Genomic DNA, 56641 nt, shown 5'->3' with positions numbered 1-56641 from the left:
CCCGTCCACCGGGGTGCGCAGGTGGTACAGCGGCCGGGTCCCGCAGGAGGACGAGGCGACGATCTGGTCGTAGACGTAGCCGGTCGGCACGGAACAGGACCAGGTGTCGTCCAGCCCCGAGGCGGTGGCGGACGCGACCGGGGCGGCGGCGAGCACGGGGGCGAGGGCGGCTGCGGCCGCCAGCGCGGTGCGGCCGGCGGCACGGGAGAACCTGGAGGACGTGGACTCTGCCATCACGGAACCCTTCGGCTGGATCGGCGACGGGCGGGCACCCGTTCGTCCCTCTTCTAGCACCCGCCCGGCACCCGCCGGGGGCCCGGACCGGAGGGACCGGTCCGGGCCGTCCGCGAACGTCTACCCGCCGCCCTACGTCCCGACGCCGCGCCCGGCCGGCACCCGGGCGGCGAGCAACTCGCCCAGACCCACCAGCCGGTAGCCGCGCTCGCGCAGCCCGGTGATCACCGTGGGGAGCGCCGCCACGGTCTGCGCGCGGTCCCCGCCGCCGTCGTGCATCAGCACCACCGAACCGGGACGGACCTGCCGGAACACCCGCTCGGCGATCACCTCGGGCCCGGGCAGCGCCCAGTCGTTGGTCTCCACGTCCCACAGCACCGTGGTGAGGCCCAGATCCGCCACCGTGTCCAGCAGTTCGGGACTCCGGCCGCCGTACGGGGGGCGCAGCCAGCCCACCGGCCCGTCCAGACCGGCCGCCTCGGCGAGCGCCTCGGAGGTGTGGCCGAGCTGCTCACGGAGCCCGATCGGGCCGAGGTCGGGCAGGTAGGCGTGCGACCAGGAGTGGTTGCCGAGGGTGTGGCCCTCGGCGGCGGTCCGGCGCACCACGCCCGGGTGGGCCAGCACGTGCAGGCCGATGCAGAAGAACGCCGCCGGGGCGTCGTACCGGCGGAGCACGTCCAGCACCTGCGGGGTGAACTCCGGGTCCGGGCCGTCGTCGAAGGTCAGCGCCACCATCGGCGCGGACCCGGCCCCGGTCCCGGCGGCCCCACCGTCCGCCTCCGTCCGGCGGACCGGTCCGCCCAGCAGGAGCCGGCCCTCCGCCGCGAGCCGCCGCTCGACCGGACCGGACGCCCTCTCCGCGGCGGTGATCCCCTCCTCGCGCCCGCTCATCGTCCAGCCCCCGGATCCCAGCGCCACGAGCGCCTCCGGCCGGGAGCGGCCGAGTTCGGCGAGTGCCTCCGCCGTCACCCGACCGTCCGTCAGGACCGGCGGGTCGGCCCGGAACACCGTGACCCCGGCGGAGACGAGGGAACCGTCGAAGATCCCGTTGCCACTGTCGACGACCACCGCGAAACCGTCCGGCGCGAGCTGCGCCAGCTCGACCAGCCGCGCCACCGGCCTCTCCAGGACGCAGTGTTCGTACACCTCGACCGTCGCCGGACGGCTGACCGCCGTGTCCAGCACGGCGATCCGATAGCCGTCCCGCGTCAGACCCACACCCGCGAATCGCATGCTCCCGCCCCTCCCTCGGGCCTCGCCGGACCGGTCCACCCGGCCCGGCGAGGCTCCCGGTGACTGCTGATGACTGCTGGAGACCGCCCGTTCCACCGGTACCGCCCACGATTGCCGGGCAGCACAACTCCCGTCCCCCACAAGCCCCGACGGCAGGAAGCCCGATCATACGGACGAGCGGCCTCCGCGACGAGAGACCCGGACCGGCAGTTCCGCCGCGTCAGCGGGTGCGGGAGCGGCGACGGGAGCGGCGGCGGGACGCCCCGACGGGGCCCGCGGTCACGGCCCGGAGACCTCTCGGCGGCAGCCGCGTTAGCACGAACCTCCCCCTCCGCGTGACGGGTTCTCCGGGATACCGCCCGCATTGGCGAACTGCGCGCGGCCTGCGGTTCGGTGGGGCCGGGGCACGGTAAACCTGGTGCCAACACCGCCCCGGACGCCGGAACCCGGGCCGGTCCGCGGTGCGCCGGCCCCGCACGTCCCGCCCCCTACCCTTCCGACCGTTTAGAGGATGCCGAATGCTTGGTGCTGGATCGTCACCCGGAGGCCGGCGCTCCGCTCCCGTACTCGTCTGGCTCGTCCCCGCCCTCGTGACGGCGACCGTCGCCGTCCTCGCCGTGTCCACGGCCTCCCCCGGCTCCCGCGTCGCGGTCGGCTGGTGCGCGGCGGTGGGCACGCTGTCCGTGGCCCTGGTGGCCGCCGAGGCTGTCCGCCGGGGCCGGGCGACGGAGGCCCTGCGCGAACGGTGCGCCCAGCGGGAGGACGAGCTGCGCCGCCGGCTGTCCCGGCAGGAGGCCGAGACCGTCCGGCTGGCCCGGATCGGCCTGCCCGACGCGGTGGTCCGCCTCCAGCGCGGCGAGTCCCTGGACGACGTCGTCACCGCGAACGAACCGCAGGACATCCTCGTCGGACCGGAGTTCCGGGTCGCCCAACAGACCCTCCTGCGCGCCGTGCTGGAGACCGTCGACACCGAGGAGGGCATGCGCGAGTCCGCCCAGCGGGCCTTCGTCAACATCGCCCGCCGGGTCCAGGCGATCGTCCACCGGCAGGCCCACGAGCTGCGCGGCATGGAGCACCGGCACGGCAACGACCCCGCCGTCTTCGACGACCTGCTCCTCCTGGACCACGGCAACGCGCTGATCGGCCGCCTCGCGGACAGCATCGCCGTCCTCGGCGGCGCGCGCCCCGGCCGCCAGTGGAACAAGGCGGTTCCGCTGTACAGCCTGCTGCGCGGCGGTATGTCCCGGATCCTCGACTACCAGCGGGTGGAGCTGCACCCGGTGTCCGACGTCGCCGTCGTCGGACCGGCCGTCGAACCGCTCATCCACGCGGTCGCCGAACTGCTGGACAACGCCACCCGCTACTCCCCGCCGCACACCAACGTGCACCTGACCGCCGTCGAGGTGCAGACCGGCATCGCGATCGAGATCGAGGACGGCGGCCTCAGCCTGAGCGAGGAGGGCCGCGCCCGCGCCGAACGGATGCTCCGGGAGGCACAGGCCGGCATCGACCTCAACGACCTCGGCGAAACCCCCCGGCTCGGCCTGGCCGTGGTCGGCCGGCTCTCGCGGGCCTACGGCTTCCAGGTCTCGCTGCGCCCGTCCGCGTACGGCGGGGTGCGCGCCGTGCTGATCGTGCCGCAGGAGCTGATCACCACCGCACCCGCCACCGGGCGCGCCCACGGCATCGGCGTCACGGGCTCCTCCGGGCCGCCGCCGGTGGACGACCGCCGGCCGCACACCGGGCCGGCCCGGCGGGCCGGGTCCGGAGCGTTCCCGGCGGGGGACGAGGCCCCGGTGGTGAGCGAGCGGACCGCGAACGGCCTGCCCAGGCGGCGACGTCACGCCGCTCCCTCCCGGACCGTCACCCCCGCCCCCGTCCGGGGCGCCGCCCCCGCACCGTCCCGGAACGGGGTCCCCGCGGCCTCCCGCACCGGCGGCGCTCCCCCACCACCTCCCCGGGCGGCCGCCGAACCCCCGGGCGGGGCGGTGCAGCCCGGCCTGTGGCTCGCCGCCTTCCACGACGGAGTGAACGGGACCTCACCGTCCGCCGGACCGGCGGGCCACAGCAGCGACGAGTCGGCGGGGAGGGACGAGCGGTGATCAGCCAACGAACCAACATGGACTGGATGCTGAAGCAACTGGCGGAGGAGGTGCCGCACGTCCGCAACGTCGTCGTGCTCTCCGCCGACGGTCTGCGGATGGCCCAGCACGGGACCGAGACCGACACCGCCGACCGCCTCGCCGCCGCCTGCGCGGGTCTGCAGAGCCTCGCCGCCGCCGTGGGGCACGAGTTCCCGCACGGCGACGGCCGGATGCGGCTCGTCGTGATCGAGATGGGCGGCGGGTTCTTCTACCTGATGGCGGCCGGCGCCCGGGCGTTCCTCGCGGTGCTGGCCGACGAGGGCGTCGACGCCGGCCTCATGGGCCAGCGGATGCGGGACCTGGTCGCCCGGATCGGCGAGCACCTCAGTACGCCTCCGCGCAGGGGTGAGCCCGTCGTATGAGCACAGCCGACCAGGACTGGGGCGACGAGGCCCCGGAACGCCTCTACGTGATCACGCGCGGCCGCGGTGGTCCGGCCGGACGTACCGCGTTCGACCTGGTCACCCTGATCGTCTCCCGCTCGGAGCCGACGCCGACCATGCCGCCGGAGCACGCCGCGATCCTGCGGATCTGCGGGTCGCCGCTGTCCGTCGCCGAGATCTCCGCCTACCTGCGGCTGCCGGTCAGCGCGGTCACCGTGCTGCTGGCGGACCTCCTCGACGAGGAGAGGATCGAGGCCCGTGCCTCCGTCCCGGCCGCGCTTCTCCCCGACCGTGCCCTCTTGGAGGCGGTGATGCATGGACTTCAGAGGCTCTGAGACGGTGCTGGGGCCGGCGAGCGCCGATCTGCTCCCGGACTCGGCCGCCGCGGCGGTCAAGGTGGTGGTCGTCGGCGGCTTCGGCGTCGGCAAGACCACCCTGGTCGGCTCGGTGAGCGAGATCCGCCCGCTGACCACCGAGGAGACCATGACCGAGGCCGGCGCGGACGTCGACGACATCGCCGGCGTCGAGCGCAAGTCCTCCACCACGGTCGCGATGGACTTCGGCCGCATCAGCATCAGCGAGGAACTGGTGCTGTACCTGTTCGGCACCCCGGGCCAGGAACGGTTCTGGTTCCTGTGGAACGGCCTGTTCGAGGGTGCGCTCGGCGCCGTCGTCCTGGTCGACACCCGGCGGCTGGAGATCAGCTTCGACGTGATCGGGCGGTTGGAGGACCGCGGCGTGCCCTTCGTGGTCGCGGCCAACGTCTTCCCCGAGTCGCCCACGTACGCGCAGGAGGAGCTGAGGCTCGCACTCGACCTGCCGGTCGACGTGCCGATCGTGGCCTGCGACGCGCGGGTCCGCGAATCCGGCCGGGACGTGCTGCTCGCCCTGATGCACTACCTGTACGACCTCGCGGGCCCGTCGCCGGTGCGATGACCGCGCCGGTCCGGCCGGGTGCTCACCGCCCGGACCGGCCGGACCGCCGCCCGTCGTCGCCGACTCCCCGCCACCGCCCCCTCTTCGTCTGCCGACCCCTCCCGGAGCCACCGTGACCAGCCCGTTCCCCGACGACGCCGCCCTCGTCCCGCCGAGCGGCTGCCCCGCCCACCGGCCCGGCTCCGACCTCCCGGGCGTCCAGGACCTCCCGGACCCCCAGGGCGTTCAGGGCTCCCAGGGTCTTCAGGGCCTTCAGAACCTCGGGATCGAGAGCCTCGGGCTGCAGCAGACCGGACCGCCGGACCGCGGACTGCGGGACCTCGGGCTCAGGGCGTTCGCCCCCGCCGGCCTCCGGCGGCTCTACGGCCCGGAGGCCGAGGCGGACCCCGCGGGCCTGTACGAGCGGCTGCGCGCCGAACACGGCGAGGTCGCTCCCGTCCTCCTCCACGGCGACCTCCCGGCCTGGCTGGTCCTCGGCCACTCCGCCAACCTCACCGTCATGCGCACCCCCTCCCGGTTCTCCCGGGACTCCCGCCGCTGGACGGCGTTCCAGGAGGGCCTGGTCGCACCCGACTCCCCGCTGATGCCGGTGATCGCCTGGCAACCGCTCTGCGTGTTCGCGGACGGCGCGGAGCACCGGCGCCTGCGCGAGGCCCTCAACGACGGCCTCAACGGCTTCGACCGGCGTGGCATCCGCCGCTACGTCACCCGGTTCACCGACCAACTGGTCCGGGAGTTCGGCCCGGCCGGGCACGCCGAACTCGTCACCCGGTTCGCCGAGCACCTGCCGATGCTGGTGTTGACCCAGCTGGTCGGGATGCCCGAGGAGTACGGACCGCGTCTGGTCGACGCCGCCCGGGACCTCATGAAGGGCACCGAGACGGCCATCGCCAGCAACGACTACGTCGTGGCCTCGCTGCGCCGGACGATGGAGCGCAAACGCATCACCCCCGGCCCCGACCTCGTCTCACGGCTGATGGCCCACCCCGCCGGGCTCACCGACGACGAGGTGCTGGAACACCTGCGGGTGGTCCTGCTCGCGGCGAACGAGACGACCGTCAACCTGATCGCGGACACCCTGAAGCTCATCCTGACCGACGAGCGGTTCCGCGCCCACCTGTCCGGCGGACACATGACCGTCCCGGACGCCCTGGACCAGGTCCTCTGGGACTCGGCCCCGATGTCGCTCGTCGCGGGCCGCTGGGCCACCGGCGACACGGAGCTCGGCGGCCAGCGGATCAAGGCCGGCGACATGCTGCTGCTGGGCCTCGCCGCCGGGAACGTCGACCCGGTCGTCCGCCCCGACCTGGCCAAGCCGCTGCACGGCAACCGCTCCCACCTGGCGTTCGGCAGCGGCCCGCACGAGTGCCCCGGACAGGACGTCGGCCGGGCCATCGCCGACACCGGGATCGACATCCTGCTGACCCGTCTGCCGGACCTCCAGCTCGCCGTCGACGAGTCCGAGCTGACGTGGACCTCGGCGTGGCTCTCCCGCCATCTGGTCGCGCTGCCCGTGGAGTTCACCCCGCGGACCGACCTGCCCGAGCCGCTGGCCCCCACGCCCGTAACCGCGCCCGTGACGACCGCCACCGCCGCCGGGACCGCCGCCGGGGCTGCGGCACCCACCGGCACGGGGAGCGAAGAGAGCACCGAGAGCACGGACGGCGCGACGGCGGGCGTCCGGGCGCACGCCGGGGTGCCCGTTCAGCCGGCCTCGCCGGCCGGGGACGGGCTGTCACCGGCGTCCACCGCGTCGGCCCCCGTCCCGCGGCAGCGACGCGGTTGGTGGAGCCTCCTGACCGGACTGCTCCGGCGGTGAGGGCGGCGGCCACCGCCACGACTCCTCCCGCGCGACCACTGGTTGTCGCGGCAGGCGGGGCATAACCTCACCCCGAGGGTGCAGGTATCTCTGGAGGGGACGATGACGGTTGCCACTGTCGGGATCCTGGGGTTCGCCCTGGGGTGTCTGGTCGCGGCGGCGGTGCTGCGGAACCAGGCCGTCGGCGCTGCCCGGCGGGCCGCCGAGTCGGCCGCCGCAGCCGCCCGTTCGGCCGCCGAGTCGGCCGCCGCGGCGCAGCAGCCCGCGCCGGTGAAGGGTCGCAGGACCCCGCCGGGCAAGGCGGTGAGCCCGACGACCAGGCCGACCTCCAAGCCCACCTCCAAACGTGCGTCCAAACCCGCGTCCAAACCCGCGCCCGCGAAGGCCCCCAAGCCCGCGCCCGCGCCCGCCTCCGAACCCAGGCCCGCGCGGGCCGGGAGCAGCGAGCCGGCGGCGGAGTCACCGCCCCCCGAGGACTCCCCGGTCACGGACGACGGGCTGCCCCGGCTCGACCGCGTCCCCGTACCGCGGGACAGGCCGGGCCCGGTGCCCCGGCGCCGGGAGGGGGAACGGCACCACTACTCCGGGGTGTGGGACAAGCCGACCGAACGGGAGTTCCCCATCGAGCGGCCCGAACCCGAGGCCGTGACGATCGCCCTGGTCGAGGCCTCCGCCGAGCACGGGCACGTCACCATCACCCCGATGACGCGCACCCCGACCCGGGTGGAGACCCATGCGAACCTGCTGTTCCACTACTCCGCGACCGAGCGCGGCACGGCGCGCACGGTGGTGTCGCGGGACGTCACCCACCTCAAGGTCGAGAGCAGCGGCGACTGCGAGTGGTCCGTCCGGCTGTTCGGGCCCTCCGAGATCGACGAGTTGCTCCGCGAGCGCGACGGCTCCGGCGACGCCGTCCTCATGGTCCGCCCGGACGCCCCCGCCGAGCTCGTCGTCCACGTCAACTCCTCCTCCTGGCAGGTGAGGTTCGTCTGCGGCTGCTGGCGGGCGGACCGGTACGGCACCTGCAAGTGCCCACTTCCGCCGGGCTGGACCAGCAGGGGTTCGACGTTCGCGAGTGCGAGCGGCGAGGCCATGCGGACCGTCGCGGTGCCCCGTCCCGGCCTGCTGGTCCTGAGGACGTCGGAGCCGACCGACCCGTGGCGCCTGCACCTGCGCCCCCGCGGCCCGGAGCAGGAGGACGAGTGAGACCGCACCCGTACCGCGGCGGCCCACGGCGTACCCGCGCGGAGTGCCCGGCGGGAGGCGGGGCCCGAGGTCGGAGTCGCCCGGAGCGCGGGTGCGGTCCGGATCGGGTGCCGGCCCGAGCGGCGTCACCCACCTGGCCTTCGCCCGGCCCCGACCCGGTGGCGGGCGGCGTTCGAGGCGGGTAGGTCGACGGCGGGGCGGTCGACGGCGGGGCAGGCGGTCCGGTGGTCCCGCGCCCGGGACACGCTCCGTGCGCGTCCTTTCACGCCCTGCCCGGCCGGAGCCTCGGTTCCTAGGGTGGGAGCGCATGGCCGTGACGGTCCGTCGCGGCCCGCGCCGACGAAGGGGAACCGCCCGTGCAACGCCGAACCGTCGCCGCCGCCCTCACCGCCGTGCTCGCCCTGGGCACGGCCGGTCTCATCGCGCCCCGGGGCGCAGCCGCCGCCGTCCCCGGAGGCTGCGCCTACACCTCGTCGAGCCACCGCCCGGTGCTCAGCCAGGGCTCGACCGGCGCCGCCGTCAAGCAGGCGCAGTGCCTGACCAACGTCTGGGGCGGCGTCCCGAAGCTGGCGGTGGACGGCATCTTCGGCCCCGCGACCCGCACCAAGATCAAGTGGATCCAGGGCTGTCACGGTCTCGCCAAGGACGGGATCGTCGGCCCGGCCACCTGGAACGCCCTCTACAACCCCGTGCCCGACTGCTACGACCCCTACCCCGGCTGATCCCGCACACCGGGTCGCGGGCCCGGTGCACCGGGCCCGTCACGTGTGCCGGGTCGGTGCACCGGGCCCGTGTCGTTCACCGGGCCGCCGCGTCCATCGCGTCCGCCGTGTCCGCCGAAGGGCGGGCGGCCGTCAGACGTCGCCGCCCGGCTCGGCGAGGTGGGCGTCCATGGTGGCGTTCAGGTCCGCCACGAAGGACTCGAACCGGTCCAGGAGGTCCGGCGGGTACCGGTCCATGGCGGCGCCCATCCGGTGGGCGAGCGGGCCGAAGAACTCGTCGGCCCGGTCCTGGATGTGGTCGCCGCCGCGCAGGGTCACGACGCGCCGGTCGGTGTGTTCCCGGGTGCGGGTGATGTGCCCGGCCGCTTCGAGGCGGTTCAGCAGCGCGGTCGTGGCGCCCGTGGACAGCGAGATGCGCTCGCTCAGGCGGGCCGGCGAGAGCGGGACGCCCCGCTCCTCGGCCGCGGCGATCTCCAGGACCGCGGTCGCGTCGGTGGAGTGCAGGCCCAGCCAGGCGGCGAAGCGCCGGCTCAGCTCCGCGTAGTGGCCGCCGTAGATCCGCAGCCCCTCCATCAGTCGCTCGTGCTGCGCCGCCTTCTCCTCGCGTGCCGGTTCCGCCATCGGCCAGCCACCCTTCCTCTCCCGTCGCGCGGTCCGCGTCGGCGGTCGCTTTGACAACCTACCGCCCCCACTTTACCTTCATCATGGAATTACTTCACCATGGAGGTATCGCGATGCTCGACCCGTCCCCCACCACCCGCGAGGGAACCGGGCCCTACCGGTGGCGGTGGCTGATCCTCGTGGTCATGCTCGTCGCGGAGATCATGGATCTCCTGGACGCCTCGATCGTCAACGTCGCGGGGCCCGCCCTGGAGGAGTCCCTCGGCGCGACCCCCGTCGGCCTGCAGTGGGTGATCGGCGGCTACGCCCTGACCCTGGGGGCCGGGCTGGTCCTCGGCGGCCGGCTCGGCGACCGCTACGGACGCCGCCGGATGTTCCTGCTCGGCCTAGCCGTCTTCACCGCCACCTCGCTGCTCTGCGCACTCGCACCGAACATCGGCTCACTGATCGCCTTCCGCCTGCTCCAGGGCACCGCCGGAGCGCTGCTCCTCCCCCAGGGCCTGGGCCTGCTGCGGGAGAACTTCTCCGGCGCGGAGCTCACCAAGGTCTTCGGGATCTTCGGCCCCGTCCTCGGCCTGGGCGGCATCATCGGCCCCGTCCTGGGCGGCGGGCTCATCGAGAGCGACCTCTTCGGACTGGGCTGGCGGTCGGTCTTCCTCGTCAACCTGCCGATCGGCATCGCCGCCCTGGTCGTCGCGGCCCGGTTCATCCCGACGAAGCCCGGCGACCGGACCCTCGGGGTCGACCTGGTCGGCGCCGGGCTGATCGTCGCGTCCTGCGCCCTGCTGGTCCTGCCGCTCAACCAGGGGCAGGAGGACGGCTGGCCGCTCTGGACCTGGCTGTCGATGGCCGGGTCCGCCCTGGGCTTCGCGCTGTTCGCCCTCCACCAGCGCCGGACGGCCGCCGCCGGCCGCGAGCCGCTGGTGACCCCCGGCCTCCTGCGCAAGCCCGCCTTCACCGTCGGGCTCGGCGGCATCGCCCTGTTCTTCGCCGGGCTCGTCGGCACCCAGCTCGTCCTGACCCTCTACCTCCAGATCGGCCGGCACTTCACCGCCGGGGAGGCCGGTGTCGGCAACCTGCCGCTCGCCCTCGGCACCGCGATCGGCGGCGCGGTCAGCGGAGCGTTCCTCGCCGACAGGATCGGGCGCAAGGTGCTCCAGATCGGCCCGCTCGTCCAGTTCCTCGGCGCGGTCCTGCTCTGGTTCGAGCTCGACGGCCGGGGCACCGACTCCTTCTCCGTCCTGGACATCGCCCCGGGCGTGGTCGTGGCCGGCATCGGATCGGGCATGGTGATCGCCGCCCTGTTCAGCTTCCTCCTCGCCGCCGTCGACGACCACGAGATCGGCTCCGCCTCCGGTGTCCTCTCCGCGGTGCAGTCCGTGGGAGGCTCCGTCGGCGTCGCGGTCTTCGGCTCGGTCTTCTTCGACCGCGCCGGGGAGGGAGACTTCACCGGCGGCTTCCGGAACGCCCTCGTCGTCCAGATGTGCCTGCTGGCCGCGTTCCTCGCCATCACCTTCCTGCTGCCCGCGAAGGGCCGCCCCGAGGACGAGCAGCACGCCGCCCCCGCCTCCCCCGCTCCCGTCGCCGCCGACGTCTGACCGGAGGTCCGGCCCGCCCGGTCCCCCCTGGCCGGAGCGCCGTCGGCGACCACGGTCGCCGACGGCGCCCAGGACCGCGCCGGCGACCGTCCCGGCGAGAGCGCAGAGGAAGGCCAGGCGGGAGGCCCGGGACCAGGTGGCGATCGCCCCGTCGGCCCAGCGCAGGTAGGGCGTCAGCGCGACGACGCCCACCGCCGAGCCGAGGACCAGCACGGCGAGCAGGGTGCGCCGGGGCGGCTGCGGCCCGCGCCACAGCGCGGCCAGCATCGGGAGGAGGAGCAGCGTCAGCACGGCGGCCAACGCCACCCCGGGGACGGCCCACAGGAAACGTCCGCCGCAGAGCCAGGCCGCGAGCCAGAGCCAGCACAGGCAGACGACCTGACGGATCGCCAGCCCGAGCGCCGGGTGGGCGCGACGGCCGCGCGCGGTACCGCTCAGCAGCCGGGCGGCGAGGGCCGCGAGGGCCGCCGCGCATCCGGCGGTCACCGCAACCGGGATGCCCAGGGCCCAGGAGCGCGGTCCTTCGACGTGGACGACGGGCGGGCGGACCGGGTACGCCAGGGACTCCCACCTGTTGTCCTGGTCGCCCCGGATCAGCGCCTGCCCGGGGTAGTTGGCGAGCACCGCCCAGCCACCGTGCACGGTGACGACCACGATCTGGGCGGGGTAGTCGGCCCTGGCCGTCGGCCGCACCGGCGGCTGTGCGCCGGTCGGGTCGACGTCGACGGTCTGTTCCGGCATCGGCGGGTCCGCGGTGGGCGGATCCGGCACCGGCACCTCCGGCATCAGCGACTCCGACGACTCCGACGGGAGCGGCCCCCGCGGCGTCGCGGCCGCGGGCAGCCCGGGCAGGGCCTGAACCAGGACGGACGGCCGCGGAGGTGGGAGACTCCTCCGCACCGACGGGCCGGGGTCGTTGGCGAGCCCCCAGTGGCGACCCCCGTCGGTGCTGACCTCGATCGGCGAGGTGGAGTCGAGCAGCCGGAAGCAGTGCAGGGGGTCGCCGGGCAGGCAGGAGCCGGTGTCCGGGCGCCGGGCCCGATCGCCGGGCCGGGCGGTGGGCTCCCCCTTCAGCAGGGTCCAGGTGGAGCCGCCGTCGCCGGTCGTCCAGAGGTCGCTCCCGACCTCCAGCACCGGCCGGCCCCGATCGTCCCAGAGGAACGGGGTCCGGTCCTGCGTCGGCGAGGTGGCCACCATCGCGGCCACGGCCAGCGGCACACCCACCACCGCCGACCACGGCCGGCGGCGCCGGGGCGCACGCGCCCGGGTCCACAGCCACCAGCTCAGCCCGAGCAGCGGCAGCGCGGCCAGGTCGGCCGGGTCCCCCTCGATCCGGCTCGGCAGCCCGCTCCACGACCAGATGCCGGAGGCGATCTCACCGCCCGGTGGGCCGGACTTGGCGAAGCCGAAGCTCACCGCCGTGACCAGCAGGCCGATCACCGCGGGCCGGTCGCCGCACAGGCGCAGCGGTGCGCGCACCGGCAGCAGGGCCGCGAGCGGGGTCAGCACCAGGGTCACGAGCAGGGCCGTGACCGGGGGCGCGGCGAGCATCCAGGCGAGGTCGCTGGCCTTGCCGGTGAGCAGGGTGTCCGGCCAGATCCGTTTGCCCACATGGTCGTTGACGACCAGCACCAGAACGGCGCCCAGTGTCCCCGGATGCCCCGCCCAGCGCGCGACGGCGCGCACGGCGTCCCGCTCCCCCGATGTCCCCATGCGCCCGAGTGTTCCGCGCCCGGGACACGACCACGCCACGCCGACATCGCGATCCGGACGCGGCCGAACGTTCCGGGGCCTGGATTCCGGAGCCGGGGCCGGGGGGGTGGGACGCGGTGACGTCGGCAGGCCACGTGCGCACCGTTCGCGGCCGGTTTTGGCGGGTCGCCGGGGCGGTCGCCGGGGCTACCGTGGCGGGATGCGGGCGCGACCGGGAAGGACGGCCTGCGCCGCACAGCCGTTGGGAGGACGGATGTCTTCGCCTCGCGGGGCGGGCCGGCCAGGCCGTACCGCCCGTCTCCTGCTCAGCACCCTGGTCGCGGCCGCCACGGCCGTGATCGCCCTGCCCGCGACCTCGGCGCACGCCGCCGGCCGGGTCGTCTACCTCACCTTCGACGACGGACCGGGTCCGTACACACCGCAGGTCCTCTCCGTCCTGGCCCAGTACGGAGCGCGCGCGACCTTCTTCGAGATCGGCCAGAACGTCGCCCGCTACCCGGAGTTGACGCGGCGGGTGGCGTCGCAGGGGCACAGCGTCCAGAACCACAGCTGGTCGCACCCCGATCTCAGGTCGCTCTCCAAGTCCGCGTTCCGGGACCAGGTGACCGCCACCGACGCCCGGATCCGCGCGCAGACCGGCTCGACGCCGGGCTGTCTGCGCCCGCCCTACGGCGGGGTGAACGCGACCGTCCGGTCCAGGGCGGCCGGGCTGGGCAAGACGGTGAGCCTGTGGAGCGTCGACCCGCAGGACTGGGCACTGCCGGGCCGGGCGGCGATCGAGCGGCGGGTGCTCGCCGGGGTCGGCCCGGGATCGGTCGTGCTGCTGCACGACGGTGGCGGCAACCGCGCCCAGACCGTCGCGGCGCTGCCCGGCATCCTGCGCACCCTGAAGGCACGGGGTTACAGCTTCGGCCTCCTGAACTGCCGCTGACCCCCCGCCGGACGGCGGCCGGGCCGCCGGTGGTCCGGGCAGGACGGGCCGCCGCCCGTCCTGCCCGGCCGCACCGGGCCACCGCGCGTGGCGGTGGCCCGGTCCCGGTGACTCCGGCGCACCGGCCGCCGGGTCCCGGCGGTGTCTGCGGTCCCGACGGCCTCAGCGGTGCCGGCGGCGTCAGCGCACCGGCTGCGGGGCGCGCTGCGCCCGGACCGCCCGGGTCTCCGACGCCGAGGCCGCGCCCAGGCCCGCCCCCCGGGTCTCCTCGGCCCACAGCACGCAGACCAGCAGGCCGACCGCGGTGACGCCGGCCGCGATCAGCATGGTCGGCCCGGTGCCGAGTCCGGTCAGCGACAGCGGCAGCAGGTAGGTGCCGACGGCCGCGCCGATCCGGCTCACGGAGGTCGCGACGCCGACGGCGGTCGCCCGGATCTCGGTCGGGAAGAGTTCGTTGGGGTAGGTCCAGTCGAGCACGTTGGGCCCGCCGCACAGGAAGGCGTACGCACACAGGGCGACGACCGCGACGGCGGCCGGGGCGGCCGGCCACAGGCCCAGCAGGGCCAGCGGGACGATCATCAGGGCGAACGACCAGATGATCACCGGACGGCGGCCCCAGGTGTCGATCAGGCGCAGCGCCGGGTAGCAGCCCAGCAGGAACACCAGGCTCACCAGGCCGGTGCCGAGCGTCTCCAGCACCGTCCCGCCCGGCATGCCGAACGCCGCGAGGATCTGCGGCCCGAAGGTGAGCATCGCGAAGAGCGGTGCGACCTGGCAGAGGAAGAACAGCCCGCAGAACAGGGCCCGGCGCCGGTACGGCGGGGTCATCAGCAGGCGCAGTCCGGTGGCACGGCCGGGCTCGGCCGGCTCGGGCATCAGCTCGCGCCCGTCCACCCGGACGCCGAGGTGCTTCTCGACGACACGGACCGCCTCGCCGACCCGCCCGTTGGCGGCGAGCCAGCGCGGGGACTCCGGCGAGCCCCGGCGGATCACCAGGAACACCACGCACAGCACGGCCGAGCTGGCCAGCATCCACCGCCAGCTGCCCGGCCCCCCGATCCGCAGGAACAGGTAGCCCGTCAGGTAGGCGAGCACCGAGCCGGCGTACCAGGCGACGATCTGCTGGCCGAGCAGACGTCCACGCTGCTTGGCGGGCAGCCACTCGGCCAGCAGCGAGGTCGCGATCGGGTAGTCGGCGGCCACCGCCATGCCGAGCACGAAGCGCAGCAGGGTGATCGCCCAGACGGCGTCGACCCAGAAGGACAGGACCGAGCAGGCGATCATCACGAGCAGGTCGGCGGTGTACATCACCTCCCGGCCGATCCGGTCGGTCAGCACGCCGAAGAGCGCGCCGCCGACGAACATGCCGATCAGGGCCGCGGCTCCGATCAGGCTGACGTCGGTGGCGGAGAGCCCGAGCTCGGGGCGCATGCCGATGAGGGCGACGCCGACGATGCTCAGGATGTACCCGTCGAGCAGGGGTCCGCCGGAGCAGGCGAGGGCGAGCCTGCGGTGGAAGGCGGTATACGGGGCGTTGTCGATGGTGCGTGACATGGAAGTCGGGTCCTCCGGAGCGGACGGCGGTGCTCCCGCACCCCGTACGCCGGCGTAGACGACGGATAGGCGGGCCGCCCCCCGGGGGGAACGGCCCGCTCGCCCGGAAACCGACCGGGCGACCGTCCACAGTTGCCCGCCTTTCCGACCCGGCCGCGGGGGCGAAGGTCAGCACGGGAGAGGACGGAGGTCCCGAATCGGACGGGCCCTCGGCCCCTGCCGGAACGGCGCCCGCCCAGTCGTGACGGGCCGTCCGGGGGTGTCCGCACCCTCCGGGCCGCGCCGTGTGACCCTCGACACCCCGTCGGCTCCCCCGGCCGGGCGGTCCGGCGGCCCCGAGAGCGGCGGTTTACTCCCGGCGGGACGGGTCAGACGGATCCCATGAGCGACCGACCCCGCCGTCCCGGCGTCTTCGACCACCACGGGAGCTGGCAGACCCGCGCGGCCTGCCGGCACGCCGACAGCCGACTCTTCTTCCACCCCAACGGCGAACGCGGTCAGGCCCACGAGGACCGCGACCGGGAGGCCAAACGCGTCTGCGCCCACTGCCCCGTCAGCCGGGCCTGCCTGGAGTACGCCCTGCTGGCCGAGGAGGTCTACGGCATCTGGGGCGGGCTGACCGAGGCCGAACGCGCCGAACTCGTCCGGCCCTCCCGCCGCAGGACCGCCCGCCGAACGGCCACCCACGACAGGGCCTCCTCGCGCGGTTCCCACGACGCGGCGTAGCGGACGCCGCTTCCGCGGGCAGGCACCGCGGCGCGCGCCGTCGGCGTCCCGTGCGGCGCCGGGCACACCGGGCACCGCCGCCGCGTCGGGGGCGCCTCCCCGCGCACCCCCTCCCTCTTCACAAAATCATCACGCGACCGGGGGACATCACCCCGCCGGTCCCGGGTAGAGCCGTCCTCGTCATCGCGGAACCGATGAAAGGACCGACATGGCTGCGCCCAGTGATGCTCTCCTCGCCCCCGCCCCGGCGGCCGTCCCCGGCCGGGCCGGACGAAGGGGTGCCTCCCCCGTCACCGCCCTGCCCGCGCCGACGGCCGTCCGGCCGCTCCAGGACGAACGGCCGGCGCCGTACGTGCTGCCCGATGTACCGGACCCGTCCGAGGTCGCCCCCGCCGACGCCCGCGAGCTGACCCGGGACCTGCTCCTGCGGCTCCGGGACCTGGAGGAGGGCACGCCCGAGTACTCGTACGTCCGGGGCACGCTGATCGAGCTCAACACCTCGCTCGTGCGGTACGCCATGCGCCGCTTCGCCTCCGGCCGCGAGCCGCAGGAGGACCTCCTCCAGGTCGGCACCATCGGTCTGATCAAGGCGATCGACCGTTTCGACCACAGCCACGGCGTGGAGTTCACCACCTTCGCGATGCCCACCATCCTCGGTGAGATCCGCCGGCACTTCCGCGACACCACCTGGGCGGTGCACGTCCCGCGCAGGCTCCAGGAGCTGCGGCTGGCGCTGGCCAAGGCCCAGGAACGGCTCGCCCAGGGCCTCGACCGCGCGCCGACGGTGGCGGAGCTCGCGGAGGACCTCGGCCTCACGCAGGAAGAGATCATCGAGGGGCTCACCGCAGCCAACGGTCACTCCGCCGGGTCGCTGGACTCCTCGGCCGACCCCGACGCCGCGGACTCCCCGCTGCGGCGCCTCGGCGGCGTGGACGGCCGGCTGGAACTGGTCGAGAGCCTGGTCGCGCTGAAGCCGCTGATCGCCGAACTGCCCGAACGCGACCGGCTGATCCTCTCGATGCGCTTCACCGAGGAACTCACCCAGTCCCAGATCGGCGCCCGCCTCGGCGTCTCCCAGATGCACGTCTCCCGCCTGCTCAGCCGAATCCTGAAGCGGCTCCGGGACGGCCTGGACGAGTCCTGAGACGGCCCGAGTCCCCGCCCGTCGCCGAGGCCGGGACCGCGCATCCCCCTGCGCCCCTGGCTGTACGGCCTCTCATCGGCGTAAGGTCACCGAGAGCATCCGGAGAGAAGGGCACGTACCATGCCAGCCCAGGACGACCAGTATCCGGTGGCCGCCCCGGCGGCCACCGTGCCCACCGCACCGGGCGTAGAGGTTCGCCTCGCCGGCACGGAGTCGGCCGTCTGCGCACTGAGCGGCGACCTCGACATCGACAGCCTCGCCCCGGCCGAGCAGGCCCTCACCGAGCTGGTGGCCCAGCGCCCCCGGCGGATGGTCGTGGACCTGCGCGAGGTCGGCTTCTGCGACTCCTCGGGGCTCAACCTGCTGCTGAGGGCGCGGCTCGCCGCCGGCAACGCGGACGTCGAGTTCCGGCTCGCCGCGCCGTCCCCGCAGGTCGCCCGGCTCCTGGAGATCACCGGAGCCGAAGCGGTCTTCTCCATCCACGAGACCGTGCCCGCCGCGCTTGCCTCGTGAGGCGCGGCCGGGCACCCTCCGTGCCCGCCGGGCCCCAGTGGCCCGGCATCCACCCCCAGGCGCAGGAATGACTCCGATGCCCCGGGGCAACCGATCAGACGACCTCTCATCACCCGTGCGAGGAAGGGGTGAGCGACCCATGGCGACGAGCCGCGGCGCGCTCGACGGCAGCCGGTCCGGGAGCGGCCGCCCGGCGAGCGGGCAGCGCCGGCGGCTTCGGCTGGCCGGGCTTCCCAAACCGGTCGCCCGCTCCCGGGCGTTCACCGGCGAAGCACTGGCCGACTGGTCCTGGCTACGGCCCGAGGACGGCGTGGACCCCGACGTGGTCGACGACGTCGTCCTGCTCGTCGCCGAGCTGGTGGCCAACGCGATGATGCACGGCGGGGGCCCGCTGGAGCTGGTGCTCGACGCCACCGAGGCGCGTCTGCGGATCGAGGTCAGCGACGGGTCCTCGACCCTGCCGGAGCTCCGGCTGCCGCACCGGCCCGGAGTGCCCGGCGGGCACGGCCTGTTCATCGTCCAGCGGGCGGCCGACCGCTGGGGCGCCGCGCTGCACGAGAGCGGCAAGGCGGTCTGGGCCGAGATCGACAGCCACCGGCTGGTGCCCGTACAGGGCTGACCGGCCGCCGGGGCGCCACCCGGACCGGGCGCGCCGTGGTCCGCGTCCGGGGCCGGACGCGGACCACGGCGCGGCTGGGGTCAGCTCCAGGGGTTGGCGGGCTGGTCGTTGATGGCGGTCCAGAAACGGGTGTTGTTCGGGATGTCACCGTAGGCCCAGAAGGTCCAGCCACCGGTCTGGGCGAGGTCCGGACCGTAGTGGCCGTCGTGGAACTCGGCCTCGCGCCACCCGGCACCGAACGTGGCCTGGCAGACACTGTCGGCCGCGCCGCGGCTGTTGAGGCGGCTGCCCTTCACCGGGCGGCTGAGCGCCACGGTGCCCTGGGCCCAGCCGTCGTAGAAGCCGATGCTGATGCCGGCCGGGGCCGGGCTGCCGTCCACGTTGAGGCAGAGCACGGGCAGCGAGACCGACGGCGCGGTGTCGCCGTAGTAGGCGTTGCTCGACGTGCCGCCGGGGCCCCCGACGTGGACGGTGTCGTCCGGCCCGTACCCGAGGACCTCCCAGGTCATCCCGTAGTGCGTGGCCGGCCCCGGGGCGGCGTTGGCCGGAACGGCGGTCAGCGGGACCACGACGGCCGCGGTGAGGGCCACCGCGGCAGCGGCGAGGCGCTTGGTGAAGGTCATGGCTGTGTCTCCAGAGATCGCAGGCAAGTAGTGGGAACGCCCCCGGCCTTTCATCGGCCCGGTGCGGGTTCGACCCTCTCAATCGACGGCACCGATCTGGCATGATCTGGTCATCAGATCGTCACCAAACGCGACGGCCTGACAGCGGTGTGCAGCGCCCTGGGGAGGGGAACGCATGGAGTTCGCGATTCTGGGACCGCTGGAGGTGCGGACCGGCACGGCCGGCAGGGTCCGGCTGGGGGGCGACCGGCAGGAGCGGCTGCTCGCGGCCCTGCTGCTGAACGCCGACGGCTCCGTCCCGGTGGCGCGGCTGGTCGACGCCGTCTGGGACGACCGGCCGCCGGCCACCGCCGACCGCCAGGTCCGCAACCTCGCCGGGATGCTCCGCCGGCTCTTCGACCGGGCCGACCCCGGTGGCCCGGCCGTGCTGCTCACCGACGGCCACGGGTACCGGATCTCACTGGACGGCCACCGGCTGGACGCCCGGACCTTCGCCGACCGGATCGCCCGGGCTCGCGCCACCGCCGCAGACGGCGAACCGGCCGCCGCGGCCACGGGCCTGCGGGAGGCGCTCGCCCTGTGGCGCGGCCCCGTCCTGGACGGGCTCCCCGGACAACTGCTGGCGGCGGGCTCCGTCGCGCTGGACGAGCTGCGGCTGACCGCCTGGGAGGACTGTCTCGACCTGGAGGCCGCCCTGGGCCGGCACCGGGCCACAGTGCCGGAACTCACCGCGCTGGTGGCCGACCACCCGCTCCGGGAACGGTTCGTCGGGCAGTTGATGCGGGCCCTGCACCGCTCCGGCCGCACTGCCGACGCCCTCGCGGTCCACCGGCGGTTCGCCGGACGGCTCGCGGAGGAGCTGGGACTCGATCCGAGCAGCGAACTCCAGCTGCTTCATCTGGAGTTGCTCACCACCGGACCGGGCCGTCCGGACGGGCCGCGCCCGGACGGCGGCGGGGCCCGAGGGATCCGCGGCGAGCGGACGGACGACGGGGCGGGCGCCAGAACGACGGGCGCCAGAACGGCCGGTGGCAGCGGAACGGGTGGCAGCCGGACGAGCGGGCACCGGCCCGCCGAGCGCGGGACGGGCGGGCGCGAGCGCCACCCGGAAGCGACCGGGCAGGAGGCACCCGGCCGGTCGACGGCCCGGCAGGAGCGGACGGAGCCGGAGCGTGCGGGGCCGGCGCGGACGGGGCGGGGCGGGGCGGGACGCGGCAGCGCCACGGCGGTGGGCACCGGCCGGGACGGCCCCGGACACGCCGGGCCGGAGAGACCAGCCGGGTCCGTGCCGCGGCCGGCCCAACTGCCACCGCCGTCGGCCACGTTCACGGGCCGTGAGACGGAGCTGGCGACGCTGGACGGGATCGCGGGGCTCGACCGCCCCCCGGCCCCGGACGGGCCCGCCGGGCCGGGCCCGGCCCGCAGGGCGAGGGCGGCCCCGATCTGTGCGGTCTCCGGCAGCGCCGGCGTCGGCAAGAGCACCCTCGTCGTCCACTGGGCCCACCGGATGCGCGACCACTTCCCCGACGGCCAGCTCTACGCCGACCTGCACGGCTTCTCCCCGGGCCCGCCGCTCTCACCCCACGCCGTCCTGGCCCGCTTCCTGCGCGCCCTCGGCACCTCCGGCGAGCACGTCCCCACCGCCCCCGAGGAGGCCGCCGCCCTCTACCGCACCCTCCTCGCCGACCAGCGGATCCTCGTCGTCCTCGACAACGCCCACAGCGCCGAACAGGTCCGCCCCCTGCTCCCCGGCGCCCCCCAGTGCCTGACCCTGGTCACCAGCCGCACCCGCCTCGCCGGCCTCACCGCCCGCGACGGCGCCCGGCCCCTCGCCCTCGGCCTGATGCCCGCCCCCGACGCCCTCGCCCTCCTGCACCGCGTCATCGGCGACGACCGCACCCGCACCGAACCCGCGGCCGCGACCGAACTCGCCACCGCCTGCGGCCACCTCCCCCTCGCCCTCGCGATCACCGCCGCCCGCCTCGCCGAACGCCCCCACCGCACCCTCACCGACCACGTCACGGAACTGCGCGACACCGAGAACCGCCTCACCGCGCTCCAGATCGACGGCGACACCACCTCCGCCGTCCGCACCGCGCTCGGCCTCTCGTACCACGCCCTGCCCACCCCCGCCCGCACCCTCTTCCGGCACCTCGCCCTCGCCCCCACCCCCACCTTCAGCACCGCCGCGGCCGCCGCGCTGCACGGACACCCCATCCACGCCGTCCGCCCGCTCCTCGACCAGCTCGCCACCGCCCACCTCCTCACCCACGAGAACCCCGACCACTACCGCATGCACGACCTGCTCCGCCTCTACGCCACCGAACGCGCCACCGCCGAAACCGGCCCCGCCGCCCGCACCGCCGCCCGCGAACGCCTCTGTACCTGGTACCTCCACCACGCCGACGCCGCCGCCCGCCTCCTCACCCCCCACCGCCGCCGGCTCCCCCTCACCACCCCCGGCGCCTGGTACGAGTCCCCGGCCTTCACCACCGCCACCCAGGCCCGGCAGTGGTGCGAGAGCGAACACACCCACCTGCTCGACACCGTCCGCACCGCCGCCCGGCACGGCCTCGACGACGTGGCCTGGCGGCTACCGGCCGCCCTGTGGGGCTACTACTTCCTCAGCCCCCACCTCGACGACTGGGAGGAAGCGGCCCGCCTCGCCGTCGCCGCCGCCCACCGCGCCGGTGACCCCCACGGCGAGGGCCGCACCAGGAACGACCTCGCCACCGCCCTCACCGCGCTCGGCCGCCATGACGACTCCCTCACCGAGCTCCGCCGGGCCCGCGCCCTCCTCGCCTCCGTCGGCGACCGGGTCGGTGAAGCCCTCGTCATCGGCAACCTCGGCGACCACAGCCTCCACACCGGCGCCTACGGGCAGGCCCGCGTGTACCTCCAGGGAGCGCTCGCCCTGCTGCGGGCGCAGCCGGCGGACCGCCGGGACGACTGGGCGATCGGGGCCTGCGAGACCAACGTCGGCGTGAGCGCGATGCGGGCCGGCCGCACCGGGGAGGCGGACGAGTACCTGCACCGGGCGCTCGACCGCCACCGCTCGACCGGGAACCCCGTCCTGGAGAGCATCACCCTGTTCCACCTGGGCGACCACCACCGCCGTCTGGACCGGCCCGAGCAGGCCGCCGAGCGTCTCCACCAGGCGCTGGCCGTGATCGACGGCAGCACCGGGAACCCGCGGCTGCGCGCCGAGGTGCTGGCGGCACTGGCCGATCTGGGGGAACGGGCGGGCCGCGGCGAGCGGGCCGACCACGGCACGTCGACCGGCCTGCGGCGCACGGGCTGACCGTCCGGGCCGCGCCGTCCGCCGCACCGACCACGCGGACCGGCCGGCTCGGGGCCGGTTGTCGCCCGGGCGGGTGGTCGGGACGCCGGCACGGCAGGGCGGGGGCGGTGCGGGGGGCCGGGCGTGCTCGGATGGCGGAGAGTCCGGCCGGGGCCGGCACGGCGGGCCGTCGCCCCCAGGGGCTGCGGGCGTGCTGGCGGTCGAGGGGCTCCGGCGGGCCCGGGCGACCGGCCGAGGGCGAGGAGGGGACGATGCGGCGCACCGCGATGGCGGCCGTGGTGTCGGCGGCGGTGCTGGCGATCGCGGCGGTCGGACCGGCCGGGCCGCCGGTCGACGACGGGGCGGGCGCGGCGGCCGGGCAGCGGGCGCCGTCGTGGTCCGGGGACTTCGGCGGGCGCGGCGGGTTCGACGACTTCGACGACCTGGGCGGCCTCGGCGACCTCGCCGGAACCGCCGGAACCGCCGGAACCGCCGGATCCGCGGGGGCCGACGCCCTCGGCGGCTTCGGCCGGCCCGGCGACCCGGCCGGGACCGGTGGCGGACGCCTGCGGGTGCTCGCCGGGGTCCTGCGGCAGGACCGGCCCGGCAGCGGCTGGTACCTGGTCGGCGGGGCGCACCTGGCGCTCGGCCTCCAGGTCGTCTCCGCCGACCACGAGCAGATCGTGCTGCGCTTCCCACCCGCCCGCCGGGTGGTGTCCGTGCTCTGCGGGCCCGACGAGACGTACGCGCCGCAGGGATTCACCTGCGGCGCGTCCGTCTCGCTCGACCGGGTCACCGTCCGCCTCGGCCGCAACGGGCGGCCCGCCGACCCGGCCGTCACCAGTGCCGGCGAGTACGCCAACTTCTGGTTGCTCGGACTCGTCGAGCGGCGCTGACGGCCGGGGCGGTATCCGGAGCTGGGGCGGTACTCGGGAGCCGGGGCGGTCCCGGCGGCCGGGTCAGCGCTCGGCCGGTGCCGTCCAGGACGGCTCCGCGGCCGGTGCCCAGGCCCGGTCGTCGCCCGGGCCCTGTTCCGTCGCCTCCCACGAGCGCTCCGTGTCGGGGCGCGGACGGCCCCGTCGGCCGCCGGGGCGCACCGGCCACCAGAGTCCGCGGCCGAGCAGGACCGCCAGCGCGGGCACCAGGACGACGGAGAGCAGGAACGCGGAGAGCAGGATGCCGAGCGCCGTCGCGAAGCCGACCTGCTGGGTGGACGGCTGCGGGGTGACCGCCAGGCCGGCGAACGACCCGGCCAGTACCAGGCCCGCCGTCGCGATGGCCGGCGTGGTGTGCCGGACGGCCCTGGCGACCGCGGCCCGGGCGGGCCCGGGGCGCTCCATCTCCTCCCGGATCCGGTCGCTGATCAGGATGTTGTAGTCGGTGCCCAGCGCGACGACGAAGAGGAACAGCACCAGCGGGAGGGTGAAGTTGACGCCCGGCTTGTCCAGCGCGTGCTGGAACACCAGCGCGGACGCACCGAGGGTGGCCGCGAAGCCGAGGCCCACGGAGAGCAGCAGGACGACCGGCGCGAGCAGGCTGCGCAGCAGGACGAGCAGGATCAGCCCGATCAGACCGGCGGCGACCGGGAAGACCAACCGGAGGTCGTGGTCGACGGCGGTCGAGACGTCGGCGAAGACCGCCGGGGTGCCGCCGACGTGCGCCGCCAGCCCGTTCGGGGTGTTCGCCGCGACCGCCGCGCGGACCGGTCCGGAGACGAGGTCGCGCGCCGCGCCGGACTGCGGGTCGGCGGTCAGGAAGAGGTCGATCCGGACGGCCCGGCGGCTCTCGCTCAGTACCGGCGTGCCCGCCTGGCCGACGCCCTCGACCCGGGCGAGCGCCTTGGCCAGGCCGTCGACCGCGCCGACGGTGAGCGGACCGCCGTCCCGCGCCTCGACGAGGACGGTGGTCGGGTCGGACACCCCGGCGGGCAGGGCGCGGGAGATCTCGGCGGCGGTGCTCTGGGCGGCGGTCCGCGGGCCGCCGCCGAAGCCGTAGTCCATCCGGATCCCGATCAGACCGGCGGCCAGCGCACCCATCAGGGCGACCGAGCCGACGACCATGGTCAGCGGGCGGCGGGCCACGAGGTCCCCGAACCGGGCGGACGCGCCCGCGGCGGGTTCACGGCGCAGGGAGCGCGAAGGCCAGAACAGGGCCCGTCCGGTGGCCGCCAGCACGGCCGGCATCAGGGTGAGGCCGGCCAGCAGCATGACCAGGACCGAGACGGCGACGGCCGGGCCGAGCACCCGGAACTGCCCGAAGCTCGCGATCCCGAGGGTGGCGAAGGCGGCGACGATGGTCAGCGCGGCCGACGTGATCGCGGTGCCGACCCGGGCGCCGACCTCGGCCGCGACGGCGCGGTGGTGGCGGTCCGGGCGGGCTCGCAACTCCTCGCGGAAGCGGAACATCAGGAAGAGGAAGTAGTCGATCCCGATCCCGAGCAGCACCACCGCGATCAGGCTCGGCACGGAGGGGTCGAGCTTGATGTCGGCCAGCAGCGCGGTGCCGACGACCGCGCCGCTCGCCACCCCGCCGATCAGGGCCACCGAGACCAGCGGCACGAGGGCCGCCATGACGCTGCGGAACACCAGCACGTTGAGCAGCATGATCAGCACGACCGAGCCGATCGAGGCGATCTTGCCGAGCGTCTCGCTGTCGTCGGCGGAGTCGATCTGCTCGGCCAGGGCGCCGGTGAAGCCGGTCCGCAGGCCGGCGTCGGCGAACTGGGCCCGGGCGCCGTCCCGGAACGCCCGGTAGGTGCCGTGCAGTCCCGGGTCCGCCGAGTTCCCGGTGAGGCTGGCGGTGAGCAGCTCGAAGGTCCGGTCCGGCGCGACCATGGCCGGGGCGACCTGGGGGACCTGCGAGTAGTCCTTCCGCAGCAGGGCCGGGGCGTCGTCGGTCACGGGCATCGTGACCTTCGACCGGCCGAGCTTCTCGGCCACCCCGGCGACGCGCTGCCGGTCCGCGTCGGTGAGCGCCGCGCCGTCGGCCCGCGCGACCAGGACGGTGACCGGGTTGGCGTCGGCCTTGGCCCCGAAGTGTTCCTGGGCGATCGTCGTGGCGGCGGCCGAGTCGTAGCTCCTGGGCAGGAAGTCGGCCGTCTGGGTCTGGGTCACCCGGAAGATCAGGGCCTGGCTGAGAACGGTCAGGAGCATTCCCAGGACCGCCCAGACGGCGATGACCTTCCACGGATTCCTGGTGGAGAATCCGGTCAGGGCGCGGATCACGATGTCCTCCGGCTGTGGTGCGACTGCCGGGGTCTCCCGGCAGATCTCAAGCTCATCAGCCCGCATCCGCCGTTTCCTCCGAGCCCAGGACGAGAACGCCACCGGGACCGCGGTCTCCCGCCCCCTCCCCGACCGGGACCGTGGTCCCGGTCGGGGAGGGGGCGGGAGACCGGGACCGGCACCCTGACGACACCTCACCGGTACCCGTGGTCACGGGGCCCGGACCGGAGCGGGTACGGTCTGACCGGAATGCGGGAACGTGTCACGTCCCCGCCGCAGGGCGGGGCGGACCGGACGCGCCGGTCGAGGGAGAGGAACTGCTCGGATGACGGCACCACCGGAGCCGATCAAGGTGCTGATCGCGGACGACCAGCCACTGGTACGTCGCGGACTGGCCCTGATCCTGTCCCCCGACCCGGGGTTCGACGTGGTCGCCGAGGCGGAGAACGGCGAGCAGGCGGTCGCCCTCGCGCACCGGCACCGGCCGCACGTCGTGGTGATGGACATCCGGATGCCGGTCCTCGACGGCGTCGCGGCGACCGAGCGGCTGTCCCGCGAGCTGCCCGAGTGCCGGGTGCTCGCGCTGAGCACCTTCGACATGGACGAGTACGTGGTCGCCGCCCTGCGCGCGGGGGCCTGCGGGTTCCTGCCCAAGGACATCTCCCCGGAGGAACTGCTCTCGGCGGTCCGTACCGTCCACACGGGCGAGGCGGCGGTGGCCCCACGCCTGCTCACCCGTCTGATCTCCTCCTACGTCACCTCGGCCCGGCCGCCGCAGCCGGCGGCACCGGCCACCGGCCTGGGCGAGCTGACGCCGCGCGAGGTCGAGGTGTGGCGCCTGCTGGCCACCGGGCTCGACAACACGGAGATCGCGGGGGCGATGGAGATCAGCGTCTCCACGGTCAAGAACTACATCACCAGCATCTTCGGCAAGCTCAGCGTCCGCGACCGCGCCCAGGCGGTGATCGCGGCCTACGAGTCCGGCCTGGTCGAGGCCCGGCCGGCGGGCTGACCCGGGGGCGGGCCGGTGACCGGCCCGCCCCCACCCCGCCGGGGGTCAGCGGCAGAAGGCCGCGTCCACGGCGTCCGCCATGTGCCGCACCGTCGCCTCGTTGTCCGGGACGGCGGTCACGGTGATGTTGACGGCGCGCCCGTCCTCGGTGACGCCGCCCCGCGACCGGAACGCCTGGGTGGTGCCGCCGTGGCCCCAGTACACGCCGCCGCACGAGAGCGGCCTGCTCTGCAGGCCCAGCCCGTAGCGGATGCCGGGGCCCAGCTCCTCGGCCGGCACGGTGGTGCGCATCTCGGCGAGCTGCGCCGGCGGCAGCAGCCGCCCGTCGAGCAGGGCCGTGTAGAAGCGGTTGAGGTCGGTGTCGGTCGAGACGACCGCGCCCGCCGCCCAGGCCACCGACGAGTCCATGTCGGTGAACTCCCGCAGCGGCCCGCCCGGTTCGCTCCGGACGTAGCCCTTGGGGTGGCGCTCGTGGATGGCGAGGTCCCCTGGGGCGGGGAAGTAGGTGTGGCGCAGCCCGATCCGGTCGATCACCCGCCGGGTGATCTCCTCACCGACGGGCCGGCCGGTGACCTTCTGGACGATCAGGCCGGCCACCAGGTAGTTGGTGTTGTTGTACTCCCACTTCGTGCCCGCCGGGAAGCGGGCCTTGCGGGCCAGCGCCATGTCGATCAGTTCGCGGGGCTCGAAGTAGCGGTACCGCACCGCGGTGAGGTCGGCCAGCGCCGGGTCCTCCAGGTACTCGGGCAGGCCGCTGGTGTGCTGGAGCAGCTGCCGGACGGTGACGGTCCGTCCGTCGAACCCGTCACCGCGCAGCAGGCCCGGCAGGTAGGTGGCGACCGGGGCGTCCAGGCGGACCTTCCCCTCGGCGACCAGCTGCAGCACGGCGACGGCGGTGAACGCCTTGGTGTTGCTGCCGATCCGGACCTGCCCGCCGACGGGCACGGCGGCGCCGGTCGCGAGGTCCCCGACGCCGGCGGTGTAGGTGCGGGTCCGGCCGTCGCGGCCCCGTACGGCGGCCAGGGCGGCCGGCAGGCCGTCGTCGCGCACCAGCGCGTCGAGGCTCCGCCGGACGGAGTCGGGCCCGGCAGCGGCGGGTGCCGGGTCGGGTTCGGAGGCGAGGGCGGCGGGCGCACCGGCCGCCGTCAGGCCGGCGACCACGGCCGCGGCCAGTGCGGCGGCCACCGCGGCTCGGCGACGGCCCGTCCCGGTCCGGCGCGTTGCGTGTTCGGTCATGAAGCGACTCCCCTGGTGGAAGGCGCCGGGAGCTCCCGGCGCCTTCCAGAGGACCATGCGGGAGCAGGGCGGTTCGTCCGCGTCCGGAAGGAGAGCCGAGGCAGGAGCGTGCTCCGGGAGGGGCCACCGCTTGGGACCGTGCTCCCGGGGACAGGCCGGGCCGGGTCCGGTCGGGTCGGGCCGCCGTGCGTGGCCTGCCGTGCGCGCCTACGACTGGTCCCAGACGTCGACGGTCAGCGTCCGGTCGGCCGGGCAGGCGGCGATCAGGTCGGGGTGCAGCTCGTGGCTCCACACCCGGACGTCGGGCCGGGCGCCGGGGATCGCGTCGCCGTCGAACAGCGGCAGTACCTCGCCCGCGCGGACGGTGAAGCGGTTGGGGTAGCCGTCGAAGGACAGCTGCTCGGCCTTCCCGCTCGCGGCGAGCTCCATGATCCAGTCCGCCCCGAAGAGCCCGGTCTCCCATGTGGCGAGGACCACACGACTGCCCGCGCCGTCCACGGTCTCGTCGGCCTGCGGGCCCGGTGCCGACACGATGATGAACCAGCCGAGCATGCGACACGCTCCCCTTCGGTCCGCTGCGGATCGGTCGAGAGCCTACGCGGGTCAGGCCGGCGGCACACCGCTTCGGCGAACCTCCCCGGGTAGGGCCCGCGAACGTGCGGCGGGGCCGGAGGAGGCCGCCGGCGGTGCGAGCCCTGCGGGCGGACCGGCCCGGCCCCGGTCACGGCCGGCCCGGTCCGGCCCGGGGCTGGAGGTCAGGGCCGGGGCAGGAGGTCAGGGCCAGGAGGTCAGGGCTTGAGGATCAGCCGGATCGGGTCGCCCTTCTTCTGCTCCAGCGCCTCCACCGCGTGGGCGGCGTCGGCCAGCGAGAAGGTGCCGCTGACGGACCGGGAGAACTCCAGCCGGCCGCCGCGCACCAGGTCGACGAGGTCGATGACGTCCTGCGGTCCGGAGCCGTAGTGGCCCCGGATCTGCTGGCGCAGGTAGCTGACGAGGGTGCCGTTGGTGACGGTCAGCGGCTTGTCGGTCAGACCGACCAGCACCAGGCGGCCGTGCTCCCCGAGCGAGGCCATCGCCTGCTCGCGCACCGGCGCGACGCCGGCGAAGTCGAACGCGGCGGCCAGCGGGCGGCCCCGGGTGGCGGCACGCAGGCGGTCGGCGAACGCGGGGTCGGCGGGGTCGAGGGCGGCGTCCGCGCCGAAGGCCAGTGCGCGTTCGCGGGCCGCGGGCAGCGGGTCGACGGCCACGATCGGGTAGGCACCGACGGCGCGGAGCAGCTGGACGCCGTGGGCACCGAGGCCGCCCACGCCCCAGACGCCGACGGCCTCGGCCGGGCGGACCGCGCCGGTGGACGTGATGGCCGCCCACGGGGTGGAGACCGCGTCCGGGACGAAGCAGGCCTGCTCGAAGGGCAGGTCGTCGGGGATGGGCACCAGGGTGGTGGCGGTGGCGAGCGCGAACTCGGCCCAGCCGCCGTCGTAGTCCACGCCGCGGGTGTAGACGACGCCGTCGCGGGTCTCGCCGGCCTGGAGCAGCACGCGGTCGCCGACCGCGGCGGTGGTGACGCCCGCACCGAGGGTGTGCACGGTACCGGCGACCTCGTGACCGAGGGTGACGGTGTCGCCCTGGAGGAAGAGCGGCTTGAGCATGCCCTGGATCAGGTGGACGTCGGACAGGCAGACACCGGCGGCCTCGACCTTGATCAGGACCTCGCCCGGGCCGGGCGAGGGCACGGGCACCTCCTGGACGGCGAAGGCTCCCTTCGCGACGTCGAGCCGGCCGGCGAGCATCGTGGCGGTCATTCCGGTTCCCTTCCACAGGGGGCGGCGGTCGGTGGGCGCGCCGCTCCGCACTTACTTGTTGTTCGACAAGCAAGTTGCACTCTACCATGGTGGTATGCCTACGCACGAAGCCCCGGACCCGTCCGCCCGGCCGCCCCGCCCCTCCCGGCCCTCGTCCGGCGGATCCGGCGAGCCGCCCCGTCGGACCCAGGCCGAGCGCCGCGCCCGGGCCGAGGCCGCACTGCTCGCCGCCGCCGCCCGGCTGGTCGCCGAACACGGCAGCGCCGGGGTGACCCTCGCCCGGGTCGGCGAGGAGGCCGGGTTCAGCCGCGGCCTCGCCACCCACTACTTCGGCTCCAGGGCCGCACTGCTGACCCGGCTCCAGGAGGAGGCGCTCTCCGAGGCGATGGCGGCAGCGGCACCCGAGCGCAGCGGCTCCGACCCCGTCGAGGAGCTCTGCCGGTTCGCCCGGGCCTGCCTGGACGGGGTGCGACGGCCGACCGACCTGGGGCGGGCGTTCGTCGTCCTGGGCGCCGAGGCCCTCGCCGGATCGTCCGAACTCACCGACGCCGTCGCACGGTTGGACGCCCGGATGCGCGGCTGGGTGGCCGGCGTGGTCCGCCAGGGCGCGGCCGACGGGCAGGTCCGGGCCGGCGTGGACCCGGACGCCTACGCGGTGGCGCTGGTCGGCCTGCTCAAAGGGCTGATCGTGCAGGCCGCCGCCGCTCCCGAGTCCTTCGCGGTGGACCTCGCGGGCACGGAGGCCGAGCGGTGGATCCGCCTCGCCCTCACCGCGCCCTGACGGCCCGCCCCTCCTCGCGACCGACCGGCGGCCGAGGCGCTCCGGCTCCTCGGCACTTCGGCGCTCCGGCGCTTCGGCGCTTCGGAGTTGACGAATCTGTCCATGAAAAGGTCTTCTGTACAACGGAGTCGGCCTTCGCACCCCGCCGGTGACGGCGGCGGGGTATAGCGCCGGCCGTCGGTCCCCAACGGCATCTCCCGCCGATCGGCGGGTGCTCCTACGGTTTGCGGCAACCCCCACACCGTGACCGCAGGAGATCCCCCATGCTCAGACGACCTGTCCGGGCGGCGTGTGCCGTCCTGGCCGCCGCCGTCCTGACGTTGACGGCGCTGCAGACCAGCGCCGGCGCCGCCGCACCCCCGGCGGGCGGCCCCGCCGACACCGCCCGGGCGGCGGCGGCCTCCGCACCGGACACGCTCGGCGTGTCCGCGGCGCCGCCCGAGGTGCTGGCCGCGCTGCAGCGCGACCTCGGCCTCACCCCCGACCGGGCCAGGACCCGGCTGGCCAACGAGGCCCGGGCGGGCGCCAGGGCCGCGGCCCTGACCCAGGGCCTGGGCGGCACCTGGGCCGGCTCGTGGGTCGACGGCCCCGACGCCGCCACCCTGACCGTCGCCACCACGCGGCCCGCCGACGCCGAGACGATCCGGGCGGCCGGCGCCAGCCCCGCCCTCGTCACCCACCCGCTCGGCACGCTGGAACGGACCCTCGCCGCACTCGACCGCGCCGCCGGGCACACCACCGCGGTCGCGGCGCCGGTACGGTTCGTCGACGTGCGCACCAACGCCGTCGTGCTCCAGGCCACCGACACGCGCGCCGCCGAGCGGCTGGTCACGGCGGCCGGCGTGGACCGGGTACTGGTCCGGGTGGAGACGGTCACCGAGACACCCCGGCCGCTCTACGACATCCGCGGCGGTGACGCCTACTACATCGGCGGCAGCAGCCGCTGCTCCGTGGGCTTCGCGATCACCCGCGGAACCACCCAGGGCTTCGCCACCGCCGGCCACTGCGGACGTGCCGGCTCCTCCACCACCGGATCCAACCGGGCCTCCCAGGGCAGCTTCCAGGCCTCGGTCTTCCCCGGCAACGACATGGCGTGGGTCGCCGCCAACAGCAGCTGGACCGCCACCCCGTACGTGAGCGGTTCCGGCGGGAACGTCCAGGTGACCGGCTCGGTGCTGCAGCCCGTCGGCTCCTCCGTCTGCCGGTCCGGCTCCACCACCGGCTGGCACTGCGGGACCATCCAGCAGCACAACACCAGCGTCACCTACGCCGAGGGGACCGTCTCCGGGGTCACCCGCACCAGCGTGTGCGCCGAACCCGGGGACTCCGGCGGCTCGTTCATCTCCGGCAGCCAGGCTCAGGGCGTCACCTCCGGAGGCTCCGGCAACTGCTCGCAGGGCGGCACCACCTACTTCCAGCCCGTCAACCCCATCCTCCAGGGCTACGGACTCACCCTGAAGACCGACTCCCAGGGACCGGGCCCCGGCCCCGGTCCGGGCCCCGGTCCCGGCACCCCCGGCGGCACCTGGGCGGCGGGCACCGTCTACCAGGCCGGCGCCACCGTCACCTACGGCGGCGGCACCTACCGCTGCCTCCAGGGCCACCAGGCCCAGCCCGGCTGGGAGCCGCCCAACACCCCCGCGCTCTGGCAGAGCGCCTGATCCCGCACCGCACCGACTCCCGCGTGCGCCGTGGTCCGCCGCGCGGCGGACCACGGCGCACGCGCGGTGCACCCCGGGCCGCCTCCCGGCACGGCGCGACGGCGGGCCGGTGATGTGAGACGTTGGTCGGGGGTCGGAACCATGGAGGAGGCGCCATGTCGTCCAAGCGACGCCGCAAGAAGAAGGCCCGCCGCAAGCACGCCGCGAACCACGGCAGGCGGCCCCAGTGCTGAACCGCCGCCCGGGGTGAGGCCGGGTGTCCGGCCCGGAGCACCGACGTGCTCCGGGCCGGCCCGCGTTCGGACCACAGCGGCCGGGCGTCAGCGGCAGCACCCCAGCGGCAGGGCGTCAGGAGTCGGGCGTCAGCGGCCGGCGGCCTCCGGGGCGAAGCAGAGGCTCGCCATGGTGGCGCGGGCGGTCCAGCCGAGGGAGGCGTAGAGCGCGCGGCCGTCCGGGGTCGCGACCAGCAGACCGGTGCCGGCCCCGCTCCGGCGGGCGGCGTCCTGCAAGGTGCGCATCACCAGGCCGCCCAGACCGCGCCGGCGGTGCTCGGGCGCGGTCTCGATCTGGTCGGCGACGGCGGTGGCGCCGGTGCAGGCGATCTGACCGCGCGCGGCGAAGTGGCCGTCGGCGGTGCGGACCAGCACCCGGACCACGCCGCCCCGGCTCCACGAGGTGAGGGTGTAGCCGGCCGGCACCGTCGGACGCTCGGCGGCGAGCGGCACGGTCATCAGGAAGCCCGGCACGTCGAACTGCCAGCCGGGGCCGAGCCAGGGACGGACGGTGTCGTCGTCCGCGAAGAGCTTCAGCCACGTCCCCGGCGCGCTGGTACCGGCCACGATCTTCCGGACGTCGGCCTCGGTGGGCTCGGGCAGGACGTGCCGCGACACCTGGGCCTTCTGCCCGACGTCGACGGTCCACCCCCACGGCTCGTCCACGGGGTCGCTCGCGCCCCGCGAGACGATCCAGCCCTCGATCCACATCCGGACGAGTTCGTTGACGGTGAGCCCCTGCATCATCCACCCCGTAATAGTCAAAATAGTCCTGCAAAGCTTACCCGACCGTGCCCGGTGCGGTCGATGCGTTCGCCGGACCGGCGTCGCCGCCGCCACGAAGTCGCCGTACCCCCACCGTTCGGCAGGGGTACGGTCGGCCGCGCCGGACAGCGACGCGCCCGGGCCGGGCCGGCTACTCCTCGGGCTCGGCGATCAGGCCGAACTCGGCCAGCAGCGCGCCGACGTCGGTCGCGTCCAGCCGGTGCAGCAGGTGCTTGCGCACGAACGCCGGCCCCGGAAGGTCGAGTTGCTCGCCGTCGCGCAGCCGGCTCGTCGCGGCGAGCAGCTTGCGCAGGTCGTAGGTCGAGTTGAACACCTCGGGCACACCGCGCTCGATGCCGAGGAGACGGTAGGCCGCCTCCATGCCGGTGCGGACGGAGTACTCGGTGGTGAAGATCGTGTCCCGGGTCGTCTCGGCGAACTGGCCGATGAAGGCGAAGTTGACCGCGCCCTCCGGCACCACGTCCGGCCGGTCCCCGGCATGGCGGGGAAGGAAGAAGGACGTCACGTACGGCATCATCACCGGCACGCACCGCGCGCCCTCGGCCGCGAGGTCGGGAATCTCCTCCACGGGGACGCCCAGGTGGTACAGCCACTCCCGGGTGATCTCCTCCCCCGTGCACTCCTGCATCGGCTTGCGGACGAAGTCGCCGGGCCGGTCCACGAAGAGCGAGTAGAGCCAGACCACGATCCGGTCCGCCGGCTGCTGCTTGAAGTGCGGCTGCCGGTTGACCGTCCAGCTGAGCAGCCAGGAGGAGTCCCGGGCGGTCACGATGCCACCGGTGACGACACCGCCGGAGAACGGGTCGCGCTTGGCGACCTTCTGGATGTACCGCGGGATCCGCGGGTCGAGGGTGGTGACCGTCGCCGACTCCCACTTGCTCTGCGCGATGTTGCCGCAGAACACCTCCGGGTGCCCGAAGGAGGGGTCCTTCGCGGCGATCCGGCGCCACAGGTCCCAGGCCGGGGCGGGGCCCTCGTCGAGCCGGGCCGGGGTGTGCTGGTCGCCGTTGTCGGAGTTCTCGGTGAGCGAGCCGATGGTCGTGAGGACCAGGTCGTCCGCCCCGAGGTCGACGCCGCCCGGCCGCCCGGCCTCGGTCCAGTGGATCCTGGTCGCCAGCTTGCGCCCCGGGGCGAGGTCGAAGTCGATGTCGGTGACCTCGGTCCCGAAGCGGAAGACCACGCCCTGGTCCAGCAGCCACCGGGTCAGCGGGAGCACCATCGACTCGTACTGGTTGTACTTGGTGAACTTCAGTGCGGACAGGTCCGGCAGTCCCCCGACGTGGTGGACGAAGCGGTGGAGGTAGAGCTTCATCTCCAGGGCGCCGTGCCACTCCTCGAAGGCGAACATGGTGCGCCAGTAGAGCCAGAAGTTGCTCTCCAGGAACTCCCGCCCGAACACCTCGTCGATCCGTTTGCCCTCCAGTTCCTCGTGGGTGGTGAGGAAGATCCGCACGAGGTCCTTCTGCGCGCGGTCGTCGAGAGCGAAGAGCCCGTCGGTGCCGGCGTCCTCGCCGCGCCGCTCGGTCACCCGCTGGAGCGAGAAGTTCGGGTCGTCCTTGTTGAGCCAGTAGAACTCGTCGAGGACGGAGGCGCCCTCGATCTCCAGCGACGGGACGGAGCGGAAGAGGTCCCAGAGGCACTCCATGTGGTCCTCCAGCTCCCGGCCGCCGCGGATCACGAAGCCCTTGCCGGGCTCCTTGATACCGTCCAGCGCGCCCCCGGGGAGCTTCAGCCGCTCCAGGACGGTGATCCGCTCCCCCGGCAGCTGCCCGTCCCGGACCAGGAAGGCGGCCCCGGCCAGCGACGCCAGCCCCGCCCCGACGAACCAGGCGCTCTTCCGCTCCACGCCGTCCGGCTTGCGGGGGCGGGCGAACGCCTCGTAGTTCCCACTGCTGTAGTACACGTCGACTCCCTTGCTCGCAGGCCGTTCCATTCACTCGTGGCGCACGTGCCCACCGCCTCGCGGGCAGGACCGAACGGGTGACGGGACGGCGGTCGCGGCCCGGGTGTCAGACCGCCCGCGCGCTCTCGGGCCGCGGTGCGCGGGCGTCCGATGCCCGCTGCTCGCGCCGCGCCCAGCGGACGGCCGGCGGCGGCGGCGCGGCCGGCGGCAGGAACAGCAGGATCGCGGCGGACGCCGCGAAGGCGACCGCGTTGCCGAGGACCAGCGGCCGGTAGGCGGTCACCGTACCCACCTGTACCGTCCAGCCGGCCGACAGGGCGCGGAACTCCTGCGGCCGGTCGCCGCCGTGATGCCGGATGAGCGGGCTGCGCGCGGCCAGTCCGGCCGCCTCGGCACCGGTGGCCGCGCACACCGCGAGGACGAACGGCCAGAAGGCGTCCACCAGGACGAAGGCGGGGTCGCCAGCGCCTGGACGACCGGGGTCGTCGCGTAGACGCCGCGCGCCCCGCGCCGGTCCGCAGCAGCGAGTCCGGTCCGACGCGCCCCCGGGCGGACGTCCGGGCGGCACACCGCCCGGGTCCGGGCCTCAGTACGGCAGGTAGTAGCTCAGGAAGTCGGCCGTGAGCGGCGGGAACAGCACCGGGAACAGCTCCTCGTCCGTTCCGTAGACGTCGGGGCGGATCCGGGCCAGCCCCTCGATGCCGTGCGGGCCGAACAGCAGCGCGGGGAGCTGGTCGGGCGCCACCCCGGCGCCCTTCGCAAGGCCGGGCCCCTGCATCGGGCCGCCGGTGACGACCTCGCCGAGTCCGTCCGCGAGGACCGGGATCCGGTAGTGGGCGCCGAAGGTGGAGATCACGACGTCCCGGCCGCCGCGGTCGACGCCGGCCGCGGCGAGGCGCTCCCGGAACAGCGGCCGCAGGCGGTCGAGCAGCACCGCGACGTCCGGGATGCGGACGTAGTACTGCTCCGCCGTGCGGCGCGGCCCGTCGTCGAGGAACTCCTGCCAGGCGGCGGCGGTCACGGTGCCGGCCCGGTGGACGACCCGCAGCCCGCCCTCGGGCACCAGGGCGGCGGCGGCGCGGAGCAGCTCCCGCGCCGCCGCCTCGTCGACCGCCGCGGCCTCGGCCAGCAGCATCTGCTCGCCCGGGGGCGTGATCCGCCCGACGGCCGCGACCGACCCGGCGCGTTCGAGGACGCGGAGGCTGCTGGCGTCGTGCTCCAGCAGCCACCGCCAGCGCGCCTGCGGGTGAGCGACGGCGACGTCGAACCCGGCCTGTGCCGCGTCCTGCAGCGCCGTCACGGCCGGGATGTCGGCCGGTCCGGCGGCACGGAGCAGCGGCGCGCCCTCCCCGGTCGGCGTGCTCTCCCCGGTCGGCAGGCTCCGCACGGCCTGCGTCCGCGGTATGTCGATGGCGTACTCGTAGCCGAACAACCGGTAGAAGTACGGAATCCCGATCATCACCTGGACGAGGTGCCCCCGGGCGGCGGACCGGTCGTGCGCCCACCGCATGAGGGCCCGGACCAGGCCCCGCCCCTCGTACGCGGAGTCGGTGGCGACCAGTTCGACCTGGCCGGCGGGCAGCCGGACGCTCCCGATGCGGACCTCCTCGTCGAGCAGCGTCGCGGTGGAGACCACCCGGTCCCCGTCGACGACCACCGCGCAGGACGGGTACCCGGCGTCGGGGTCGTCGACCACCAGGCGGTGGTCCAGCGCGTCCCCCGGTTCGCCGCGCTCGGTGAGGAGCGCGCCGATCTGCTCCAGGTCGGCCGGCCCCGCCTCCCGCAGGACGAGGCCGTCGGCCAGCGATACGGACACGGAGGATCCTTTGGTCTCGGTCACGCCCGGACTATTGCACCCGTCGCTCCGCCGCGTCCATCGAGTTTCCGGGCACCGCTCCGGGGCGGCCGGACGGGGGCGCCGTCGCCCGAACGCCGCACGGCGGGGCGTGCCGCCATCCCACCGGGCCCCCTCCGATGGCCGACCGGGGCCGCGGGGGATTGCATGGAGGGACCGACCCCACTGTTCCGGGAGGGTGCCATGTACGAGATGTGGGCCGAGCACGATCCGGCGGTGAACCCGCCGTCCCTGGTCTGGCACGTCGTGGCGAAGGAGGATGCGTCGAAGTCGCTCTGCGGCCGGTTCCTGGAACCGGGTCAGCGCGTCGTGCCGGGCGGCTCCGACGGGCAGCCCGGGCTGCCGGACAGTTACTGCGACCCGTGCCTCGTCACGGTGCGCGAGAGCATGGCGGCGACCGCCGGCTGATCGTGCCGGGCAGCAGGGTGCCCCGCCGGAACGTCCGGCCGGGCACCCTTCCGGCTGCCCGCCGTCCGCCGTCGGTCCACCCGTTCCGTCCCGAGCTATTGACGCGGATTCCAACAGTGGCGATTCTCGTCACACCGAGTACGCGGGACATGACAGTCGATCCGGCGGGGTTCTCGCGCTCCGAGCGGACGGCCCTTCGACCGCGTCGTCCGCTCGTCCGGAACTGAGTGGTGACCATGACCCGACTCCCCCACGCCCGGCCACGAATCGTCACCCTGCTGATCTCCCTCCTCGCCCTCGCCGCCGCGATGCTCGCCTCCCCGGCGCCCGGAGCGGCGAGCGGCGCCGACTGGTGGGAGCCCGCCTCCCGCCCGGCGCCCGACTCCCGGATCGACGTCACGGGCGAGCCCTTCCGGGGCACCGACGCCCAGGGCAGGGTCCGCGGCTTCGTCGACGCGCACAACCACCTGATGTCCAACGAGGCCTTCGGCGGCCGGCTCATCTGCGGCAAGGCCTTCTCGGAGGCCGGCGTCGCGGACGCCCTGAAGGACTGTCCCGAGCACTACCCCGACGGGTCGCTCGCCTTCTTCGACCTCATCACCAAGGGCGGCGACGGCCGGCACGACCCCGACGGCTGGCCGACGTTCGCCGACTGGCCGGCCCACGACTCGCTGACCCACCAGCAGAACTACTACGCCTGGGTCGAACGCTCCTGGCGCGGCGGCCAGCGGGTCCTCGTCAACGACCTGGTCACCAACGGGGTGATCTGCTCGGTCTACTTCTTCAAGGACCGCAGCTGCGACGAGATGACCTCCATCCGCCTCCAGGCGCAGAGGACGTACGACCTCCAGGCCTACGTCGACCGCATGTACGGCGGACCGGGCAGGGGCTGGTTCCGGATCGTCACCGACAGCGCGCAGGCCCGCGAGGTCGTCCGCCAGGGCAAACTGGCCGTCGTCCTCGGCGTGGAGACCTCGGAGCCGTTCGGCTGCAAGCAGATCCTGGACGTCGCCCAGTGCAGCCGCGACGACATCGACCGGGGACTGGACGAGCTGCACCGGCTGGGCGTCCGCAGCATGTTCCTCTGCCACAAGTTCGACAACGCGCTGTGCGGGGTGCGGTTCGACGAGGGCGGCCTCGGCACGGCGATCAACGCCGGCCAGTTCCTGTCGACCGGCACCTTCTGGCAGACCGAGCGGTGCACCGGCCCGCAGCACGACAACCCCATCGGCCTGGCCCCGGCGACGGCCTCCGTGCAGCAGCAGCTCCCCCCGGGCGTGACGGTCCCCTCGTACGCCGGGGACGCGCAGTGCAACACCCGCGGCCTGACCGAGCTCGGCGAGTACGCCGCGCGCGGCCTGATGAAACGCAAGATGATGCTGGAGGTCGACCACATGAGCGTCAAGGCGGCGGGCCGCGCCTTCGACGTCCTCGAATCGCAGTCGTACCCCGGCGTCCTCTCCTCGCACAGCTGGATGGACCTCGACTGGACCGAGCGGGTCTACCGGCTCGGCGGCTTCGTCGCCCAGTACATGCACGGCGCCGAGGGGTTCAGCGCGGAGGCGGGGCGCACCGACGCGCTGCGCGACAAGTACCGCGTCGGGTACGGCTACGGCACCGACATGAACGGCGTGGGCGGCTGGCCGGGCCCGCGCGGGGCGGACACCGCGAACCCGGTGCGCTACCCGTTCCGCAGCGCGGACGGCGGCTCCCTGATCGACCGTCAGACCACCGGCAGCCGCACCTGGGACCTCAACACCGACGGCGCCGCCCACTACGGCCTCGTCCCGGACTGGCTGGAGGACGTCCGGCTGGTCGGCGGCCAGGACGTGGTGGACGACCTCTTCCGGGGCGCGGAGTCCTACCTCACCACCTGGGGCGCGGCCGAACAGCACCGGGCCACCGTGAACCTGGCGGCGGGAGCACCCGCCGCCGCCAGCTCCAGCGAGTGGAACCCGTTCACGAGCTACGCACCCGGCCGGGCCGTGGACGGCAGCACGGCCACCCGCTGGGCGAGCGACTGGAGCGACGACCAGTGGCTGCGGATCGACCTCGGGGCCACCACCCTGGTCGGCCGGGTCACCCTGGACTGGGAGCGCGCGTTCGGACGGTCCTACCGCATCGAGGTCTCCACCGACGGCGCGACCTGGCAGCCCGTCTGGGCCACCGCCGACGGTGACGGCGGCCTCGACACGGCACGGTTCGCCGGTGTCCCGGCCCGCCAGGTCCGCGTCCACGGCCTGCAGCGCGGCACCTCCTGGGGCTACTCGCTGCACGAGGTCGGCGTCTACGGCGGCTGACCGTCCCGGAGCACGGCCACGGCCGCCCCCCGCAGCGCTTCGCGGCGGGGGGCGGTCGCCGCGCGTGTGACCCACGGTGACGGGGGCGTCCGGGGCACCGCCCGCCGACGGCGCCCGGAGAGTGCACGGTGTAGTCGACCGGCCACGTGTCGTAGGTCTCATCGGCGGCCCGGGCCGGTTCGTCCGCGTTCCGATGTGGTGGGATGTGCCGTCACCAGGTGATGGTCACTGACGCGGGGGTGCGTGTTGAGGAGTGGACGACTGTTCGGTCTCCGGCCGGACGAGGGTGCGGCGGAGCTCGCCGCGGCGGGCCTGATCCGGCTTGCGGCCGAGGAGCGGCGGGGCGGCGGGGCCGACACCCGGCCCTGGCTGTGGCAGATGCGGGCGGCCTCGTTCGCGGACGCCTGGCTGGCCTTCGCCGACCCGGCGGCGCCCGGGCTGCGGGTGCCCGCGGAGGCCGTCCTGCAGTCGGTGGTGCACCGGGCGGCCGAGCTGGTCCTCCAGGCGCACGACGGGGACGGCCCGGCGGCGCTCGACCGGCTGGGCCGGCAGGCCGCCGAGGCCCGCGAGCGGGCCCGGCGGGACGACGCCTCCCACCCGGCCGAACCCGACGCCTTCGCCCTCGTCTGGCACGGCGTCCAGGCCGCGTCCGCCGGCCACGGCGCCGAGACCGAGCGGGAACTCCACCGCACGCGCATCGCCGAACGGTGCGAGGCGTACGTCCGCGGGCGGCACCGCCGCCAGGACACGCTCGCGCTCGTGCTGGCCTGCGCCCGGTGCGCCGCGGGCGCCCTGGGCGAGCTGAGCGACGACGACCCGGGGGCTACGGCCGCGTGTCTGGAGGAGCACGCGGCCCGGTTCATGCGGCAGGACGGTCCCGCCCCGCTCTGGGTGCCGGGCCGACCGGGCCAGCTCACCGGCTGAGGACACCGGGCGGGCGGCCGTCGGCCGCCCGTCGCCGGGCGCTCGTCAGGCGCCGGCGCGGGGCACCTCGTCGAGGAGGTGCCCCAGCGCCTCGTCGGCCAGTGCGTACCGGACGACCCGGCCCTCCTTCACCGCGGTGACGGCGCCGGACGCCCGCAGCAGGCGCAGGGTCTGCGAGACGGCGGTGGGGCTCACGCCGCAGGCGAGGGCGAGGTCGGAGACCGGGATCGGCCCGGCCGCGCGCAGGGCCACCAGCACGGCCAGCCGCCCCGGTTCGGCCAGCAGCGCGAACCGGGCCGCCGCCCGGCGCAGCCCGTCCCGGCCGGCCACGGCCTCGGCCGCCGCGCGTGCCGCGGCGTCGTCGATCGCCCGTGCCACCCCGTCCCCCACTCGTACGCATGCCGCCACGTTGCGTTATTGCAACATATGCGCAACTGCGCAACCTTGTCGAGAAGTGCGGCATGCCCCTACGGTGGTCCCGCCGTGGTGCTCGGGAAGACCGGTGACGCTCCTTCGGGAGCCAGTCCGGAGCGGCCCTCGCCACTGTGAACGGGGAGCGTCCCTGCCGGGTCCGCGCACGCGGGCAGTCACCGGTGCCGCACGGCGCCGGGAAGACGAGTCAGGGACGCGCTCGGCCCTGCCCGGACGCGGGCGGAGCCGTCCACCCAGAGCCAGGAGACCGGCCACGGCGTGCACGACTCCCCCGACCTCACCCGGGGGTGCCCCCCATCGAGGAGCTGGAGAGGCTGCCCGCCCATGTCCCTGACCAATGAGTCCCCCGGAACGACACTCGCCCAGCCGCCCCGCTGGCAGCGCCGGGACACCGTCCGCACCGCGGTCCTGCTGGGCGTCATCGCCGCCATGCACGTGGTCGCCTTCGGCACGCTGTTCCTGCTGGTCGCGCCCAACGACTACACCGTCGGCACCCAGGTCTTCGGCGTCGGACTCGGCGTCACCGCCTACACCCTCGGCATGCGGCACGCCTTCGACGCCGACCACATCGCCGCCATCGACAACACCACCCGCAAGCTGATGGCGGACGGGCAGCGCCCGATCTCGGTCGGCTTCTGGTTCGCGCTCGGCCACTCCAGCATCGTCATGGCGATGGCCGCCCTGGTCGCCGGCGGCGCCCAGTTCGCCGGCACCCTCGTCGACGAGGAATCCAGCGTCCACGGTGTGCTCGGCGTGATCGGCACCAGCGTCTCCGGCACCTTCCTCTACCTGATCGCGGCGCTCAACCTGTTCGCGCTCGCCGGCATCTACAAGGTCTACAAGGCCATGCGGGCCGGGCAGTTCGACGAGCGGCAGCTGGAGAAGCACCTCGACGAGCGCGGCTTCATGAACCGGATCCTCGGCCGCCTCACCAAGTCCATCACCCGCCCCGGCCAGATGTACCCGCTGGGCGTGCTCTTCGGCCTCGGCTTCGACACCGCGACCGAGGTCGCCCTGATGGTGATGGCCGGATCCGGCGCCGCCTCCGGCCTGCCCTGGTACGCCATCCTCTGCCTGCCGCTGCTCTTCGCCTGCGGCATGAGCCTGTTCGACACCCTCGACGGCACCTTCATGAACTTCGCCTACCACTGGGCGTTCTCCAACCCCGTGCGCAAGGTCTACTACAACCTCACCATCACCGGCCTCTCCATCGCCGTCGCCTTCCTGATCGGCACCATCGAGCTGGTCTCCGTCCTGCACGAGAAACTCGACCTCACCGACCCGGTCAGTACCTGGATCGCCGAGATCAGTCTCGACAACGTCGGCTACGTCATCGTCGGACTGTTCGTCGTGGTCTGGGCCTGCGCCCTCGGCTACTGGCGCATCAGCAACGTCGAGCAGCGCTGGGCCGCCCGGGTCGAGAAGACCGGCTGAGCCGAGCACCCCGGCCGGCCCCGGTACCCGGCCGACGCGCGCCCCCGGGCCGCCACTGCGTGGTGGCGGCCCGGGGGCGCCGTGCTTGCGGCGGGGCGGACGGGGCGCAGCGCTCCGTGCGGAGGTCACGTCCGGGCGCCGGGCCCGGCGGGCCCCGCGACCGGGGCCGGCAGGTGCGCGTGCACGGTCTTGCCGCCGCCGGGGCCGAGGGTGGTGTAGAGGCAGTCGCAGAGGGCCGCGACCAGGCCCAGTCCGAGACCGCTCGTGGCGACGCCCGGTTCCGCCGGTCGCGGCAGGGGCAGGAGGCGGCTGGTGTCACTCACGGTGACGGCGATCCCCGAAGCGTCGCTGCTCAGGCGGACGTTCCCGGGGCCGCCGGTGTGACGGACGGCGTTGGTGACGAGTTCGCTGACGACCAGCAGGGTGTCCTCGTACAGCGCGGGCGGGACGCGGCTGCGGGCGAGGAAGGCCCGGGCCTGCGCGCGGACCTCCGCGACGCCGGAGGGCCGGCCGGGGAAGGAATCGGTCCACGCCGGCGGCGGGATCCGGGCGGGGGCGGACAGGGGTGCGACGGTGTCCATGGCCTGACGGCCTTTCGGGAGCCGGCCGGGCGGCGGCCCGGCCGGTGGTCCGGAGGTGAGGGGTCCGGGTCCGGCGGCGGGAACGGGCGCGGGGACCGGAACGGGGGCGGGGCGACGCCCCGACCGCCCGTCCGACCCGTCGCCGACCGTACGCCGCGGGGACACGGCGCACGGTCGGCGGGCCCGGTGGCGAGGACCTGGTGGCGGGGCCTGCGGCAGCCTGACGGCAGCCGACGGCGGTGTCGTACGGCGGTGTAGACGGCGGTGCCGTTCAGCGGCAGTGCCAGCCGGCGGACACCCAGACGCGCTCCCAGTGCGCCGGGGTCCACTTGTTCTCCCAACCGGCCTTGTGCCACACCTTGTGCCAGGAGCCGTCGTGCCAGTGGTGGTGGTTGTCCCACCAGCCCGGGTGCCACTCGTTGTGCCAGTGGCCGGACTGCCGGACCGGCTCCGAGTGGCCGGGCACCAGCTTGTTCTCCCAGTGCGCCGGGTACCAGCGGCACTGCCGGTGATCCTGGTGCTGCCGGTGGTCCTGGTGCTGCCGGTCGCCGTGGTCGGTCGTCCGGACGGTACTCGCCGAGGCGGCCGAGGCCGCGCCGGCGGACGTGGCGACCGCTGCGCCGCCGCCGAGCATCACGCAGGTGGCGGCGACGGCCAGCGACTTCCTGGTCCGTGTTGCGCGCATGGCCCGTCCTCCTTCCTGATCCGATGTCATCCGGCCCTTCCCGCCGCACTGTTCGGGTGCTCTGACGGGCGGACGCCGGAACTTGTTCTCTGCCACTGATTCGCACGGGACCGGGCGCCGGACGGGTCACGCGGGCATAAATTATGGGGGAATGTTCTACTTTTCACCGGTAAAGGAAGCACTGGCGACCCGCCCGGCGGACAGGGGACCCCGCTGCCCGCCCCCGCACCCCGCACCCCGCTGCGGCGACCCGCGGTCGACCCGCCCGGGTGATTCCTGCCGGGAGACCAGTCCGCGGGGCCCGTCGGTCACGAATCACCAGTGCGGGCGCGCGTGAGAGCCCCCGCGCCCGGCGTGCGACCGTTCGCCGGGCCGTGCGAGTCGGAACCGCCGGGGTGAGCGACGGCACGGACGCAGCCGTACCCGGGCGCCGTCCGTGCCGCCCCGGCTCCGGCGACGAAGGGAGCCACGGTGTCCGAGCCGCTAGCACTGCCCGGCCCCACCGCCGCGGACCGGCGACTGCGGGAGCTGGTGGCCCGCACCGCCGTCGGCGACCACGACGCCTACCGCACGCTCTACCGGGCCCTGGCCGGCCAGGTCCTCGGCATGGTGCGCCGCGTCCTGCGCGATCCGGCCCAGTCCGAGGAGGTCGCGCAGGAGGTGATGCTGGAGGTCTGGCGCTCCGCCGCCCGCTACCGCCCCGACCGCGGCGGCGTCCTGGCCTGGGTGATGACCATGGCCCACCACCGCGCCGTCGACCGCGTCCGGCGCTCCCAGGCCGAGGCCTCACGCGAGGAGAAGGCCGCCGCCCACCTCCAGGAACGCGCCTTCGACGAGGTCGCGGAGCAGATCGAGAACCGGCTGGAGCGTGAGCGCGTGCGCCGCTGCCTGGGCCGGCTCACCGAACTCCAGCGCCAGTCACTCGTCCTGGCCTACTACCGCGGGCTGACCTACCCGGAGGTCGCCGACCTCCTCGAAGCCCCGCTGAGCACCGTCAAGACCCGGATGCGCGACGGACTCGTCCGCCTGCGCGACTGTCTGGGGGCCGGCTCATGACCGCGCACGACTCCCACACCCTCGGGGGCGCCCACGCCCTCCACGCCCTCGAACCCGCCGAGGCCGCGCTCTTCGAGACGCACCTGGCCGCCTGCCCGTCCTGCGTCCAGGAGGCCGCGGAGTTCGCCGACACCCTGGCCCGGTTCGCCGCCGCCGACGCCGTGCCCCTGCCGGACGGCATGGAGGCGCGCGCGATGACCGCCGTCACCGGGATCCGCCAACTCCCTCCGGCGCGCCGCACCCCGGACCCGCGTCCACCGGCACCCCCGGAGCCGGGCCACGAACCGGCCCCGTCCGTACCGGCGCCCCGCCGCCCGCGCCGCCGCGCGCGCGAGCTCGTCCTGGCCGCCTGCCTCGCGCTCACCGCCACCCTCGGCGGGGTCGCCGTGCAGCAGCACGACCAGGCCGAACGGGCCCGCACGGCCGCCGCACACCAGCGGACCGAACTCCAGGAGGTCGCCGCGCTGGTCACCGCCCCCGACGCCCGCAGCAGCACCACCGGCTCCGACGAGGGGAGCGGCACCGTCGTCTGGTCCGCGGACCGCAACCAGGCCGCCTTCCTCACCACGGGGCTGGCCCCCCTCCCGCCCGATCGCGTCTACGAACTCTGGTACGTCGACGACGAACCGCGGCCGGCCGGCCTGCTCCCGCAGTCCCGCGGCACCGTGGTGCTCGCCGGTCCGCTGGACGGCGCGAAGGCCGTCGCCGTCACGGCGGAACCCCTCGGCGGCTCCCCCGCACCGACCACCGACCCCCTGCTCGTCGTCCGCCTCGCCTGACCGCCGCGGGCGCCGCGCGCCGGGGCCGGGAGCCGGTCGCGCCACCGTGACGGCCTTCTCTCCCCCCGTCCTTCACACACCTGTCCTCGCCGGTGTTCGACGGGTGACGCGTACGTCGACCGTGCCGTCGTCGCACCCGTCACCCGTCAGGCGTCACCCGTGGGCGGAGGTCAGTCCTGGGCGATCGGCAGGGCCAGGTCCGTGACGGCCGAGCCGGCCGCGAACGCACCGAGCGCGGTGGCCCGTCCGGTCAGGACGTCGACCCGGTAGAGCGACCGGGTGCCGCCGACCTCGAGCGCGGCGTAGCCGTGGTTGGTGCCCTGCCCGGTCGAGTAGTAGATGTCGAAGCCCGCGTCGACGGCGGGGTCGACGCCCAGCGCACCGGTCGGGGCGAGGGTCCCGGCGTTGGCCGGCGACTGCAGGACCGTCCGGTTGAGGGTGGTGTCGAGGTCGAAGAGCGTGGTGGCGGTGGCCGGGTCGAGGTCGTTGTTGGTGTAGGCCGCCGCGGTGACGCCGAGCGCGGTGGTGCCGGTGGTCGCCGGGGGGACGGCCGGGTTGGTCAGCGTGCCGTCGGCGACGGTGGTGCCGGCCGCCGGGGTGCCCGCCGGGTCGTCGAGGTTGTGCCGCAGGTTCTGGCCGGTGTCCGAGATGACCCGCAGCCGGTTGGCGGCGGGGTTGAAGTCCACTCCGAAGAAGGCGCCCTGGAGCGGGACGGTCAGCTGGGAGACCTTGGTGGCGCAGCCGCTGGTGTCGTCGAGGGTGTAGATGCCGCCCTGGTCACCGACCCCGTAGAGCAGGCCGTTCTGCACGCGGTAGTCGATGCCGACGATCCTCGCGTCGCCCGTGAGACCGGTGACCGCCCCGACGGTGCGGACCCGGTCGGGGTGGGTGACCGGGAAGTCCACGAGTGTCTGGTCGGCGGTGAGGCCGATGGCGTGGAGTCTCTCCCCGCCCTTGGCGTCGGCGGGGGTCAGCGCGGTGGCGCCGGGGGCGAAGGTCAGGCCGAGCGAGGCGGCGGTGAGGGCGGTGGCGACGGCTGCCGCCAGACGGTTGCGCATGGGTGCTTCCTCCGGTGGGTGGCGGGCCCCCGGGGTGGGGGCCCGCCACCCAGCAACGCACGGCGTCGGCCGCTCCCGTCGCGCGGCGCGGCCGTGGTTCACCCGGGAGGAGGCCGGGTCGGGGTGAAACCCGTGGCCCGACCAGTCCGGCGGCCCTCGGTGTGCGAACACTCCGCTGCCGGGGCGCTGCGCCCCGGCCCAGGGGCACCGCACCCCGGGTGCGCCCGGAGCGCGGGGAGGGCCTAGAAGTAGTGGACCACCGCCAGCCGGAAGCGGGCCTGTACGGCGATTCCCGCGCCCTCGTGCGCGAAGGTCACGTCCTGGTGCCGGGCCAGGCCGGGCTGCGTGACGTCCGCGCTGGAGATCGTCCCGAAGGACTCGCCCAGGGACAGCGGTGCGATGTCCTCCGCGAACAGCTCCCCGCCGAAGTCGAGGAAGTAGCCGAAGTACTTCGGTTCCGAGGGATCGAGGTTCTCCCCGACGGACAGGGCGATCCGCATCCCCGCGTCGACGGGCGTGGCTCCGCCCCGGAAGAGGCGGAGGGGGCCCTCCGGGAAGGTGAACACGTCGTGCCGTGCCATCTCCACCGCCGTGACGGCTCCGCCGGTCATCAGGACCTTGTTGTAGGTCACTCCCCGGAGGCCGCCCGACACGTCCACGTAGTCGTCGGATCCGAACCCGCCGGTCTCGGCGTAGAGCTCCTCCAGGACGACCTCGACGAGTTTCGCCATCGGGGACCTCCGCCCGCGTCGCTCCGCCCGGTCCCGGGCGCTGCGCCCGCCGGAGCGGAGGATCTTCCCCGGCATCGCAGCCGGGCGGCGGCCCCGCGCATCGGTCGGGTCCCCACGGCCGAGGGCCCGTCCGGCCGCCGCGGGGTGCGGCCTGCGCCACCTCCGGGACCAGTGGGCCGGGATCCGCCGGGGCGCGGGAAGGACCTCGCACCGGGCCGTCCACGGTACGGCCGGCAGGACAGCGCCGCGCCGCCGGACCGCGCCGCGCACTTCCGGCGCCCCCGACCGGCCCCGGTATCCGCCCGGCGGGCACCCGCGCCGGGTCCCGGCTTCCGTCGCATGACATCGTGGACCCATGTGCGGACGCTTCGTTTCCACCACGACTCCCGTCGACCTGGTCGCCCTGCTCGGGGAGATGCGCTGGGACCCCGCCGAAACCCTCGCCCCGAACTGGAACGTCGCACCGACCGACCCGGTGGCGGCCGTGCTGGAGCGCCTCGACCGGGAGTCCGGTGAGCTGGTGCGGCAGGTGCGCCCGGTGCGCTGGGGTCTGGTGCCGTCCTGGTCGAAGGACGCGTCCGGCGGCGCGCGGATGATCAACGCGCGGTCGGAGACCGTCCACGAGAAGCCGGCCTACCGGAAGGCCTTCGCCGAGCGGCGCTGCGTGATCCCGGCCGACGGCTACTTCGAGTGGCGGCCCGTCCCGGCGGGCGAGGGCCGCAAGGCGTACAAGCAGCCGTACTTCCTCACCACCGGGGAACCGATGCTGATGGCCGGCCTGTACGAGTTCTGGCGCGACCCGGCGGTGCCCGAGGACGACCCGGCCGCGTGGCTGGCCACCGCGACCGTCGTCACCCGGGACGCCACCGACAGCGCCGGCCGGATCCACGACCGGATGCCGCTGACCATCGCCACCGCCGACCTCGCGACCTGGCTCGACCCCGCGACCACGGATCCCGACGAGCTCCACCACCTGCTGCACACCCCGGGCGGCGGCGACCTCACCGTCCGCGCCGTCTCCACCGCGGTGAACAGCGTCCGCTCCGACGGCCCGCAGCTGCTGGACGAGGTGCCGGACCCGCTCGGCCTCGCCGGGTAGCGGCCGGGCCGGCGGTTCCGGCGGCGCGACCGGTAACGCGTCGGACGGGGGCGGTCGGACGGGGGCGGTCAGGCGGGGGCGGTCAGGCGGGCGGGACGTCGGGGCGGAAGGCCAGGAGGGCGATGTCGTCGCGGGCGTCGGGGACCTGGGCGAGCAGGTGGTCGCACAGATCGTCCAACGGACGGTCGCGCGCCCGGCCGGCCGTGTGCGCGAGCCGGTCCAGGCCCGTGGTCAGGTGCTCACCGGGGACTTCGACGAGTCCGTCCGTGTAGAGGATCAGGGTGTCACCGGCGGCGAGGCCGGCGCGGTGGGTCCGGCGCTCCTCGGCGGGGGCCACGCAGAGCGGCACGTCCGTCAGGTCCGACGTGAGGTAGCGGGCCGGGCCGTCGGCGGGCAGCAGCAGCGGGGGCGGGTGTCCGGCGTTGGACCAGGCCGCGAACCAGCCCCGGCCGGAGCGGGTGAGCTGGACGTGGACCGCGGTGGCGAAGGAGCCGATGCCGAGGCCCTCGGCGGCCCGGTCGAGCGCGGACAGGGTGTCGGCGGGCGTGTGCCCGGGCGTCGCGTTGTAGGCGACCGAGCGCAGCATGCTGCGGAACTGGCCCATCGTGGTGGCGGCGGTGAGGTCGTGGCCGGCGACGTCCCCGATGGTCAGGGTGAGGGACCCGTCGGGCAGGAGGAAGGCGTCGTACCAGTCGCCGCCGACCTCGGCGGTGCGGTTGCCCGGCTGGTAGCGGGCGGCGAGCCGGGCGCCGGGGACGGCCGGCGGCTCGGTGAGCAGGGCCCGCTGGAGGATCAGCGCGGCGTGGCGGGTGCGCTGGAGCTCCAGGGTCTGGCCCAGCGCGCCCTGTGCGCGCTGGAGGACTTCCTGGAGGAGGTCGATGTCGCCCCGGCCCGGCGGGGGCGAGCCCTGGCAGGTGGCGGCCGCGGCGAGGGCGGTGGGGGTGCCGTCGATGACCAGGGGCAGCAGGGTGAGGCTGGTGGCGCCGGCGGCGGCCAGCCAGCGCGCGGACTCCTCGGGCACCACGCCGGAGGGGATCTCGCCCGGCGGGAAGGTCAGCAGGGCCGGGGTGCGGTCGGCGACCGCGCGCAGGGCCACGGGTCCGAGCCGGAACGTCTGCCCCCGGAGCGGGGGCAGCGGGGGCAGGCCCGCGCGGGAGGTGGAGGCGATGCGGGTGCCGGTCGTCGCCCCGTGGCCCCGTTCGGAGAGCAGGAACACGGTGCAGGCGTCCGTGAGCTCGGGCACCACCAGCCCCGCGACGGCCGCGAAGGCGTCCTCCGGTCCCACGCTCTCGGTGACGGCCATGGTGTCGGCGAGGAGCCGTTCGCGCAGCCGGGTGCGCCAGCGGTCCTCGACGTCGGCGGTCGCACCGACCCACTCCACGAGCTCGCCCTCGCGCACGATCGGGACGCCGCGGGCGGTGATGTGGCGGTACTCGCCGGAGGCGAAGCGCAGCCGGTAGGTGTGTTCGAACATGGCCGGCTCACCGGCCTCCGCCTCCATCCAGCGTTCCCGCAGGCCGGCGCGGTCGTTGGGATGGACCAACGACATCCAGGCCTCGTCCATGGTGTCGCGCCAGGGGTGCCCGGTCAGCCGCTCCCAGCCGGGGACCAGCTCGGTCATCGCGCCGTCCGGCTGGGCGGTCCACACCAGCTGGGAGACGGCCGAGACGAGGGCCTCGTAGCGCTGGAGGGCGTGCAGGCGTTCCGTCGACAGGCGCTGGGCGCGCTGGGCGGAGTGCACCTGCCCGGTGGTGTCGATGGCGGCGACGAGGACGCCGGGGCCGAAGCGGGAGGCGACCGGCGAGCAGCTGTAGACGAAGTGCCGGTGCTCGCGCTCCCCGTCGCCGGAGCCCTCCAGGGTGCGCGGGGTGGTGACCTGTCGGGCGGTGGTGTCGGCGAGGACGAGGTCGAGGGTGTCGACGAGTCCCTCCTCCTGCGGTTCGGTGAACAGCTCGCCGACGGGCACGCCGAGCGGCCGGGGGCCGAACAGGTCGCGGAAGGCGTCATTGCGGTAGACCAGGCGGTGTTCCCGGCCGGCCGTCAGCGCGATCGCCACGATCGCCCGGTCGAAGACCTCCGGGGTCAACTGCGGCTCGAACACCCGTGACGGCCCCTTTCCGGTTTCCGGACGACGGACGACGGCAGGACGCTCAGGCCCGGTATCGGCGGCAGGCGGGACCGCCGTTCGGTCGGCAGGTTCCGATGCAATGGAACCACCGATGGGCCGCACTCCGCATCCAAGGCGCCGCCTCGCGCGGTCACCGCGGGTGACGGCGCCCCGGGTCGGGGCCGGGGCGCCGTCGGGCGGTCACCCCGTGGCCGTCCACCTCAGCAGGGCCGCGCCGAGCGACATGCCACCGCCGAACCCGGCGAGCAGCACCAGGTCGCCCGCGCGCAGGTGGCCGCCCCGGTGGGCCTCGTCGAGGGCCAGGGCCACCGACGCGCTGCCGGTGTTGCCGTACCGCTCCAGCGTCCGGTGCGTGTGCGCGTGGTCCAGGCCGGCCAGGGTCACCAGCTCGCCCAGCAGCACGCCGTTCGCCTGGTGCGGCACGAAGTGGTCGACGTCGGCCAACCGGTGGCCGGTGCGCTCGACCAGCGTCCGGACCGCTCCGGGAACGTGCTCCACGGCGAAGTCCCGGACGGCCCGGCCCTTCATCCGGAAGAAGTGGCCGCCGTTCTCGACGGTGTCGTGCGTGGCCGGGTGCCGGCTGCCGCCGGCCTCCACCCCGATCAGCCCGTGCGCGTGCCCGTGCCCGGTCAGCTCCACGTCCACGAAACCGCCCTCCGGCACGGCACCGACCAGCGCCGCCCCGGCGCCGTCACCGAACAGCACCACCGTCCTGCGGTCGGTGGGGTCCAGGATCCGCGAGTACACGTCGGCGGCGACCACCAGCGCGTACGCGCCGGGCTCCTGGGCCACCAGGGCCCGGGCCAGAGCCAGGCCGTAGACGAAGCCGCTGCAGACGACGTTGATGTCGAAGCACGCGGCGCCGTGCGCGCCGAGTGCGTCCTGCACCAGGTGCGAGGTGGGCGGCTGCGGCGAGTCGGGCGTCGAGGTGGAGACGATGAGGTAGCGCAGCGCCGAGGCCGGCAGCCCCGCCTGCCGGAGCGTCCGTGCCGCGGCCTCGGCCGCCAGGTCCGAGGTGGCCTGGTCCGGTGCGGCGTAGCGGCGGGCGGCGATCTGCGTCTTCCGCTCGATCCACTCCGGGGTGACACCGGCCGGCCCGGCGATGTCGGCGCCGGTCACGATCCGCTCGGGGACGTACGACCCGGTGGCCAGGATCCCGGTCCCGCCCATCGTCACACCCGCGCCGTCGACGCGTACCGGCGCCAGGAGGTGAGCCGCTCGGCGCCGATCCGTGCGCGGGCGTCCGGGTCGGTCACCCCCAGGCCCTCCGCAGGCGCCAGGCAGAGCACGCCGACCTTGCCGATGTGCCGATTGGTCTGCACCAGGCGCAGCGCCTCGCCGGTCTCCGCGAGGGGGAAGACGTCGGTGAGGATCGGCACCAGGCCGCCCTGCCGGAACAGCCTGGCGGTGTCGAACTGCTCCTGAAGGTTGGCGATGTGACTGCCGATCACCCGCTTGAGGTTCATCCACAGGTAGCGGTTGTCGTACTGGTGTTGGTAGCCGGTGCTCGACCCGCAGGTGACGACGATGCCGCCGCGCCGCACGACGTGCACCGAGGTGCCGAACGTGGCCCGGCCGACGTAGTCGAAGGCGACCCTGGGGTCCTCCCCGAGCTCGGCCCGGATCCTGCGGCCGAGCCGCTTGCCGTACTCGATCGCGTCCGCCGTGCCGTCCGAGTCGTCGCCCATGCCGATCTCGCGCCGGTCGATGATCACGTCGCAGCCCTGCTCGCGGAGGATCTGCGCCTTCCGGTCGGAGCTCACCACCCCGACCGCGATGCCGCCGCCGTTCTTGACCATCTGCACGGCGAACCCGCCCAGGCCGCCGGTCGCGCCCCAGACCAGCACGACGTCGCCCTGCTTGATCTGCGCGCCGTGGTCGCCGACCAGCATGCGGTAGGCGGTGCCCGCGCACAGCGTGATCGAGGCGGCCTCCTCCCAGGTCAGGTGCGGCGGCTTGGGCACCAGCTGGCTGGCCCGCGCGACCGTGTAGTGGGCCAGGCCGCCGAAGTTGGTCTCGTAGCCCCAGGCCCGCCCGCCGGGGCCCATCATGCCGTCGTCGTGCGCACCAGGCTCCTGGTCGTCGACGTAGGCCGGGCTGACCATGACGTGGTCGCCGACGTTCCAGTGCCGCACGCCGTCGCCGACCCGGACCACCACGCCGGCGGCGTCCGAACCGACGATCTGGTGCGGCAGGTCGTGGCGGGCCGCGTATCCGCCCTGCCGGGCGAGCCGGTTCAGCGCCGTGAACGTCGAGATCGGTTTGAACATCGCCGACCACACGGTGTTGTAGTTGATCGAGCTGGCCATCACCGCGACGACCACCTCGTCCGGGGCCAGCCGGGGCATCGGCACCGGGCCGACGTGCAGCGACCGCCGGACGTCGGGGTCGGCGTCGCCGTCGAAGATCCCGACGTCCGAGGCCCGCAGGTGCGCCGCGGGGAACAGATCGGGCAGCGGGAGCGCGCCGAGTTCCTCCGGGGAGGCACCGGAGAGCACCGCTTCGGCCAAGATATCCATGGAAGAGTCCTCGCGTTCGCGAACGGGTGTGCGGTCAGCCGGTGGCGTCGAACGCGGCGGCGTCACCGACGTACCGACGGCCGGCACCGGGAGGGGGAAGGCCGCGCCGGGCCGGACCGGTGCGCCCTCGCGGCCGGCGCCGGCGGCCCCGGGGCGGTGCGGACGGCCGGACGGTTCGCCGGAGGACCGCCCGCGCAGGGCCGCCGCGACGCCGGCACCGGGCCACCGGGTGGACGTCGCCGTCCCGGGCGGCGTGTGCATCCGGCTCTCCCCCCGCTTGCCGTGCTCCCCACCCCGATCCTTGGGGCCGACCGTGCCCGTTCACACCCCAGCGTCGCCCCTACGGGTCCGACGCCTTCCGTGGGACCCGGGGCGCCGCCGGACGGGACGGCCGCCGACGCCCCGGGACCGCTCACGCGGCGGGTACGAGCGTCACACCCGCCGCCGCCGCGAGGGCCGCGTCGGCGGCCTCGCCGGGTGCGCAGGAGCGCCGCAGGGCGGCCAGCAGCCGCGGGTCCAGCCGGGCCGAGGCGGCCCGCCGCCCCGGGTCCACCAGCCGGGCGGCCTCCGCCAGCCATGCGGAGGACGCCGGCACACCCAGGAACCCGGCCAACCGGGTCAGCTCCGCCGGGGCGTCCGCGACCAGGGCCTCGTAGGAGATCATGGTCCACTCCTCGGAGGGCAGCCGCAGCAGTTCGTCGGCGCCCTCGCTGACCATCGTGGACCACAGCGCACCGAACGCGGTGACCGGGATGTCCCGGCGCATCAGCCGCGGCAGTTCCGACGGGAGCGCCAGCAACCGGCCCAACTCCTCCGGGAGCAACCGGAACTGGGCCTCCCCCAGCTCCCCCGGGGAGGCGACCCCGGCGATCCGGGCGGCCTCCTGGCCCAGCAGCATCTGCCGGAACCCGGGGTGCCGGCTCATCGACAGCGCCGAGTCGGCACCGTCCCGGGTGAGGTAGACGAACCTGGCCTCGGGGAACTGCGCCCGCAGCGCGGGCAGCATCCCCAGCGACCCTCCGGACCGCTCCACGGGAACCGGCCGGTCGAAGCGTTCGGCCAGGTGGGCGAAGAGCGCCCGGTACTGGTCCGCGATCGGACGGGCCGGCCAGCCCGGCACCTCCCCGGCCAGCTCGTCGTGGAGCGCGTCCGGGTCGTCGGAGAGCATCGGCAGCGTCATGTGGCAGATCGCCGGGACACCCTCGACCGGGTCGAACCGCCCGGTCCCGTACGGGTAGATCAGTTCGGAGACCTTGAGTCCCTCGGCGACCATGATGTCCATGGTCGGCTCGGGCTCGCTGAGCATCCGCCAGAACTGCGCGCCGTCCGGGGCCCCGTCGAGGTAGCCACGACTGCGCACGGTGCTGAAGAGCTCGCTCAGGCTGAGCACCTCGGGGTGGGCGCGCAGCATCCGGGAGACCAGCGTCGACCCGCACCGGCCGGTACTGATGACGAACGTCGGAGTCATGGACCGTCCTCAGAGCGAGAGGGAGAGCAGCTGGTCGCTGATCAGGTTGATCACCGCACGCTGGTGCTTGGCGAGGTAGAAGTGGCCGCCCTCGAAGGAGCGCAGCTCGAACTCCCCGGTGGTGTGGTCGGCCCACGCGCCGGCCTCGTCCAGGGTCACCTTCGGGTCGCTGTCGCCGGTCAGCGCGATGATCGGGCAGTCGAGCACCGGTCCGGGCCGGTACCGGTAGGTCTCGGCGGCCGTGTAGTCGCTGCGGATCGCCGGCAGGATCATCCGCAGCAGCTCCAGGTCACCGAGGATGCGGGCATCGGTGCCGCTGAGGGTCTTCAGCTCCGCGACGATCTCGTCGTCGCCGAGCTTGTGCACGTTCTCGTCCCGGTGCCGGGAGGGGGCGCGGCGGCCCGAGGCGAACAGCGTGACGGGGGCTTCGAGCTGCTCGCGCTTCATCCGCACGGCGACCTCGAACGCCACGGTGGCGCCCATGCTGTGGCCGAAGAACGCCAGCGGGCGGTCCATCAGCGGGCGCAGCGCGGCGAAGGCCTCGTCGGCCAGCTCGGCGACGGTGGTCAGCGGCCGCTCGTGCCGCCGGTCCTGCCGGCCCGGGTACTGCAGCGCCACCACCTGGACGGTCGACTGCATCGCGTCGGAGACCGGGTAGAAGAAGCTGGCCGAGCCACCGGCGTGCGGGAAGCAGACCAGGGTGACCTCGCTCGGTTCGTGGTGGAACCGGCGGACCCACGGGTTGTCGTACTCGACGTTGGTCATCGGGAGGAGGCTTTCGGTTCGAGAGGGGACGAGGGCGTGGAGGAGAAGGAGGAAACGGGAGCGGAGGAGGACGGACCGGGGGCTGCGGGGGATCCGGCCGACGCGGCGAGCCAGTCGTCGACCGCCCGTGCCGTGGTCGCGGCGTGCTCCTCCATGACCGAGAAGTGGTTGCCGGGGGTGTCCACCGTGCTGTGCGGCAGCGTCCACGACGAGCGCCAGTCACCGTCGCGCGACCAGCCGAACATGGGCTCGGTGGCCCGGACGAGCAGCGTGCGGGCCCGGATCGGGGTCGGCTGCCACCCGTGGAACAGCCGGACGTAGCCGCCCATCGCGGTCAGCCGGGTGTCGTCCATCGGGACGTAGCCGTCCTCCCGCTCGATCATGCCGGCACTGAGGACCGGCTGGATGCCCGCGAGCGCCTCGACGTCGTGCGAGTAGATGTCGATGAGCACCAGCGCGTCCACGGCCGCGCCGGCACGCTCCAGTTCGGCGGCCACCGCGTGCGCGAGCATGCCGCCCGAGGAGTGTCCGACCAGCGCGATCGGCGACCCGCCGGTGTGCGCCAGGATCGCCTCGGCCTGCGCCGAGACCACCGCCTCCACCGTCGCCGGCAGTGGCTCGCCACGGCCGAACCCGGGCGCGGCGACGGCCGCGACGTCCCGCCGGCCGCGCAGGGCGCCGGCGAACCGGACGTACTGGTGCGGGCCGGAGATGGCCAGGATCGAGGGCAGGCAGACGAGGGCGGGCGCGTCCGTGCCCCCGGCCAGCCGCACCACCGGAACCGGCGCGGGCAGCTCGCGACTCGTCCGGAAGGCCGGGCGGAACTCCGACGCGGCGACCAGCAGGCCGAAGAAGTCGCCGCTGCGCCCGGTGGCGGAGGCTTCCCGGAACAGCGTGCCGAGGGTGCCGGCGGCCTCCTCCGGCGCGGGCCGGTCCCCGTCGCCGGGCGCGAACTGCCCGGCGAGGTGGGCCACGAGGGCATCGGGGGTGGGGTGGTCGAACAGCAGCGTGGTCGGCAGCCGCAGTCCGGTGGCCGCGCCGAGCCGGTTGCGCAGTTCCACCGACGTGAGCGAATCGAATCCGGCCTCCAGGAAGGGCCGGTGCGGGTCGACGGTGTCGGACCCGGTGTGGGCGAGGACGACGGCGGCCTGCCGGGCGACCAGGTCGGCCAGCGCCTCCCGCCGCTCGTCGGCGGGCAGTTGCGCCAGCCGGCGCTGGAAGGCCGCGAGCGCGGGCCGGTCCGGCACACCTCCCCCGGACCGGCCCGCCGGGGCGAGCCCGGCCAGGATCTCGGGGAGCGCCCCGGCGGCCCCGGCGGCACGGAGTCCGGCCAGGTCCAGGGAGACCGGGACGACGAGCGGACGTCCCTCGGCGAGCGCGGCGTCGAGGGCGGCGAGTCCCTGCTCGTCGGTGAGCGGGAGGACTCCGCCCTGGCGCAGCCGCCGCCGCTCGGCGTCGGTGAGGCTCTCACCCATGCCCGCGTCCCACAGGCCCCAGGCGAGGGAGGTCGCCGGGACGCCCCGGGCGCGCAGCTCGGTCGCGTACGCGTCCAGGAACGTGTTGGCGGCGGCGTAGTTGGCCTGGCCCGGGTTGCCGACGACGCCGGCCGCCGAGGAGTAGAGGACGAAGGCGCTGAGCGTCCTGCCCTCCGTCGCGGCGGCGAGGTTGCGCGCGGCGTCGACCTTGACCCGGAACACCGTGTCGAGGCGCTCGGGCGTCAGATCGGCGAGGAGGGCGTCGTCC

General features: G+C 74.9%; 49 protein-coding genes (1 of these 49 cut by a window edge). 25 read left to right on the top strand and 24 right to left on the bottom strand.

Features of this window, described 5'->3' with window-relative positions; translation table 11 throughout:
• Together PUR56_RS29760 and PUR56_RS29755 are read right to left on the bottom strand one after the other, a co-directional pair.
• Positions 1 to 234 carry the 5' portion of a hypothetical protein gene (locus PUR56_RS29760; protein ID WP_329951220.1) on the bottom strand. It extends 351 nt beyond the left edge of the window, so only the first 234 of its 585 coding nucleotides appear in the window; its start codon is at positions 232 to 234; the stop codon falls past the left edge of the window.
• 132 nt (positions 235 to 366) lie between these two features.
• The gene (locus PUR56_RS29755) at positions 367 to 1467 is read right to left on the bottom strand and encodes a polysaccharide deacetylase family protein (RefSeq protein WP_329951219.1); all 1101 of its coding nucleotides are present in this window, start codon (positions 1465 to 1467) and stop codon (positions 367 to 369) included.
• A gap of 518 nt (positions 1468 to 1985) precedes the next feature.
• Here PUR56_RS29755 and PUR56_RS29750 point away from each other — a divergent pair.
• The 7 genes from PUR56_RS29750 (at position 1986) to PUR56_RS29720 (ending at position 8677) form a co-directional block, all read left to right on the top strand.
• Entirely contained in the window at positions 1986 to 3569 is a 1584-nt protein-coding gene (locus PUR56_RS29750) for an ATP-binding protein (protein WP_329876469.1), read from the top strand.
• A complete protein-coding gene (locus PUR56_RS29745; protein WP_329876467.1) occupies positions 3566 to 3973 on the top strand; it encodes a roadblock/LC7 domain-containing protein in 408 nt (135 codons plus the stop codon). Before PUR56_RS29750 ends, PUR56_RS29745 begins: the two co-directional genes overlap by 4 nt.
• On the top strand, positions 3970 to 4329 hold the full coding sequence (locus PUR56_RS29740) for a DUF742 domain-containing protein (protein ID WP_329876465.1): 360 nt from the start codon (positions 3970 to 3972) through the stop codon (positions 4327 to 4329). The genes PUR56_RS29745 and PUR56_RS29740 overlap by 4 nt, the downstream gene beginning before the upstream one ends.
• Positions 4310 to 4930, top strand: coding sequence for a GTP-binding protein (locus PUR56_RS29735; RefSeq protein ID WP_329876462.1), 621 nt, complete (start codon positions 4310 to 4312; stop codon positions 4928 to 4930). The genes PUR56_RS29740 and PUR56_RS29735 overlap by 20 nt, the downstream gene beginning before the upstream one ends.
• A gap of 112 nt (positions 4931 to 5042) precedes the next feature.
• Positions 5043 to 6749 (top strand): cytochrome P450, encoded by a 1707-nt coding sequence (locus tag PUR56_RS29730; protein ID WP_443034588.1) that lies wholly within the window; start codon positions 5043 to 5045, stop codon positions 6747 to 6749.
• A gap of 102 nt (positions 6750 to 6851) precedes the next feature.
• Positions 6852 to 7955: a hypothetical protein gene (locus PUR56_RS29725; protein WP_329951218.1), complete on the top strand. Its 1104-nt coding sequence runs from the start codon at positions 6852 to 6854 to the stop codon at positions 7953 to 7955.
• A gap of 356 nt (positions 7956 to 8311) precedes the next feature.
• On the top strand, positions 8312 to 8677 hold the full coding sequence (locus PUR56_RS29720; RefSeq protein ID WP_329951217.1) for a peptidoglycan-binding domain-containing protein: 366 nt from the start codon (positions 8312 to 8314) through the stop codon (positions 8675 to 8677).
• A gap of 132 nt (positions 8678 to 8809) precedes the next feature.
• On the opposite strand, the gene PUR56_RS29715 is transcribed toward PUR56_RS29720, so the two are convergent.
• Positions 8810 to 9298, bottom strand: coding sequence for a MarR family winged helix-turn-helix transcriptional regulator (locus PUR56_RS29715; RefSeq protein WP_329881335.1), 489 nt, complete (start codon positions 9296 to 9298; stop codon positions 8810 to 8812).
• Between the two features lie 113 nt (positions 9299 to 9411).
• Between PUR56_RS29715 and PUR56_RS29710 the strand changes: the two genes are divergently transcribed.
• Both PUR56_RS29710 and PUR56_RS29705 read left to right on the top strand, forming a co-directional pair.
• Positions 9412 to 10896, top strand: a complete 1485-nt coding sequence (locus PUR56_RS29710; RefSeq protein WP_329951216.1) for an MFS transporter — start codon at positions 9412 to 9414, stop codon at positions 10894 to 10896.
• Positions 10897 to 12862: 1966 nt separating this feature from the next.
• Positions 12863 to 13540: a polysaccharide deacetylase family protein gene (locus tag PUR56_RS29705; protein WP_329881337.1), complete on the top strand. Its 678-nt coding sequence runs from the start codon at positions 12863 to 12865 to the stop codon at positions 13538 to 13540.
• Between the two features lie 180 nt (positions 13541 to 13720).
• Here PUR56_RS29705 and PUR56_RS29700 read toward each other — a convergent pair whose 3' ends face one another.
• Entirely contained in the window at positions 13721 to 15094 is a 1374-nt protein-coding gene (locus tag PUR56_RS29700; protein WP_329951215.1) for an MFS transporter, read from the bottom strand.
• 381 nt (positions 15095 to 15475) lie between these two features.
• On the opposite strand from PUR56_RS29700, the gene PUR56_RS29695 reads away from it, so the two are divergent.
• The 4 genes from PUR56_RS29695 to PUR56_RS29680 all read left to right on the top strand — a co-directional run bounded on the left by PUR56_RS29695 (position 15476) and on the right by PUR56_RS29680 (position 18096).
• On the top strand, positions 15476 to 15820 hold the full coding sequence (locus PUR56_RS29695; protein ID WP_329881339.1) for a WhiB family transcriptional regulator: 345 nt from the start codon (positions 15476 to 15478) through the stop codon (positions 15818 to 15820).
• A 208-nt stretch (positions 15821 to 16028) separates the two neighbouring features.
• Complete coding sequence (locus PUR56_RS29690; RefSeq protein WP_329951214.1) at positions 16029 to 16964, top strand: SigB/SigF/SigG family RNA polymerase sigma factor; 936 nt, start codon at positions 16029 to 16031, stop codon at positions 16962 to 16964.
• A gap of 120 nt (positions 16965 to 17084) precedes the next feature.
• Positions 17085 to 17477 (top strand): STAS domain-containing protein, encoded by a 393-nt coding sequence (locus tag PUR56_RS29685; protein ID WP_329881341.1) that lies wholly within the window; start codon positions 17085 to 17087, stop codon positions 17475 to 17477.
• A gap of 139 nt (positions 17478 to 17616) precedes the next feature.
• Positions 17617 to 18096 (top strand): ATP-binding protein, encoded by a 480-nt coding sequence (locus PUR56_RS29680; protein ID WP_329881342.1) that lies wholly within the window; start codon positions 17617 to 17619, stop codon positions 18094 to 18096.
• An 80-nt stretch (positions 18097 to 18176) separates the two neighbouring features.
• Here PUR56_RS29680 and PUR56_RS29675 read toward each other — a convergent pair whose 3' ends face one another.
• Positions 18177 to 18719: a hypothetical protein gene (locus tag PUR56_RS29675; protein WP_329881343.1), complete on the bottom strand. Its 543-nt coding sequence runs from the start codon at positions 18717 to 18719 to the stop codon at positions 18177 to 18179.
• Between the two features lie 175 nt (positions 18720 to 18894).
• Here PUR56_RS29675 and PUR56_RS29670 point away from each other — a divergent pair, with 175 nt between their 5' ends.
• Both PUR56_RS29670 and PUR56_RS29665 read left to right on the top strand, forming a co-directional pair.
• Complete coding sequence (locus tag PUR56_RS29670) at positions 18895 to 22020, top strand: AfsR/SARP family transcriptional regulator (RefSeq protein ID WP_329951213.1); 3126 nt, start codon at positions 18895 to 18897, stop codon at positions 22018 to 22020.
• 251 nt (positions 22021 to 22271) lie between these two features.
• Complete coding sequence (locus tag PUR56_RS29665) at positions 22272 to 22895, top strand: hypothetical protein (RefSeq protein ID WP_329951212.1); 624 nt, start codon at positions 22272 to 22274, stop codon at positions 22893 to 22895.
• A gap of 63 nt (positions 22896 to 22958) precedes the next feature.
• Here PUR56_RS29665 and PUR56_RS29660 read toward each other — a convergent pair whose 3' ends face one another.
• Positions 22959 to 25289, bottom strand: a complete 2331-nt coding sequence (locus PUR56_RS29660; RefSeq protein WP_329951211.1) for an MMPL family transporter — start codon at positions 25287 to 25289, stop codon at positions 22959 to 22961.
• Between the two features lie 259 nt (positions 25290 to 25548).
• Between PUR56_RS29660 and PUR56_RS29655 the strand changes: the two genes are divergently transcribed.
• Positions 25549 to 26235, top strand: a complete 687-nt coding sequence (locus tag PUR56_RS29655; protein ID WP_329881347.1) for a response regulator transcription factor — start codon at positions 25549 to 25551, stop codon at positions 26233 to 26235.
• A gap of 45 nt (positions 26236 to 26280) precedes the next feature.
• On the opposite strand, the gene PUR56_RS29650 is transcribed toward PUR56_RS29655, so the two are convergent.
• From PUR56_RS29650 to PUR56_RS29640, 3 genes are all read right to left on the bottom strand, one after another.
• On the bottom strand, positions 26281 to 27471 hold the full coding sequence (locus PUR56_RS29650) for a serine hydrolase domain-containing protein (protein WP_329951210.1): 1191 nt from the start codon (positions 27469 to 27471) through the stop codon (positions 26281 to 26283).
• Positions 27472 to 27678: 207 nt separating this feature from the next.
• Entirely contained in the window at positions 27679 to 28023 is a 345-nt protein-coding gene (locus tag PUR56_RS29645) for a hypothetical protein (RefSeq protein WP_329951209.1), read from the bottom strand.
• 236 nt (positions 28024 to 28259) lie between these two features.
• On the bottom strand, positions 28260 to 29273 hold the full coding sequence (locus PUR56_RS29640) for a zinc-binding dehydrogenase (RefSeq protein WP_329881350.1): 1014 nt from the start codon (positions 29271 to 29273) through the stop codon (positions 28260 to 28262).
• 94 nt (positions 29274 to 29367) lie between these two features.
• Here PUR56_RS29640 and PUR56_RS29635 point away from each other — a divergent pair, with 94 nt between their 5' ends.
• Both PUR56_RS29635 and PUR56_RS29630 read left to right on the top strand, forming a co-directional pair.
• Positions 29368 to 30054, top strand: coding sequence for a TetR/AcrR family transcriptional regulator (locus tag PUR56_RS29635; protein ID WP_329951208.1), 687 nt, complete (start codon positions 29368 to 29370; stop codon positions 30052 to 30054).
• A 263-nt stretch (positions 30055 to 30317) separates the two neighbouring features.
• Entirely contained in the window at positions 30318 to 31715 is a 1398-nt protein-coding gene (locus PUR56_RS29630; RefSeq protein WP_329951207.1) for a carbohydrate-binding protein, read from the top strand.
• Between the two features lie 362 nt (positions 31716 to 32077).
• Here PUR56_RS29630 and PUR56_RS29625 read toward each other — a convergent pair whose 3' ends face one another.
• The 4 genes from PUR56_RS29625 to PUR56_RS29610 all read right to left on the bottom strand — a co-directional run bounded on the left by PUR56_RS29625 (position 32078) and on the right by PUR56_RS29610 (position 36492).
• Positions 32078 to 32734: a GNAT family N-acetyltransferase gene (locus PUR56_RS29625; protein ID WP_329951206.1), complete on the bottom strand. Its 657-nt coding sequence runs from the start codon at positions 32732 to 32734 to the stop codon at positions 32078 to 32080.
• Positions 32735 to 32903: 169 nt separating this feature from the next.
• Positions 32904 to 34676 carry an oleate hydratase gene (locus tag PUR56_RS29620; protein ID WP_329951205.1) on the bottom strand — a complete coding sequence of 591 codons (1773 nt, stop codon included), beginning with the start codon at positions 34674 to 34676 and terminating at the stop codon, positions 32904 to 32906.
• Positions 34677 to 34782: 106 nt separating this feature from the next.
• A complete protein-coding gene (locus PUR56_RS29615) occupies positions 34783 to 35118 on the bottom strand; it encodes a hypothetical protein (protein WP_329951204.1) in 336 nt (111 codons plus the stop codon).
• Positions 35119 to 35262: 144 nt separating this feature from the next.
• Positions 35263 to 36492: a GNAT family N-acetyltransferase gene (locus tag PUR56_RS29610; RefSeq protein ID WP_329951203.1), complete on the bottom strand. Its 1230-nt coding sequence runs from the start codon at positions 36490 to 36492 to the stop codon at positions 35263 to 35265.
• A gap of 222 nt (positions 36493 to 36714) precedes the next feature.
• Here PUR56_RS29610 and PUR56_RS29605 point away from each other — a divergent pair, with 222 nt between their 5' ends.
• From PUR56_RS29605 to PUR56_RS29595, 3 genes are all read left to right on the top strand, one after another.
• Positions 36715 to 36939, top strand: coding sequence for a hypothetical protein (locus PUR56_RS29605; protein WP_329881358.1), 225 nt, complete (start codon positions 36715 to 36717; stop codon positions 36937 to 36939).
• A 236-nt stretch (positions 36940 to 37175) separates the two neighbouring features.
• Positions 37176 to 39239 carry a galactose-binding domain-containing protein gene (locus tag PUR56_RS29600; protein WP_329951202.1) on the top strand — a complete coding sequence of 688 codons (2064 nt, stop codon included), beginning with the start codon at positions 37176 to 37178 and terminating at the stop codon, positions 39237 to 39239.
• Positions 39240 to 39485: 246 nt separating this feature from the next.
• Positions 39486 to 40163 (top strand): hypothetical protein, encoded by a 678-nt coding sequence (locus PUR56_RS29595; protein ID WP_329951201.1) that lies wholly within the window; start codon positions 39486 to 39488, stop codon positions 40161 to 40163.
• Between the two features lie 45 nt (positions 40164 to 40208).
• Here PUR56_RS29595 and PUR56_RS29590 read toward each other — a convergent pair whose 3' ends face one another.
• Positions 40209 to 40541, bottom strand: coding sequence for an ArsR/SmtB family transcription factor (locus tag PUR56_RS29590; RefSeq protein WP_329881361.1), 333 nt, complete (start codon positions 40539 to 40541; stop codon positions 40209 to 40211).
• Between the two features lie 378 nt (positions 40542 to 40919).
• On the opposite strand from PUR56_RS29590, the gene PUR56_RS29585 reads away from it, so the two are divergent.
• The gene (locus PUR56_RS29585; RefSeq protein ID WP_329881362.1) at positions 40920 to 42029 is read left to right on the top strand and encodes a HoxN/HupN/NixA family nickel/cobalt transporter; all 1110 of its coding nucleotides are present in this window, start codon (positions 40920 to 40922) and stop codon (positions 42027 to 42029) included.
• Positions 42030 to 42154: 125 nt separating this feature from the next.
• Here the strand turns inward: PUR56_RS29585 and PUR56_RS29580 are convergent, their stop codons facing one another.
• Positions 42155 to 42610: an ATP-binding protein gene (locus tag PUR56_RS29580; RefSeq protein WP_329951200.1), complete on the bottom strand. Its 456-nt coding sequence runs from the start codon at positions 42608 to 42610 to the stop codon at positions 42155 to 42157.
• A gap of 271 nt (positions 42611 to 42881) precedes the next feature.
• Positions 42882 to 43295: a hypothetical protein gene (locus tag PUR56_RS29575; RefSeq protein WP_329881364.1), complete on the bottom strand. Its 414-nt coding sequence runs from the start codon at positions 43293 to 43295 to the stop codon at positions 42882 to 42884.
• Positions 43296 to 43766: 471 nt separating this feature from the next.
• Between PUR56_RS29575 and sigK the strand changes: the two genes are divergently transcribed.
• Positions 43767 to 44351 (top strand): ECF RNA polymerase sigma factor SigK, encoded by a 585-nt coding sequence (sigK, locus tag PUR56_RS29570; protein WP_329951199.1) that lies wholly within the window; start codon positions 43767 to 43769, stop codon positions 44349 to 44351.
• Entirely contained in the window at positions 44348 to 45130 is a 783-nt protein-coding gene (locus tag PUR56_RS29565) for an anti-sigma factor (protein ID WP_329881366.1), read from the top strand. The genes sigK and PUR56_RS29565 overlap by 4 nt, the downstream gene beginning before the upstream one ends.
• Positions 45131 to 45300: 170 nt before the next feature.
• Here PUR56_RS29565 and PUR56_RS29560 read toward each other — a convergent pair whose 3' ends face one another.
• Together PUR56_RS29560 and PUR56_RS29555 are read right to left on the bottom strand one after the other, a co-directional pair.
• Entirely contained in the window at positions 45301 to 46188 is an 888-nt protein-coding gene (locus tag PUR56_RS29560) for a DUF4394 domain-containing protein (protein WP_329951198.1), read from the bottom strand.
• Positions 46189 to 46430: 242 nt separating this feature from the next.
• The gene (locus PUR56_RS29555) at positions 46431 to 46919 is read right to left on the bottom strand and encodes a hypothetical protein (RefSeq protein ID WP_329951197.1); all 489 of its coding nucleotides are present in this window, start codon (positions 46917 to 46919) and stop codon (positions 46431 to 46433) included.
• Between the two features lie 355 nt (positions 46920 to 47274).
• Between PUR56_RS29555 and PUR56_RS29550 the strand changes: the two genes are divergently transcribed.
• On the top strand, positions 47275 to 48018 hold the full coding sequence (locus PUR56_RS29550; protein WP_329881369.1) for an SOS response-associated peptidase: 744 nt from the start codon (positions 47275 to 47277) through the stop codon (positions 48016 to 48018).
• 82 nt (positions 48019 to 48100) lie between these two features.
• On the opposite strand, the gene PUR56_RS29545 is transcribed toward PUR56_RS29550, so the two are convergent.
• The 6 genes from PUR56_RS29545 to PUR56_RS29520 form a co-directional block, all read right to left on the bottom strand.
• Positions 48101 to 50119 (bottom strand): SpoIIE family protein phosphatase, encoded by a 2019-nt coding sequence (locus PUR56_RS29545; RefSeq protein WP_329951196.1) that lies wholly within the window; start codon positions 50117 to 50119, stop codon positions 48101 to 48103.
• Between the two features lie 207 nt (positions 50120 to 50326).
• The gene (locus PUR56_RS29540; RefSeq protein WP_329951195.1) at positions 50327 to 51316 is read right to left on the bottom strand and encodes a 3-oxoacyl-ACP synthase III family protein; all 990 of its coding nucleotides are present in this window, start codon (positions 51314 to 51316) and stop codon (positions 50327 to 50329) included.
• 2 nt (positions 51317 to 51318) lie between these two features.
• Positions 51319 to 52665: a crotonyl-CoA carboxylase/reductase gene (ccrA, locus tag PUR56_RS29535; protein ID WP_329951194.1), complete on the bottom strand. Its 1347-nt coding sequence runs from the start codon at positions 52663 to 52665 to the stop codon at positions 51319 to 51321.
• Positions 52666 to 53077: 412 nt separating this feature from the next.
• Entirely contained in the window at positions 53078 to 54133 is a 1056-nt protein-coding gene (locus tag PUR56_RS29530) for a sulfotransferase (protein WP_329881374.1), read from the bottom strand.
• A gap of 9 nt (positions 54134 to 54142) precedes the next feature.
• Entirely contained in the window at positions 54143 to 54898 is a 756-nt protein-coding gene (locus PUR56_RS29525) for a thioesterase II family protein (RefSeq protein ID WP_329881375.1), read from the bottom strand.
• Positions 54895 to 56641: alpha/beta fold hydrolase (locus PUR56_RS29520; protein WP_329951193.1), on the bottom strand; the 1747-nt coding region annotated here is incomplete at its 5' end. The genes PUR56_RS29520 and PUR56_RS29525, both read right to left, overlap by 4 nt.

The organism is Streptomyces sp. BE303 (assembly GCF_036290945.1).
Lineage (GTDB): Bacteria > Actinomycetota > Actinomycetes > Streptomycetales > Streptomycetaceae > Kitasatospora.
This window is presented reverse-complemented; position numbering and strand designations above follow the sequence as displayed.

Coding starts and splice junctions, on each gene's coding strand:
- PUR56_RS29715 (WP_329881335.1), bottom strand. CDS start 9,298: ATGGCGGAACCGGCACGCGAGGAGAAGGCGGCGCAGCACGAGCGACTG.
- PUR56_RS29525 (WP_329881375.1), bottom strand. CDS start 54,898: ATGACCAACGTCGAGTACGACAACCCGTGGGTCCGCCGGTTCCACCAC.
- PUR56_RS29555 (WP_329951197.1), bottom strand. CDS start 46,919: ATGGCGAAACTCGTCGAGGTCGTCCTGGAGGAGCTCTACGCCGAGACC.
- PUR56_RS29675 (WP_329881343.1), bottom strand. CDS start 18,719: ATGACCTTCACCAAGCGCCTCGCCGCTGCCGCGGTGGCCCTCACCGCG.
- PUR56_RS29735 (WP_329876462.1), top strand. CDS start 4,310: ATGGACTTCAGAGGCTCTGAGACGGTGCTGGGGCCGGCGAGCGCCGAT.
- PUR56_RS29710 (WP_329951216.1), top strand. CDS start 9,412: ATGCTCGACCCGTCCCCCACCACCCGCGAGGGAACCGGGCCCTACCGG.
- PUR56_RS29685 (WP_329881341.1), top strand. CDS start 17,085: ATGCCAGCCCAGGACGACCAGTATCCGGTGGCCGCCCCGGCGGCCACC.
- PUR56_RS29635 (WP_329951208.1), top strand. CDS start 29,368: ATGCCTACGCACGAAGCCCCGGACCCGTCCGCCCGGCCGCCCCGCCCC.
- PUR56_RS29530 (WP_329881374.1), bottom strand. CDS start 54,133: ATGACTCCGACGTTCGTCATCAGTACCGGCCGGTGCGGGTCGACGCTG.
- PUR56_RS29705 (WP_329881337.1), top strand. CDS start 12,863: ATGTCTTCGCCTCGCGGGGCGGGCCGGCCAGGCCGTACCGCCCGTCTC.
- PUR56_RS29575 (WP_329881364.1), bottom strand. CDS start 43,295: ATGCGCGCAACACGGACCAGGAAGTCGCTGGCCGTCGCCGCCACCTGC.
- ccrA (WP_329951194.1), bottom strand. CDS start 52,665: ATGGATATCTTGGCCGAAGCGGTGCTCTCCGGTGCCTCCCCGGAGGAA.
- PUR56_RS29740 (WP_329876465.1), top strand. CDS start 3,970: ATGAGCACAGCCGACCAGGACTGGGGCGACGAGGCCCCGGAACGCCTC.
- PUR56_RS29725 (WP_329951218.1), top strand. CDS start 6,852: ATGACGGTTGCCACTGTCGGGATCCTGGGGTTCGCCCTGGGGTGTCTG.
- PUR56_RS29700 (WP_329951215.1), bottom strand. CDS start 15,094: ATGTCACGCACCATCGACAACGCCCCGTATACCGCCTTCCACCGCAGG.
- PUR56_RS29580 (WP_329951200.1), bottom strand. CDS start 42,610: ATGGACACCGTCGCACCCCTGTCCGCCCCCGCCCGGATCCCGCCGCCG.
- PUR56_RS29540 (WP_329951195.1), bottom strand. CDS start 51,316: ATGGGCGGGACCGGGATCCTGGCCACCGGGTCGTACGTCCCCGAGCGG.
- PUR56_RS29695 (WP_329881339.1), top strand. CDS start 15,476: ATGAGCGACCGACCCCGCCGTCCCGGCGTCTTCGACCACCACGGGAGC.
- PUR56_RS29670 (WP_329951213.1), top strand. CDS start 18,895: ATGGAGTTCGCGATTCTGGGACCGCTGGAGGTGCGGACCGGCACGGCC.
- PUR56_RS29755 (WP_329951219.1), bottom strand. CDS start 1,467: ATGCGATTCGCGGGTGTGGGTCTGACGCGGGACGGCTATCGGATCGCC.
- PUR56_RS29660 (WP_329951211.1), bottom strand. CDS start 25,289: ATGCGGGCTGATGAGCTTGAGATCTGCCGGGAGACCCCGGCAGTCGCA.
- PUR56_RS29750 (WP_329876469.1), top strand. CDS start 1,986: ATGCTTGGTGCTGGATCGTCACCCGGAGGCCGGCGCTCCGCTCCCGTA.
- PUR56_RS29640 (WP_329881350.1), bottom strand. CDS start 29,273: ATGACCGCCACGATGCTCGCCGGCCGGCTCGACGTCGCGAAGGGAGCC.
- PUR56_RS29645 (WP_329951209.1), bottom strand. CDS start 28,023: ATGCTCGGCTGGTTCATCATCGTGTCGGCACCGGGCCCGCAGGCCGAC.
- PUR56_RS29565 (WP_329881366.1), top strand. CDS start 44,348: ATGACCGCGCACGACTCCCACACCCTCGGGGGCGCCCACGCCCTCCAC.
- PUR56_RS29655 (WP_329881347.1), top strand. CDS start 25,549: ATGACGGCACCACCGGAGCCGATCAAGGTGCTGATCGCGGACGACCAG.
- PUR56_RS29605 (WP_329881358.1), top strand. CDS start 36,715: ATGTACGAGATGTGGGCCGAGCACGATCCGGCGGTGAACCCGCCGTCC.
- PUR56_RS29600 (WP_329951202.1), top strand. CDS start 37,176: ATGACCCGACTCCCCCACGCCCGGCCACGAATCGTCACCCTGCTGATC.
- PUR56_RS29680 (WP_329881342.1), top strand. CDS start 17,617: ATGGCGACGAGCCGCGGCGCGCTCGACGGCAGCCGGTCCGGGAGCGGC.
- PUR56_RS29690 (WP_329951214.1), top strand. CDS start 16,029: ATGGCTGCGCCCAGTGATGCTCTCCTCGCCCCCGCCCCGGCGGCCGTC.
- PUR56_RS29560 (WP_329951198.1), bottom strand. CDS start 46,188: ATGCGCAACCGTCTGGCGGCAGCCGTCGCCACCGCCCTCACCGCCGCC.
- PUR56_RS29550 (WP_329881369.1), top strand. CDS start 47,275: ATGTGCGGACGCTTCGTTTCCACCACGACTCCCGTCGACCTGGTCGCC.
- PUR56_RS29665 (WP_329951212.1), top strand. CDS start 22,272: ATGCGGCGCACCGCGATGGCGGCCGTGGTGTCGGCGGCGGTGCTGGCG.
- PUR56_RS29585 (WP_329881362.1), top strand. CDS start 40,920: ATGTCCCTGACCAATGAGTCCCCCGGAACGACACTCGCCCAGCCGCCC.
- PUR56_RS29630 (WP_329951207.1), top strand. CDS start 30,318: ATGCTCAGACGACCTGTCCGGGCGGCGTGTGCCGTCCTGGCCGCCGCC.
- PUR56_RS29650 (WP_329951210.1), bottom strand. CDS start 27,471: ATGACCGAACACGCAACGCGCCGGACCGGGACGGGCCGTCGCCGAGCC.
- PUR56_RS29625 (WP_329951206.1), bottom strand. CDS start 32,734: ATGATGCAGGGGCTCACCGTCAACGAACTCGTCCGGATGTGGATCGAG.